The 57,671-nt window shown below is 71.3% G+C and carries 46 protein-coding genes (1 of these 46 running past the window's edge); 31 read left to right on the top strand and 15 right to left on the bottom strand.

Translation table 11 applies throughout. The features are described 5' to 3' along the window. The 3 genes in view from AB0P24_RS22590 to AB0P24_RS22580 are tightly spaced (at most 41 nt apart) and all read left to right on the top strand, a layout consistent with a single transcriptional unit that may run on beyond the window. Positions 1-467, top strand: the 3' end of a protein-coding gene (locus AB0P24_RS22590) for a lycopene cyclase family protein (protein WP_365796675.1). 724 nt of this gene lie to the left of the window's left edge; the window shows 467 of its 1,191 coding nt (coding positions 725-1,191); its start codon lies beyond the left edge, outside the window; its stop codon occupies positions 465-467. Between the two features lie 41 nt (positions 468-508). After that, the gene (locus AB0P24_RS22585) at positions 509-1,240 is read left to right on the top strand and encodes a methyltransferase domain-containing protein (RefSeq protein WP_365796826.1); all 732 of its coding nucleotides are present in this window, start codon (positions 509-511) and stop codon (positions 1,238-1,240) included. Further along, positions 1,237-2,841 (top strand): NAD(P)/FAD-dependent oxidoreductase, encoded by a 1,605-nt coding sequence (locus tag AB0P24_RS22580; protein ID WP_365796673.1) that lies wholly within the window; start codon positions 1,237-1,239, stop codon positions 2,839-2,841. Before AB0P24_RS22585 ends, AB0P24_RS22580 begins: the two co-directional genes overlap by 4 nt. Positions 2,842-3,000: 159 nt before the next feature. On the opposite strand, the gene AB0P24_RS22575 is transcribed toward AB0P24_RS22580, so the two are convergent. After that, positions 3,001-3,663, bottom strand: a complete 663-nt coding sequence (locus AB0P24_RS22575) for a Tat pathway signal sequence domain protein (RefSeq protein ID WP_365796671.1) — start codon at positions 3,661-3,663, stop codon at positions 3,001-3,003. Between the two features lie 309 nt (positions 3,664-3,972). Between AB0P24_RS22575 and AB0P24_RS22570 the strand changes: the two genes are divergently transcribed. Further along, complete coding sequence (locus AB0P24_RS22570; RefSeq protein ID WP_365796669.1) at positions 3,973-4,716, top strand: helix-turn-helix domain-containing protein; 744 nt, start codon at positions 3,973-3,975, stop codon at positions 4,714-4,716. Positions 4,717-4,878: 162 nt separating this feature from the next. On the opposite strand, the gene AB0P24_RS22565 is transcribed toward AB0P24_RS22570, so the two are convergent. Continuing rightward, entirely contained in the window at positions 4,879-6,063 is a 1,185-nt protein-coding gene (locus tag AB0P24_RS22565; protein ID WP_365796667.1) for an acyl-CoA dehydrogenase family protein, read from the bottom strand. Between the two features lie 318 nt (positions 6,064-6,381). Between AB0P24_RS22565 and AB0P24_RS22560 the strand changes: the two genes are divergently transcribed. Beyond that, on the top strand, positions 6,382-9,186 hold the full coding sequence (locus AB0P24_RS22560; protein WP_365796665.1) for a lectin: 2,805 nt from the start codon (positions 6,382-6,384) through the stop codon (positions 9,184-9,186). 173 nt (positions 9,187-9,359) lie between these two features. Here AB0P24_RS22560 and AB0P24_RS22555 read toward each other — a convergent pair whose 3' ends face one another. The 3 genes from AB0P24_RS22555 to AB0P24_RS22545 all read right to left on the bottom strand — a co-directional run bounded on the left by AB0P24_RS22555 (position 9,360) and on the right by AB0P24_RS22545 (position 12,393). Further along, positions 9,360-10,739 (bottom strand): caspase family protein, encoded by a 1,380-nt coding sequence (locus AB0P24_RS22555; protein ID WP_365796663.1) that lies wholly within the window; start codon positions 10,737-10,739, stop codon positions 9,360-9,362. Then, a complete protein-coding gene (locus AB0P24_RS22550; protein ID WP_365796661.1) occupies positions 10,736-11,122 on the bottom strand; it encodes a hypothetical protein in 387 nt (128 codons plus the stop codon). Before AB0P24_RS22550 ends, AB0P24_RS22555 begins: the two co-directional genes overlap by 4 nt. 308 nt (positions 11,123-11,430) lie before the next feature. Next, positions 11,431-12,393: a zinc-dependent alcohol dehydrogenase family protein gene (locus AB0P24_RS22545; RefSeq protein WP_365796659.1), complete on the bottom strand. Its 963-nt coding sequence runs from the start codon at positions 12,391-12,393 to the stop codon at positions 11,431-11,433. Positions 12,394-12,560: 167 nt separating this feature from the next. On the opposite strand from AB0P24_RS22545, the gene AB0P24_RS22540 reads away from it, so the two are divergent. Then, positions 12,561-13,205 carry a helix-turn-helix domain-containing protein gene (locus AB0P24_RS22540; protein ID WP_365796657.1) on the top strand — a complete coding sequence of 215 codons (645 nt, stop codon included), beginning with the start codon at positions 12,561-12,563 and terminating at the stop codon, positions 13,203-13,205. Positions 13,206-13,400: 195 nt separating this feature from the next. On the opposite strand, the gene AB0P24_RS22535 is transcribed toward AB0P24_RS22540, so the two are convergent. Then, the gene (locus AB0P24_RS22535) at positions 13,401-14,231 is read right to left on the bottom strand and encodes a LysR family transcriptional regulator (protein WP_365796655.1); all 831 of its coding nucleotides are present in this window, start codon (positions 14,229-14,231) and stop codon (positions 13,401-13,403) included. Between the two features lie 115 nt (positions 14,232-14,346). Between AB0P24_RS22535 and AB0P24_RS22530 the strand changes: the two genes are divergently transcribed. The 3 genes from AB0P24_RS22530 to AB0P24_RS22520 all read left to right on the top strand — a co-directional run bounded on the left by AB0P24_RS22530 (position 14,347) and on the right by AB0P24_RS22520 (position 20,000). Continuing rightward, positions 14,347-14,835 carry a nuclear transport factor 2 family protein gene (locus AB0P24_RS22530; protein WP_365796653.1) on the top strand — a complete coding sequence of 163 codons (489 nt, stop codon included), beginning with the start codon at positions 14,347-14,349 and terminating at the stop codon, positions 14,833-14,835. A gap of 67 nt (positions 14,836-14,902) precedes the next feature. Next, positions 14,903-15,178, top strand: coding sequence for an alcohol dehydrogenase catalytic domain-containing protein (locus tag AB0P24_RS22525; RefSeq protein WP_365796651.1), 276 nt, complete (start codon positions 14,903-14,905; stop codon positions 15,176-15,178). A gap of 736 nt (positions 15,179-15,914) precedes the next feature. After that, positions 15,915-20,000, top strand: a complete 4,086-nt coding sequence (locus tag AB0P24_RS22520; RefSeq protein WP_365796649.1) for a discoidin domain-containing protein — start codon at positions 15,915-15,917, stop codon at positions 19,998-20,000. 415 nt (positions 20,001-20,415) lie between these two features. Here AB0P24_RS22520 and AB0P24_RS22515 read toward each other — a convergent pair whose 3' ends face one another. Continuing rightward, complete coding sequence (locus tag AB0P24_RS22515) at positions 20,416-21,204, bottom strand: enoyl-CoA hydratase/isomerase family protein (protein WP_365796647.1); 789 nt, start codon at positions 21,202-21,204, stop codon at positions 20,416-20,418. A 130-nt stretch (positions 21,205-21,334) separates the two neighbouring features. Between AB0P24_RS22515 and AB0P24_RS22510 the strand changes: the two genes are divergently transcribed. The 7 genes from AB0P24_RS22510 (at position 21,335) to AB0P24_RS22480 (ending at position 28,511) form a co-directional block, all read left to right on the top strand. Beyond that, entirely contained in the window at positions 21,335-22,234 is a 900-nt protein-coding gene (locus tag AB0P24_RS22510; protein ID WP_365796645.1) for a fumarylacetoacetate hydrolase family protein, read from the top strand. Continuing rightward, complete coding sequence (locus AB0P24_RS22505) at positions 22,231-23,745, top strand: aldehyde dehydrogenase (NADP(+)) (RefSeq protein WP_365796643.1); 1,515 nt, start codon at positions 22,231-22,233, stop codon at positions 23,743-23,745. Before AB0P24_RS22510 ends, AB0P24_RS22505 begins: the two co-directional genes overlap by 4 nt. Before the next feature lie 10 nt (positions 23,746-23,755). Continuing rightward, positions 23,756-24,937 carry a CoA transferase gene (locus tag AB0P24_RS22500; protein WP_365796641.1) on the top strand — a complete coding sequence of 394 codons (1,182 nt, stop codon included), beginning with the start codon at positions 23,756-23,758 and terminating at the stop codon, positions 24,935-24,937. Further along, entirely contained in the window at positions 24,934-26,010 is a 1,077-nt protein-coding gene (locus AB0P24_RS22495; RefSeq protein WP_365796639.1) for a carbohydrate ABC transporter substrate-binding protein, read from the top strand. Before AB0P24_RS22500 ends, AB0P24_RS22495 begins: the two co-directional genes overlap by 4 nt. 237 nt (positions 26,011-26,247) lie before the next feature. Then, complete coding sequence (locus tag AB0P24_RS22490) at positions 26,248-26,694, top strand: FCD domain-containing protein (RefSeq protein ID WP_365796637.1); 447 nt, start codon at positions 26,248-26,250, stop codon at positions 26,692-26,694. A gap of 3 nt (positions 26,695-26,697) precedes the next feature. Beyond that, entirely contained in the window at positions 26,698-27,444 is a 747-nt protein-coding gene (locus tag AB0P24_RS22485) for an SDR family NAD(P)-dependent oxidoreductase (RefSeq protein WP_365796635.1), read from the top strand. Further along, positions 27,441-28,511, top strand: a complete 1,071-nt coding sequence (locus tag AB0P24_RS22480) for an aldose 1-epimerase family protein (RefSeq protein ID WP_365796633.1) — start codon at positions 27,441-27,443, stop codon at positions 28,509-28,511. The genes AB0P24_RS22485 and AB0P24_RS22480 overlap by 4 nt, the downstream gene beginning before the upstream one ends. Positions 28,512-28,644: 133 nt before the next feature. On the opposite strand, the gene AB0P24_RS22475 is transcribed toward AB0P24_RS22480, so the two are convergent. Continuing rightward, positions 28,645-29,424, bottom strand: coding sequence for a FadR/GntR family transcriptional regulator (locus AB0P24_RS22475; RefSeq protein WP_365796631.1), 780 nt, complete (start codon positions 29,422-29,424; stop codon positions 28,645-28,647). Positions 29,425-29,709: 285 nt separating this feature from the next. Here AB0P24_RS22475 and AB0P24_RS22470 point away from each other — a divergent pair, with 285 nt between their 5' ends. From AB0P24_RS22470 to AB0P24_RS22425, 10 genes are all read left to right on the top strand, one after another. Further along, positions 29,710-30,891, top strand: a complete 1,182-nt coding sequence (locus tag AB0P24_RS22470) for a mandelate racemase/muconate lactonizing enzyme family protein (protein WP_365796824.1) — start codon at positions 29,710-29,712, stop codon at positions 30,889-30,891. Next, positions 30,884-31,744, top strand: a complete 861-nt coding sequence (locus AB0P24_RS22465) for an amidohydrolase family protein (protein WP_365796629.1) — start codon at positions 30,884-30,886, stop codon at positions 31,742-31,744. Before AB0P24_RS22470 ends, AB0P24_RS22465 begins: the two co-directional genes overlap by 8 nt. Then, positions 31,741-32,694 (top strand): aldo/keto reductase, encoded by a 954-nt coding sequence (locus AB0P24_RS22460; protein WP_365796627.1) that lies wholly within the window; start codon positions 31,741-31,743, stop codon positions 32,692-32,694. The genes AB0P24_RS22465 and AB0P24_RS22460 overlap by 4 nt, the downstream gene beginning before the upstream one ends. Before the next feature lie 23 nt (positions 32,695-32,717). Further along, positions 32,718-33,752: an alcohol dehydrogenase catalytic domain-containing protein gene (locus tag AB0P24_RS22455; protein ID WP_365796625.1), complete on the top strand. Its 1,035-nt coding sequence runs from the start codon at positions 32,718-32,720 to the stop codon at positions 33,750-33,752. Then, positions 33,749-34,501: an SDR family oxidoreductase gene (locus AB0P24_RS22450; RefSeq protein ID WP_365796623.1), complete on the top strand. Its 753-nt coding sequence runs from the start codon at positions 33,749-33,751 to the stop codon at positions 34,499-34,501. The genes AB0P24_RS22455 and AB0P24_RS22450 overlap by 4 nt, the downstream gene beginning before the upstream one ends. A 372-nt stretch (positions 34,502-34,873) precedes the next feature. Beyond that, positions 34,874-35,725: a fumarylacetoacetate hydrolase family protein gene (locus AB0P24_RS22445; protein ID WP_365796621.1), complete on the top strand. Its 852-nt coding sequence runs from the start codon at positions 34,874-34,876 to the stop codon at positions 35,723-35,725. Further along, positions 35,725-36,495, top strand: a complete 771-nt coding sequence (locus AB0P24_RS22440) for an SDR family oxidoreductase (protein ID WP_365796619.1) — start codon at positions 35,725-35,727, stop codon at positions 36,493-36,495. Before AB0P24_RS22445 ends, AB0P24_RS22440 begins: the two co-directional genes overlap by 1 nt. A 311-nt stretch (positions 36,496-36,806) precedes the next feature. Next, positions 36,807-38,081 carry an extracellular solute-binding protein gene (locus AB0P24_RS22435; RefSeq protein ID WP_365796617.1) on the top strand — a complete coding sequence of 425 codons (1,275 nt, stop codon included), beginning with the start codon at positions 36,807-36,809 and terminating at the stop codon, positions 38,079-38,081. 32 nt (positions 38,082-38,113) lie between these two features. Beyond that, positions 38,114-39,010 carry a sugar ABC transporter permease gene (locus AB0P24_RS22430; RefSeq protein WP_365796615.1) on the top strand — a complete coding sequence of 299 codons (897 nt, stop codon included), beginning with the start codon at positions 38,114-38,116 and terminating at the stop codon, positions 39,008-39,010. 9 nt (positions 39,011-39,019) lie between these two features. After that, positions 39,020-39,910 (top strand): carbohydrate ABC transporter permease, encoded by an 891-nt coding sequence (locus AB0P24_RS22425; protein ID WP_365796613.1) that lies wholly within the window; start codon positions 39,020-39,022, stop codon positions 39,908-39,910. A gap of 109 nt (positions 39,911-40,019) precedes the next feature. Here the strand turns inward: AB0P24_RS22425 and AB0P24_RS22420 are convergent, their stop codons facing one another. The 7 genes from AB0P24_RS22420 to AB0P24_RS22390 all read right to left on the bottom strand — a co-directional run bounded on the left by AB0P24_RS22420 (position 40,020) and on the right by AB0P24_RS22390 (position 48,645). After that, complete coding sequence (locus AB0P24_RS22420) at positions 40,020-40,190, bottom strand: hypothetical protein (protein WP_365796611.1); 171 nt, start codon at positions 40,188-40,190, stop codon at positions 40,020-40,022. 135 nt (positions 40,191-40,325) lie between these two features. After that, on the bottom strand, positions 40,326-40,919 hold the full coding sequence (locus AB0P24_RS22415; RefSeq protein ID WP_365796609.1) for an XRE family transcriptional regulator: 594 nt from the start codon (positions 40,917-40,919) through the stop codon (positions 40,326-40,328). A gap of 77 nt (positions 40,920-40,996) precedes the next feature. Next, positions 40,997-42,937: an ABC transporter ATP-binding protein gene (locus tag AB0P24_RS22410; RefSeq protein ID WP_365796607.1), complete on the bottom strand. Its 1,941-nt coding sequence runs from the start codon at positions 42,935-42,937 to the stop codon at positions 40,997-40,999. Then, the gene (locus AB0P24_RS22405) at positions 42,934-43,833 is read right to left on the bottom strand and encodes an ABC transporter permease (RefSeq protein ID WP_365796605.1); all 900 of its coding nucleotides are present in this window, start codon (positions 43,831-43,833) and stop codon (positions 42,934-42,936) included. Before AB0P24_RS22405 ends, AB0P24_RS22410 begins: the two co-directional genes overlap by 4 nt. Continuing rightward, positions 43,830-44,867 carry an ABC transporter permease gene (locus AB0P24_RS22400; RefSeq protein ID WP_365796603.1) on the bottom strand — a complete coding sequence of 346 codons (1,038 nt, stop codon included), beginning with the start codon at positions 44,865-44,867 and terminating at the stop codon, positions 43,830-43,832. The genes AB0P24_RS22405 and AB0P24_RS22400 overlap by 4 nt, the downstream gene beginning before the upstream one ends. Further along, positions 44,864-46,936, bottom strand: a complete 2,073-nt coding sequence (locus AB0P24_RS22395; protein ID WP_365796601.1) for an alpha/beta fold hydrolase — start codon at positions 46,934-46,936, stop codon at positions 44,864-44,866. The genes AB0P24_RS22400 and AB0P24_RS22395 overlap by 4 nt, the downstream gene beginning before the upstream one ends. Then, positions 46,933-48,645 (bottom strand): ABC transporter substrate-binding protein, encoded by a 1,713-nt coding sequence (locus AB0P24_RS22390; RefSeq protein ID WP_365796599.1) that lies wholly within the window; start codon positions 48,643-48,645, stop codon positions 46,933-46,935. Before AB0P24_RS22390 ends, AB0P24_RS22395 begins: the two co-directional genes overlap by 4 nt. A gap of 557 nt (positions 48,646-49,202) precedes the next feature. Between AB0P24_RS22390 and AB0P24_RS22385 the strand changes: the two genes are divergently transcribed. The 5 genes from AB0P24_RS22385 to AB0P24_RS22365 all read left to right on the top strand — a co-directional run bounded on the left by AB0P24_RS22385 (position 49,203) and on the right by AB0P24_RS22365 (position 57,491). Further along, entirely contained in the window at positions 49,203-52,478 is a 3,276-nt protein-coding gene (locus AB0P24_RS22385) for a carboxyl transferase domain-containing protein (protein WP_365796597.1), read from the top strand. A gap of 22 nt (positions 52,479-52,500) precedes the next feature. Then, on the top strand, positions 52,501-54,225 hold the full coding sequence (locus tag AB0P24_RS22380) for an AMP-binding protein (protein WP_365796595.1): 1,725 nt from the start codon (positions 52,501-52,503) through the stop codon (positions 54,223-54,225). Continuing rightward, positions 54,222-54,851 (top strand): TetR/AcrR family transcriptional regulator, encoded by a 630-nt coding sequence (locus tag AB0P24_RS22375; RefSeq protein ID WP_365796593.1) that lies wholly within the window; start codon positions 54,222-54,224, stop codon positions 54,849-54,851. The genes AB0P24_RS22380 and AB0P24_RS22375 overlap by 4 nt, the downstream gene beginning before the upstream one ends. A 465-nt stretch (positions 54,852-55,316) precedes the next feature. Continuing rightward, positions 55,317-56,045, top strand: a complete 729-nt coding sequence (locus tag AB0P24_RS22370; protein ID WP_365796591.1) for a GntR family transcriptional regulator — start codon at positions 55,317-55,319, stop codon at positions 56,043-56,045. A 288-nt stretch (positions 56,046-56,333) separates the two neighbouring features. Further along, positions 56,334-57,491, top strand: coding sequence for a DUF3103 family protein (locus AB0P24_RS22365; RefSeq protein WP_365796588.1), 1,158 nt, complete (start codon positions 56,334-56,336; stop codon positions 57,489-57,491). Positions 57,492-57,671: the final 180 nt, after the last annotated feature.

Here is a 57,671-nt window from a genome sequence, read left to right as displayed (position 1 = left end):
TACTGGACACCGGCCCGGTGGAGGTGCACGCGACGGAACAGGGGATGATCCCCATGACCGACGCCGTACTCACCGACCCCACCGCACGCACGGTCTTCCGCATCGGCGCCGCCGGCGGCTGCACGCGGCCCTCCACCGGCTACACCTTCGCCGCGATCCAGCGGCAGACGGAGGCCGTCGCCCGTGCCGTCCGCGCGGGCCGCCCGCCCGTCCCACCGCCGCCCCACCGGCGGCGCGCCCGGATGATGGACGCCGTCGTCCTGCGCGCACTGGACACCGGCCGCATCGACGGCCCCGACTTCTTCTGCCAACTGTTCGACCGCGTGCCCACGGCACGGCTGCTGCGGTTCCTGGACGGGCGCACCCGGCTGCACGAGGACCTCGCGGTCGGCGTACGCACCCCCGTGGCACCGATGCTGCGCACGGCGGCGGAGCTGCTGTGGCTGCCCCGCCGGCCCGCCCCCTGACCGACCGGCCGGGCGGACGACCCGGCGCCGAGGAGTTCCTGATGACCCTGCTGCACGATGCGGCGCTCGCCGAAGCCTTCGACCGCGGCGCCGGCAGCTACGACCGCCTGGTGACACTCAACCCGGGCTACCACGCGCAGCTGCGCCGCTCCGCCCGACGCCTCGCCCTGACGGCCGGGGCCGCCGTGCACCGGGTGCTCGACCTCGGCTGCGGCACGGGAGCCTCGACCGCGGCCCTGGCCGCCGCCCTTCCGCTCGCGGAGATCGTCGCGGTGGACGCCTCGGCGGGCATGCTGCGCCGGGCCACCGCCAAGACCTGGCCGGCCCGGGTGCGGTTCGTCCACGCCCCGGCGGAAGACCTGGGCACGGCCGGCGTGCGCGGCCCCTTCGACGCGGTCTTCGCCGCCTACCTGTTGCGCAACCTCGCCGACCCGGACGCGGTGCTGCGCACGGTGCTGGAGCTGCTGGCGCCGGGGGGCCGGCTCGGGGTGCACGAATACGCGCTCAGCGGGCGGCGCGTGGACCGCGCGGTGTGGTCCGCCGTCTGCGGGGGCGTCATCCTGCCGCTCGGCGCGGCCACCGGCAACGGCGGGCTCTACCGCCACCTGCGGCGCAGTGTCGCGGAGTTCGACACCGCGCCGGCGTTCGCGGACCGGATGCGCCGGGTCGGATTCGACCGGGTCGGCGTGCTGCCGCTGCCGGGCTGGCAGACGGGTATCACCCACACCTTCCTCGCCCGGCGGCCGCCCCGGCGTCCCGAGGGCGCTCGGTGAACGGCCGGGCCGGCGGCGGGCCGCCAGGCGGCCGGGACCGGCGGGCGCAGGCCGTACCGGTCCGGCCGGGAACGGACCGGGTCCGGGACGATCCGCCGGTCACCGCGGTGATCGGCGGCGGCATCGCCGGTCTCGCCGCGGCCACGGTGCTGGCGGAGCGAGGCGTCCGCGTGGTGCTGTACGAGCGCGATCCCTGTCTCGGCGGCCGGGTGGCGGGATGGCCGATCACCCTTCCCGACGGCACCCGCGCCACGATGAGCCGGGGCTTCCACGCCTTCTTCCGCCAGTACTACAACCTGCGGGCCCTGCTGCGTCGGGTGGACCCCGCACTGGGCATGCTGACCGGCCTGCCCGACTATCCGCTCAGACACAGCAGCGGTCTGTGCGACAGTTTCCGCCGCGTGCCGCGCACGCCCCCGTGGAACGCGCTCGGCTTCGCAGCGCTCAGCCCCACGTTCCGGCTCAGGGACCTGCTGTCCATGTGCCCCGGCGCCGCGCTGCCCCTGCTGGACGTCCGCACCAGCCGGGTCCACGAGGACCTCGACCAGGTCAGCGCCGACGCCTTCCTGGACGCCGTGGGCTTTCCACGGGCCGCGCGGCATCTGGCCTTCGAGGTGTTCTCGCGAAGCTTCTTCGCCGACCCCCGACAACTCTCGGCGGCCGAGATGGCACTGATGTTCCACATCTACTTCCTCGGCTCGAACGAGGGCCTGCTGTTCGACGTGCCCCGTGAGCCGTTCCCCGTGGCGCTGTGGGAACCGCTGGCGGGCCACCTGGCGCGGCACGGCACCGAACTGCGCACCGCCACGCCCGTCGAGTCCGTCCGTCCCGGTCCGGACGGCGGCCTCCTCGTGGCCGACGCGACCGGTACCCGGCACTTCGACGCCGTCGTGCTGGCCATGGACGCCGGTGGTCTGCGAACCGTGGTCAGCCGCTCCCCGCGGCTCGGCGACACCGCGTGGCGCGCCCGGATCGCGCGACTGCGCACGGCCGCGCCGTTCCTGGTGTCCCGGCTGTGGCTGCGGGGCCAGGTCGACCCCACCCGGCCCGGCTTCCTCGGGACCAGCGGGTACGGGGCGCTGGACAACGTCAGCGTCCTGTCCCGGTGGGAGGGCGAGGCGGGGCGCTGGGCGGCGCGGACCGGGGGATCGGTCGTCGAACTCCACGCCTACGCCGTGCCACCGGCCGCCGACCGCCACGGCACCGAGCGGCAACTCGTCGAGCAGCTGCACCGGGTGTACCCGGAGACACGCCGGGCCCCCATCGTCGCCGCACGGCACGAGTGGCGGGCGGACTGTCCCCTGTTCCCCGTCGGCGGGTACACCCACCGTCCCACGGTGCGCACCCCGGACCCGGCCGTCGTCGTCGCCGGCGACCTCGTCCGCACCGACCTGCCCGTCGCCCTGATGGAACGCGCGGCCACCTCGGGTTTCCTCGCCGCCAACACTCTGCTGGAGCGGTGGGGGGTGCGCGGGGAGCCGGTATGGACCGTCCCGGACGGCGGCCGGTCCGCACTGCTTCGCGCCCTGGCGGCGCGCAGCCGAGCCGGAAGGCGGGGCCTTGGCAGCGGCGCCGGCCGAGATCACGCCGAACCCGGGTGACACCAGGCGGTGTTGGCGCCGTCCGACCGCCCGGGCGCCGCGCTGCCGGCTCCGTACGGCGGGCACGGACCGAGGCGGTCGGTGCCCGTCGTACGGAGGAGGGGCGGGGGAGTGGCTGCCCGGGCCTTGCGGCTGGGCGTCAGTCCCCTCTGGCGGCGGTCAGTTGGTGTAGACGGCCGGGGAGCCGCTGACGCTGCTGTCGACGACCGGCGCGTAGGCGGCCGTGAAGTATCCGCTCGCCGCGCACAGGGAGGAACCGGACGCCTTGGTGAAGGCCTGGTTGGTGAAGGTCAGGCTGTTGGCGGTGTTGGAGCTCACCGCGGAGAGACCGGACGCCCGGTAGACGCAGTTGACGGTGCCCAGCAGGGTGGACAGGACCACCGTGGTCTGGATGGTGCTGCCCGAGGCCGGGGTCACCGTCACGGTGCCGCCCGAGGCGGCGGACGTGGTGTAGGGCAGGTTGTTGACGGTGACGCTCTGCACGCCGGTGACGCCGGTGACGTTGCTGGTGCAGCCGCTGAAGGTCTGGGAGGTCGCGGACTCGGTCGCGGTGCCCGGGGCGGCGGGGTTCGACGTCACCTTGGCGGACAGCGACGAGCCGGTGCAGGTGATGCCGGTGGAGCCGCCGCTGGTCGTGGCGAGGGCGGCCTTGGTGCCGCTCGCCAGTGACGCGGTGAGTACGTCGCCCACGGAGACGGCGTTGCCGCCGGCGCTGCCGTAGGTGAGCACGGAGCCGGCCGCCGAGACGGAGCCGGCCGGAAGGAGGGTCAGGGCGGACAGAGCGGCGGTGACGGTTAAGGCGGAGACACCGAATCTGCGCATGCGGGAGTCCTCTTTCGGGCGTGCGGGTGGTAGGAGGCAGGGGCGGCCGTCCCGGACGTGGAGAAGGGCGGCGGCCCGGGCATGGCGGTCCCGGGGGGCGGGACTGCCGGACCGGTACGCGTTGCTGATGGCTGTTCCGGCGTCAGGGACACCGGTGGACTTGTTGGCGCCTTGCGGGTGCGTGACACTGACGGCTCAAGCAGGTCGTCCGCCGCAGGCCGGCAGGAGAAGGAAACCTGTGAAGGTTGTAAACCTGACGAGTATTCAACGTCAAGGCATGTCACGTGAGATCGTGAGAAAGGGCCTGGAATGGCAGCAGGTTCGCCGGTGCCGCCTCCGCTGGTGCTGCCCGGTATCCGCAAGGGGCGCGACCCGGAGCGCTCGCTGCGGCGGGGGCCGCGCCGTACCTCGCCCGAGGCCGTCGCCGCCAACCAACGCGACCGGCTGCTGGACGGGTTCGTCCGCACCGTCGCCCAGGTCGGCTACGCCGGCACCCGGGTCAGCGACATCTGCCAGGCGGCCGGCGTGACCAGGCCGGTCTTCTACGAGCTCTTCAAGGGGAAGGAGGACGCCTTCCTCGCCGCCCACCACCACGGCACCTCCCTGGTCTTCGCCGCGATGGAGGACGCCCGTGCCCAGGCCCGCGACTGGCCGGGGCAGGTGCGCGCCGGCCTGGGCGCCCTGCTCGTGATCCTCGCCGAGGCACCCGCCTTTGCGGCGATGGCGATCGTCGAGATTGACGCGGTCGGCCCCGCCGGGCGAGAGGCCCGTGAACACCTGCTGACCCGCTTCCGGGACTACTTCACCGACCTGCCCGACCTGGAACTTCCCATTCCGAAGGAGGAGTTGGTCGACACGGTGGTCGGGGGCGTGTACTCCGCGATCTACCGCCGCATAGCCGCCGGCCGCACCGCCGAACTGCCCGCACTGCTGCCCGGCCTGGCCTTCTCCGTCCTCGCCCCGTTCCTGGGCCCGGAACGTGCCGCCGCCTGCCTGGCCGCTCCGCCCCCCGCCACGGGCCCCCTCCCGGCCTGCCTGAACCCGGAGCCCTGAGCCGCACACGCGCACCGCGGCGGACCCGCCGAGGCGACCGGCGCACAGTCCGCGCGCGGTGCCGATGCCGGCGGTCGTGCCCACCGGTCGGCACCCGCTGCACGGCCGGAACGCCGTTCCTGCCACGTGGGCACCGCTCTGAAGCACCGGAGGAACCAGGCCCTAGAGGAACGGCGTCCCGGCATCGAGCCCCGACAACACCCTGCCGTACAGCTCCAGGTTGGCGGCGGGGTTGACGAACGAGTGCAGGCTCAGGGCGTTGAGGTCCCGCACGATCCGCTGGATCGGCACCTCCCGGTGCAGGGACGAGGCACCCGAAGCCGAACCGACCAGGTCGGCGGCCTCCTTGCACAACCGCGTCAGATACCCGCACTGTGCCCTGATCCGGGCCCGCTCCTTCGCCGTGTAGGGCTCCGGGGCGGCCACCCTGGATTCGATCAGTCCCACGAAGTCGGCGACGAGCAGCTCCGCGGAGGAGACCTTCATGGTGGCCTCGGCGAGCTGGAGGTGGGTCACAGGAGCCTCGTGCTGGCGCTCGTAGAAGGTGTACGTGATGCCCCGCCCGTGGATACGCTCCTCGAACTCCGTCACAGCGGCCCGTCCCAGGCCCAGGGCGTTCGCGGCCGTCCAGGCGCAGAACAGCAGCAGCACGGGCATGCGGTAGAAGGGATCGGCGCTGTTGCGCTGCGACCGGAACGCGCCCGCGAGCAGCGGCCCGACCGGCAGGACGCGATGGGCGGGTACGTGAACGTCCTGGGCCACGACGGTGTTGCTGCCGCTTCCGGCCAGACCGGAGACGTTCCAGTCGTCCAGCACCTTGAGATCGGTCATCGGGATCGCCAGCCACAGCACGCGCGGCGGGCCTTCCCCGGTGCTGTCCAGCGCGGTCAGCAGATGCCAGTCGGCGTGCTGACAGCCGGTCGCGAAGGGGGATTCCCCGCTCACCACGTAACCGCCGTCCGCCGCAACGGCTTTCGAGCTCGGGACGAGGGTGCCGCCGACCCGCACATCGGGATCGCTGAAGATCTCGTCCTGGGCCTCGTCGGAGAACAGGCCGGCGATGAAGGCGCACCCGGCCTGGATCAGCGCCATGAACCCGGCCGACCCGCACGCGGCGGACACCTCGCTCAGCGCGTCGACCTGGGTGCGCAACGAGGTCTGGTGACCCCCGTAGCGGCGGGGCACGTTCATACGGTGGATCCCGGCGTCGGTGAGAGCCTCGACGACCTCGTCCGTCACCCGCCGTTCCAGCTCCGCGCGCAGCGCGTGCGAGCGGATGAGCGGTCGCAGCGCGCGTACGCGTTCGACGAGGTCGGTGCCCGAACGAGGCGCTGACGAACCGGCCAAGGGGCGACCTCCGGTCTCGGGTCACAGCAGAACCCTCACCGTCGCGCCGTTCCCGCAGACTGTCAACGCCGCGCCGGGGTCGTTGACATGTTCCTGCCTTGTAGCTAGCTTCACGGGCAGTTCCCCCTGTGCCCCCGGGTGTCCGCAGCCCCTGGGCCCCATCGAAGCGCTCGAATTCCAGGTACCTCGTCTCCATGGGTGGACAACGTTGTCAACCCCGGCATCCAGACACTCGGCAAGGCCGCTCATCGCCCGGGTTGCGTGCTCGAAACGGAGGACAACGTTGTCGGCCCTCGACTCCGAGCAGAGGAGAACCCCGTGACGACACGACAGTTGAGACCTCCCGGAGCCAAGGCGATCGGTCTCCTCGCCGCTGCGGCGCTGGCCGCGGCCGGACTGTGCACGCCTGTGTGGGCGGCCGGGAAGGCCGCACTCGTCACCGCGCCGGCGACTCTGGTCAACCCCTTCATCGGCACGTCGAACCAGGCCGACGACTTCCCCGGGGCCGACGTCCCGTTCGGCATGGTCCAGTGGAGCCCGGACACCCCGTCGCGTCCCGACGGCGGGGGCTACGAGTACAACGACTCGTCGATCACCGGTTTCAGCCTGACCCACATCGCCGGACCCGGCTGTGGCGCGGCGGGCGACATACCGGTGCTGCCCACCGTGGGAGCCGTGAACACCGGTGCCACAGACGCGTTCTCGCACAGCAACGAGTCGGCGTCCGCGGGGTCGTACAAGGTCACGCTCGACAACCAGGTGACCACCGAGCTGACCACCACGACACGCAGCGGCATGGCGCGCTTCACCTTTCCCGCGACCAGCCAGGCCAATCTGGTCTTCAAGTTGACAGGCAGTCAGAACGGCGCCACGTCGACCCAGTTCACCAAGGTGTCGAGCACCGAGGTGAGCGGGCAGGTGACGAGCGGCCACTTCTGCGGCGCGGGAAACACCTACACCGTCTACTTCGACATGGTCTTCGACCGGCCGTTCGCCTCGCAGGGCAGTTCCGTGGCCAAGGCGGCGACGGCCTCCTCCCCGGCGTCGGCCCGGGCATCGCAGAACGCGGCCGAGAAGCCGAACAAGCCGGAACTGCACGGCAAGAACCCCGCCCCCTCGGACGCGAAGCCCACGACACCGGCGACGACCTCGACGACCGGGAAGGGCAGCGCGGCCCCCGACGCCGCCGCCTCGAACGGATACGTCACCTTCGACACCACGAGCAGTCCGGTCGTGCAGGCCAAGGTCGGCCTCTCCTACGTGTCGGTCGCGAACGCGGTCACCAACCGGGCAGCGGAGAACACCGGTTGGGACTTCGACGCGACCCGCACCGCCGCACAGAACGCGTGGAACAGCGCACTCGGCAAGGTGCAGATCGCCGGCGGCACGGCCGCGCAGCAGCAGAGCTTCTACACCGCGCTCTATCACTCGCTGCTGCACCCGAACGTCATCAGCGACACCAACGGCCAGTACTACGGCTTCGACGGAAAGACGCACACCGTGGACGCCGGCCACAGCGCCGTGTACGCGAACTATTCCGGCTGGGACATCTACCGTTCGCAGGCCCAGCTCGAAGCCCTGGTCGCTCCCCAGGCGGCCTCCGACACCGCGCAGTCGATGGTCGACGACTACACCCAGACCGGGATCTTCCCCAAGTGGTCCGAGAACAACGGCGAGTCGTACGTCATGGTCGGTGACCCGGCGGCAGCCGTTCTCGCCGACTACTACGCCTTCGGAGCCCGGGACTTCGACGCCACGACCGCCCTGGCCGACCTGGTCAGGCAGGCGAGCACGACCAACAACGACCGGCCCGGACTCGCCTACCTGAACTCGCCGGGATACATGCCGCATGACGGCAGCTACGGCTGCTGCAACTTCTACGGCCCCGTGGCCACCACCCTGGAGTACGACACCGCCGACTTCGCGCTCTCCGCGATGGCCGGGGCGCTCGGCGACACCGCCGACCAGACGACGTACGCCAACCGCGCACAGGACTGGCGCAACGTGGTCAACCCGGCCTCCGGTTTCGTGGAACCCCGCAACGCCAGTGGCTCGTGGACCGGCGGCTTCGATCCCACCAGCGGCACCGACATGGTCGAGGCCGACTCGTGGATCTATACCGGAATGGTCCCGTTCGACATCGGCGGCCTGGCGCACGCCAAGGGCGGCAACACCGCGATGAACCACTACCTGGACACCGTGCTGCGCAGCTACACCGGCGCGGGCGGCTACGCCTGGGTGGGCAACGAACCGAGCATCGAACTGCCGTGGGAGTACGACTACACGGGGCAGCCCTACAAGACGCAGGGCACGGTGCGGGCGATCCAGGACCAGATCTGGTCGAACACCCCGGGCGGCCTGGCCGACGGCAACGACGATCTCGGTGCGATGAGCGCCTGGTACGTGTGGTCGGCGCTCGGCATGTACCCCGAGACGCCCGGAACCTCCGACCTCGCCCTCGGCTCACCGCTGTTCACACAGGCCGTGGTCACCCTTCCCTCGGGCAGGACGCTGACGATCAACGGCAACGGCGCCGCCGACAACGCTCCCTACGTGCAGTCCGCGGCGTGGAACGGCACGGCGTGGAACAACGCCTACGCCCCCACCGCGGCGGTCACGGCCGGTGGCACGCTGGACTTCACACTGGGCAGCAGCGCCGACACGTCGTGGGCGACCGGAGCGAGCGCGGCTCCGCCGTCGTATCCGGGCGACACCACGGCGCCGGCTTCGCCGCGGATCGGTACGCTCGTCTCCGCCGTGGCCTCCGACCTGTGCGTGGACGACGCGTCTTCCAGCACCTCCGACGGCACCCACGTCCAGATCTGGGGATGTGACAACACGTACGCCCAGGACTGGATCGTCGCCGCCGACGGAACTGTCCGGGCCCTCGGCAAATGCCTGGACGCCGATCACAGCGGGACCACCAACGGCACGCTGATCCAGCTGTGGACCTGCAACGGCACCGGCGCTCAGCAGTGGACCCCCGGAACGGGCGGGTCGCTGGTCAACCCCGAGTCGAAGCTGTGCCTGGACGACCCCAACTCCTCGACGGCGAACGGCACCCAGCTCCAGCTGTACACGTGCAACGGTACGGCGGCCCAGAACTGGAAACTGCCGGCCTGAGGCATCGGCGGGGCGGTCGACGGCCCCGCCCGGACGCCTCGCGCAGCACGTTCCCGTGTGTCCGGACCGCAGCGCCGCGGCACACGGGAACCCGTCCGACCGCAACCGCCGAAGCCGCGAACGCCTGGGCGGCCCGACGATCGCCGGACGTGGCCAGTCCATGTGACTGCGCGTCAGAACATCTTCGGCTGGATGCGGGGGTCGCGGGCCAGGAATTCCTGCTCGGTGTGCAGCACACGGTCGCCCGCGAACTGGTCCAGCGCAGCGAGGATCTGTTCCTTGTCCGCGCCGAAACTCCCGACCGTGGCGATGACGCGGTAGCCGAGCTCGTGCAGGTCGTCCGCGAAGCGCATGTCCCTGGTCGGGTGGTACGGAACACCTGGCCGCGGGCGGACCACCAGCAGGTGGTTGCCCTCGTAGACCTGTGTCAGTTTCGAGTTCACCGAGCCACGCTTGGGAGGCAGGACGCCCACGTGCGAGATGTCCCTCCACGGCGTCTGCAACGTGCGGACGCCGGCCGTGCCCCTGCGCAAGTGCACTGTGATCGCCGAACGGTCGATGACCAATTCCGCCCCGCCGGGCAAGGACCGGCCGACCAAAAGGGTGATGAGCCCTATTATGGCCGCAAAACCGCCCCACCACACAGGGATCGCCCACAGCCAGCCCGCGTCGTGGTTCAGCCCTGCGAAGAGCACGGCCATCCCGACCAGGAACAGGGAGGTGAATCCAAAAGGCTTCGACATGTTTCTCTTCAGCTGCGCCTTCGCCGCCGCTCGGTCGCGGCTGAACCGCACTTCGTCCACCGGGTCGGTCGGCGGTCTGTCGGGGTCGGCGGGGCCTCGCGCGAGGGCCAGCGCGCCGGCGGTGTCGGTCGCCCGCTGGCGTGGCCGGGGCAAGCCGCGGGACTGCAGCTCCGCGGCCACGCTGAGGTAGACCTCGTTGAGAGTGAGCGGCCGCGGACTGTCCAGCGCCGCCAGCAGTGCCCCGGTGAAGGCGGTGTACCGCTCACCGCCAAGCGCGTAGGACGGGGCGTTGGCGCTGGTGGACGTCATCGTATACGTGCCCGCGATGGAGAGCTGGCCGTCGACCAGGCCCTCCTCACCTGTCATGACCTCGATGGCCCGGCCGGAGAAGCAGCAGTCCAGAACGAGGACCCGGGCGGCGGCGCCGCTGCCGCCGAGGTCCTCACGCAGCAGGTCGACGCCCAGCGCGCTGTACTTCGGAGCGTCGGCCCGGGTCGAGTTCGTCGCCAGGTACAACCGCCCCCGATCGTCCACCAGGCCGTGGCCGGCGTAGTAGATCAGCAGCATGTCCGAGGCTTCCGCAGCAGCCTTGCCGATGGCGCGGCCGATGTCGGCGACGGAAGCGGCCGGGTCCACGACTTCGCAGTACGTGGATTCCAGCACACCCGCGGTGTCGTGGGTGAGTCGGCGCCACAGGCTCGCGACGTTCCGCCGCACGGCCGGGAGGTCCGCCAGGTCGGGGGATTCCGGGAAGTGGCTGACGCCGATCAGCACGGCGCGTGACCGCACCGGGTCAGGGAACCGGCTCACCCCTGCTGCTCCGGCGCGTCGACCAGCTGCCTGATCTCACGTATCAGGCCGGGTACGTCGGCCTGGAGAAGGTGCGCATCCACCTCGACGCTGCGACCGTCCGGCCCCCTGACGGTGACCTTCACGTCCGTGTGGCGGTGGGTGAGCCAGGTGGACAGCGAGCGGGCGAGCACCGCTCCCGCCCCGCCGGAGCCCATTGCGACGGCGAGCACGTCGAGCAGACCGCCCATCTCTCCGCCGGTCCCGCTGCCGGAGGATTCCAGGCGCAGCCGCCCGCGCAGTTCGTCCTCAAGCCTCAGCCAGTCGAGCAGCGACTGCAGCGCGTTGGGGTCCTCGGCCACGGTGATCCGCAGCAGTGGCTCGGTTCCCGCTTCGGTGTCCATGGCACCATCGTGGCAAGGGCGGGGCCGGTCCGTCATGAACTGAGTTCGTTCTCCACATACAAGCCACGGGAAGTCAGCGGTCGAGCAGGGGCAGTCCCCACCTGCCGCCCGAGAGGAAAGACGATCCCCCGCGGCCACCGGCGTCATCCCGACCGCACCCAGGGCCTCGGCGGGCCGATCCGGCCACGGAGCCGTCCCGGGGGAGTGCCACAGCACCACCGTGAACCACTGCCGGTCAACTCCGAGGGCGGAAGCTTTCACGGGCCCCGTTCCGTTGCCCGGGGCCACGAACACCGTTCCTGCCCGGCTCAGGGCGCCAGCACGATTCTGCCGAACACCTTGCCCGCGTCGATCTCGCGGTGCGCCGGCACCGCCTGGTCCAGCGGCAGCACCTCGTGCACGACGGTGCGCAGGTCCCCGCGTGCGGCATCGGCCAACTGGGACGACCGCACGGCCTGCCTGTCGGAGCGCGGCACGGTGTCGGAGCTGAAGGTGGCGAACGACAGCGACCTGCGGAAGGCGTCCATCAGCCGCATGCCGAAGTCCGCCGGCGGTTGCCCGCCGACCACGCCGACAGCCACATACCGCCCGTTGGAGTTCATCCTGTCCAGAAACAGGGGAAGCTGGGGACCCCCCACGACATCGATCACCACGTCGAAGCCCGGCAGTGCGTCCGCGCCGCCCTCGCCGGAGCGGTCGAGGACATGGGTCGCGCCCAGGTCCCGCAGGCGGGCGCCGCGTGCCGCCGATGAGGTGGTGACCGCCACCGCGCCCGCGCCGCCCCTGGCCGCAAGCTGGACCGCCGTGATCCCGATGCTGCCCGCCGCACCGCGCACGAGCACCGTCTCGCCGGGCGCGAAACGAGCGCGGTCCAGGGCGAAGTGGGCGACCACACCGGAGCCGCCGAGACTCACCGCGTCCGCGCCCGTCAGGCCGTCGGGCAGCGAAAGGACGTCCTCGACCGAGGCGACGGCCTGCTCGGCGTATCCACCGGACAGGCCGGTGAACGCCCACACCCGCCGCCCCATCCACGAGGCGTCCACGCCCTCTCCCACCGCGGTGACGCTTCCCGCCACCTCGCTGCCAAGGAGGTGGCCTTCCCGGAAGCCGTACGCGGTAAGCGTTCCCCGGCGGATCACGGCGTCCACGCCGCCCACCCCGATCGCCTCCGTGGTGATCCGCACCTGCCCCGGGGCCGGTGCGGGCACGGGCACGTCGACGACCTCCAGACCGTCAGGGCTTCCGAACTCCCTGATCACGACGGCTTTCATCGCTGCTCCTCAAGTCGGTGAACGGACGGGTCACAGTTGCTGCGACCGTGAGCGGCGAGCCCGCCCGCACAGCCCGGGGCACCACCGGCAGGGCGCCGGGACGGGGCGGCGTCACCGCCATCGGACCGTAACGGACGCCCCCGTCCGCTTGGCTAAAGTGAGAGGCCATGACCGACCGTTTGCCTCACACTGCGCGCTCCGACGCCCGCGAGAACCGGGCCCGCATCCTGGACGCCGCCCGCGCGGTGTTCGGCGAGGAGGGCCTGAGCGCGCCCATGCGCGACGTCGCCCGGCAGGCAGGCGTCGGCCCCGCTACGCTGTACCGGCACTTCCCGACCAAGCAGGCACTGATCGTGGAGACCTTCGCCGAGCAGCGGCGAGCCTGCCATGCCGCCGTCCGCGACGCCCTCGCGGACCCGGACCCGTGGCACGGATTCCGGAGCCTGGTCGAGCGGATCTGCGAACTCCACGCACACAGCCGGGGATTCGCCGACGCCTTCATGACCGCCTTCCCCGAGGCCATGGACTTCGCCGCCGACCGAGAGCGGACTTCGCGCGCGGTTGCCGAACTGGCCCGCCGTGCCCAGGAGACCGGCGAGCTCCGCCTCGGCTTCGTCGTCGACGACCTGATCCTCATGCTCATGGCCCACCGGGGCCTCCAGGACACGCCGCGTGCCGCCCGGCTCACGGCCTCCCGCCGCTTCGCCGCCTACGTGATCGAGGCATTCCGCGCCGCACCGGAGACGGCAGCGCCTACGCCGCTGCCGCCGGCACCACGCCTGCGGCTCACGCCCTTGCCCAGCACGCCATAAGCCCGCACGGCCCTGCCCACCACGCCGTAAGCCCGCACGCCGTGAACCCAGTCGTCCCTGACAACCAAGGGTCTACGGGGAAGTCCTCGCAGTGTCCGGCGCGGCAAGATCCGGACGGCCCAGTCCGCACGGTGCCGGACGGTCCGCGTTCGTCGCCACGCGGTGGAGCACAACGCCGTCAAGCACGGCGGGCGATCAGGATGCCTGGAGCTGCTGCGATGCCGAACGGGAGGCGACGGCGCTCGCCGTGCTGACGAACTCCGCGACCTGCGGGTGCGGCGCGCGTGGGTTCCACGACAGAACCAGGTCGGTGTTGGGCATGTCCAGCACAGGGACGGCCGTCACTGACCGCCCGAGTCGATCGGTGACGCCCTCGCCCGCGATGACGACCAGGCTGCCGAGAGCGACCCGGTCGACGATCGCGTCCAGGGAATCGGCTGGACACTGCGCCTGGAAAGCGTTGTCTTTCGCGAGCTCGGCGAGGGTGACGGCGACGCGCTCGGCCATGGGGTGACCGGTGGGCAGCAGCGCCACCGGCCGCTCGGCGGCCAACTCGACGAAGCGCAGGCCCTCCGCGTCACCGCTGCCGCACATCAGCGCCACGTCGGCGGTGCCGTTGCGGACAGCACCTGCCTGGTCGTTGGTGAAGACGATGTCGATGTCCACGGCGGACGGCTGCCGGCTGTAGGCGCGAAGCGCGTCGGCGAGCAGGCCGGATCCGGATCCTGGACGTGTCGCCAGCGTCAGCCGCGTGGGCTGTCCCGCCGTCTGGGCCAGCCGTACCGCTCTGTCCACGGCTGCCAGTGCCTGCCGGCTGCCATCCAGGAAGGCCGCCCCGGCCGAGGTGAGTGCTACCCGGCGACTGGTGCGGTCGAACAGCCGCACTCCCATGCGTCGCTCCAGTCGTGCGATGGCTCTCGACAGCGGGGGCTGTGCGATGCCGAGACGTTCGGCCGCCCGGCCGAAATGCAGCTCCTCGGCCACGGTGACGAAGTAGGCCAGCTCACGTGTCTCCACCGTATCCATACCTTCAGGGTATCGACCGATGCCAAGACAGTCATTGTTACCCCTGGCCGAGGTCGGTTGTATGGCCGGTGCAGGCCGTCGGCTGCCCATCGGGCCACGATCAGGAAGCACAGTCATGAGCGACGAACGCAAGGTCCAGGAAGTCCTCGCCCGCTATGTCCGGGCGACCGACAAGCGGGACGGAGCGGCCCAGGGGGCACTGTTCACCCCGGACGCGACCGTGCAGATCTACAGCAAGACCGGCCCCGACAGCTATGAACCCGTCGGTGCTCCCTTGATCGGAGGCGACGCGGTGCGCTACGCCGTGGAGAACTTCATGGCCCCGCATCCGGAGCGCGGCTCAAGCCATCACGTCACCGCTGACCACATCATCGAGGTCGAAGGTGACCGCGCTCACATGAATGCCCAATTCATCGTGTTCAGGATTCTCAGCGATGCCCGCCCGGCCGACGGTTGGCCGGTCGGTGCCTTCGGCGCACAGGGCACTGTCCAGCCCATTGAGTCGGGCTACTACGACACCGAACTCCGCAACATCGGCGGCGAGTGGAAGATCACGCGCCACCACATCCTGCTGGACATGGCCATGGCACTGCCGTCCGCCTGATCCGGAACGGCCGGGCCTGTCCGGCCCGGCCCGGCGACTCACAAGAAGGAAGACGGTTCGACAGTTCGTGAGAGTCCTGGTCCGGGTCAGGACCGCCGGCGTCAATCCGGCGGACATCGTTCTGCGCGACGGAGTCATGGACCATGCCTACGACGCACTCTTCCCGGTGATCCCCGGCTTGGACATGGCCGGAATCGTCGAGAAGGCCGGGCTCGGTGCACCCGAGTTCTCCCCTGGGGGCGAGGTCATCGGCTACCGGCGCGGCCAGGTCCTGCGCTATGGCACCTACGCCGAGAGGGCCTCGGCCGACGTGCACATGCTGGTGCGAAGCCAGGCGACCTGAACTGGGCACAGGCGGCAGGTCTGCCGCCGGCGGGCCTGACGGCCTGACAGGCGGTGGTGCACGCGTTGAAGGTAGCCCGGGGTGAGCCCCTGCGTGCACGCCGCCGCCGGCGGGGTGGGTTCCCCGGCGGTTCAAATCGCCTCGGCGAGGGGCGCCCGCGTCATCGGTACCGCCTCCGAAGCCAGCCACGCGTACCTCGCACCGATCGGCGCGCGCCCCGTTGTCCACGGTGACGGTCTCGCGGACCGCGTCCGCGCAGTCGCTCCGGACGGATGTCGAGCGGCCGCGGTTCCGGCGGTTGGGTCAGAGCGCTGCGGTCTGATGGTCGCATCTGCAACTGTTGGGCTGGTCTGCCGACGGGCGTGGCTGTGCCGGCCGCGCGGGGGGGATGCTTCATGGGGGGTGCTGCCTTCGTCGGCGCAGGTGGTGATCGAGATCAGCAGGGCGGAAGGCGGCAGGTTCATAAGGGGTCTCTCGGGTGTGGGTGTCGGTGCGCGCTTGCGGTTCGGGTCTCTCGGTTCGGTCTCTCGGTTCGGGTGGCGGCTGCGGCCGGGGCTGACGTTTCCTGCATGTGCGGTTGCTATGTCTGGCGGCGGTTGGCGTGGTGGCGCGGTGGCGGGCATGCGTTGATCCCTGCGCCAGGGGTTGACAGGGAACGGTGGGCGGCAACAGCCTTTGGCAACGTTGTCATCGCCGGTTCGGTTCGGCTTGTTTTCTTTGATGGGACGTCACATACATGACCGATCAGTCGAGTTCGTCGCGCGGTCCGTCGCGTCGGGCTGTCGTCACTGCGGGTACTACCTTGCTGGCCGGATTCGGTCTTGGTGCCGTGTTCCCGGTGCCGGATGCTGCTGCCGTCCCTGCCGGTGCACCGGCCGATCTCTCTGCCCCGGATGAGCTGGCGCTGTACCGGCCCGTCTCGGTGTCCTCGACGGACTATGCGGCCACGCCGGGCTCTTTCGTGGTCGACCGCCTCTCCTCCCCGGGCGTGCGGGGCAGCGGGTGGCGCGCGGGGGAGGGGGATCCCCAGTGGATAGCCGTCGACCTGCAGGCGGTCTGTGAGGTCAGCCAGGTCCGCCTGACCTTCGAGGCGGCTGCCTCCGATCCGGTGTACACGCCGCCCACGACCGGCAATGTGCACAGCGGCACGACCGGCAAGGAGATCCAGTCGAGTTACTCACTGGTCTTCACCGTGGACGTGTCCTTGGACGGCAGGTCCTGGGTGACGGTGCACCGCACCACGGCGGGTACCGGCGGCGTCGTGAGCATCCAGCTGCCGCATCCGGTACGGGCGCGCTGGGTGCGCATGACGTCCCAGAAGCGCTCCAGCCCGCTGCCTCTGGGCCTGAACGGCTTCGAGGTGTACGGCACCGCGGAGGGCCGCCGCCCTGCCGTCACCGGCTGGACCGACTGGGGCTCCCGTCACGAGGAGGCGCCGCAGCTCGTGGTCGCCGATGACGGAAGTGTGCCCGTGGAATCGGGCTGGCGGCTCCAGATGGACGACTGGGCCGGCGCGGACGGCGCCGGCCTGTCGAGGACGTCTGCCGACACCGGGGGCTGGCTGCCTGCGGTCGTTCCCGGCACGGTGCTCGGCTCGCTCGTGGAACAGGGCAGGCTGCCCGATCCGGTGGCGGGCCTGAGCAATTTGCACATCCCGGAGGCTCTGTCACGTCACTCCTGGTGGTACAAGCGGGACTTCACGCTGCCGCGCGCTCTGCCTACCGGTACCGGACGTCATGTGTGGCTGGAGTTCGACGGTGTCAATCACCGGGCCGATGTGTGGCTGAACGGCGGGCTGGTCGGAGACCTGACGTATCCGTTCGCCCGTGCCGCCTTCGACGTGACCCGGCAGCTGGTGGCGGGCGGTGAGAACGCGCTCGCGGTGAAGATCACGCCGATGCCGGTCCCCGGCAGCCCGGGGGACAAGGGCCCGCAGGGCGAATCCTGGGTGGATGCGGGCGCACCGCAGATGAACCTCAACTCCCCGACGTATCTTGCATCTTCGGGCTGGGACTGGATGCCTGCCGTGCGCGACCGGGCGGCAGGCATCTGGAACCATGTCCGGTTGAGATCGACCGGCCATGTCGTCATCGGCGACCCGCGCGTGGACACCGTCCTGCCCGCCCTGCCGGAGGTATCGGTCGCCGAGGTGACCGTGGTCGTACCGGTCCGCAACGCCGACACCGCCGACCACCAGGCCACGGTCACAGCGTCCTTCGACGGGGTGCGGGTGTCGAAGAGCGTCACCGTGCGGGCCGGTGAGAGCGTCGATGTCGTCTTCGCCCCCGATGCCTTCGCACAGTTGAGGCTGCGCGATCCCAAGGTGTGGTGGCCGAACGGCCTGGGCGAGCCCAGCCTGCACGACCTCACGCTGACCGCGTCGGTCGGCGGCCAGGAGAGCGACCGGCGCACCAGCCGTTTCGGCATCCGCCAGTTCGGCTACGAGTACGAGACGCCGCTCGCGTTCACCGCGTCCGGTGACGCCTGTACGCAGACCGTGACCTTCGACCGGCAGCAGGCCCAGTACCTCCGCGTCAGGTGTCTGACCCGGGCCACGTCCTGGGGCAGCTCCCTGTGGTCCCTCTCGGTGGGGGACAGCACGCGACCCGGTGTCGACCTTGCGCTGCACGCCGCCGCCACCGCCTCCAGCACCGACCAGGACGGTCACGGCGCCGCCAACGTCACCGACGGCGACGAGGGCACCCGCTGGTCCTCCGACTACACGGACGACCAGTGGATCCGTGTCGACCTGGGCTCTCCCCAGACCTTCGACCGGGTCGACCTCGTCTGGGAGCAGGCATACGCCAGGACCTTCGTCATCCAGGTCTCCTCGAACGACTCGGACTGGACCGACGTGAAGTCGGTGGACAACGGGGCCGTGCCCTTGCCGTTCAACAACGCCAGTGCCAGCCTTCAGGTCGAGGACTTCGACCAGCAGACCGCACGCTACGTCCGCCTCCAGTGCGGCCTGCGCAACACAAGCTGGGGCAACTCGCTGTGGTCCTTGAGCGTTGTCGACCGCAGTGAACCGGGCACCGACCTCGCCCTGCGGCAGACGGCCAGCGCCCTCACCGAGGACCCCGACCACCCGGCGTCGCACGCCACCGACGGCGACCCGAACACCCGCTGGTCCTCCGACTACGAGGATCACCAGTGGATCCAGGTGGACCTCGGCTCCCCGCGGCAGTTCGACCGCGTCGCCGTCGTGTGGGAGACGGCATACCCGAAGACGTACGTCATCCAGGTGTCCGATGACGGAAAGAAGTGGACCGACGTCAAGTCGGTGTCCAACACGCCGGACCCGCTGAAGATCAGCGTCAACGGTGTGCGCGTACTGGCCCGCGGCGGCAACTGGGGCTGGGACGAGCTGCTGCGCCGGATGCCGGCCGAGCGCATGGACGCCGCGGTGCGCATGCACCGCGACATGAACTTCACCATGATCCGCAACTGGGTCGGCAGCAGCGACCGGGAGGAGTTCTTCGCCGCCTGCGACCGGTACGGCATCCTGGTGTGGAACGATTTCCCCAACGCGTGGGGCATGGACCCGCCGGACCACGCGGCCTTCAACTCCGTGGCCCGCGACACCGTATTGCGCTACCGCATCCACCCGTGCGTGGCGGTCTGGTGCGGCGCCAATGAGGGCAACCCCCCGGCTGCCGTCGACAAGGGGATGCGCGAGGCGGTGGAACAGCAGGTGCCCGGCCTGCTCTACCAGAACAACTCGGCGGGGGGCATCATCACCGGCGGCGGCCCCTACGGCTGGGTGGAGCCGGAGAAGTACTTCGACCCCATGACCTACGGCAGCAGGGACTTCGGCTTCCACACCGAGATCGGCATGCCCGTCGTCTCCACCGCGGCGAGCACCCGCAGCATGACCGGCGACGAGCCGGAATGGCCGATCAAGGGCGCGTGGTACTACCACGACTGGAGCGAGCGCGGGAACCAGGCACCGCAGAACTACAAGGCGGCCATCGAGGCACGCCTCGGCGAGTCGGGCGACCTGGACGACTTCGCCACGAAGGCACAGTTCGTCAACTACGAGAACACCCGCGCCATGTTCGAGGCGTGGAACGCCAACCTGTGGGACAACGCCTCCGGTCTGATGCTGTGGATGTCCCATCCGGCCTGGCACAGCACCGTCTGGCAGACCTACGACTACGACTTCGATGTCAACGGCGCCTACTACGGAGCCCGTTCGGCCTGCGAGCCGCTGCATGTCCAGGCCGATCCGGTGAAGTGGCAGGTCATCGCGGTGAACCACACCTCGGCCGACCTGCGCCGCGCCACTGTCACAGCCCGGCTGTTCGACCTCTCCGGACGGCAGCTCGCAACGAAGAGGACGGCCCGGGTGGATGTCGCGCGGGCAGACACCGCGACGGCGTTCACCACGCAGTGGACGGACGGCCTTCCAGACCTTCACCTGCTCTTCCTCACCCTGGAGGACGCCCAGGGCAAGGAGCTGTCGCGCAACACCTACTGGCGTTACCGGGACGCCTCGGTCCTGCAGAGCCTGAACAGGGCAGAGCAAGTGAAGCTGACCGGCGCGGTCACCGAGGTGTCACGCTCCGGGGACCGCCACGAGCTGACGGCAACGATCCGCAACCAGGGCCCGGCGGTGGCCGCCATGGTCCGGCTGTCGCTGCTGGAAGAAGCCCATGGCCGCCGGGTCCTGCCGACGCTGTACAGCGACAACTACCTGTGGCTGCTGCCCGGCGAGTCGCGCACGGTCCGACTGTCCTGGCCGTCCGGGGCCTGTTCCACGCGGCATCCGGTACTGACGGCGCAGGCGTACAACAGCCAGGCCACGGCGCTGCGCGGCTGAAAGCCCCGTGCCCCGGTTCTTGCCGGCCGCTTCGGGACCGGGGCACGGTTTCATCAACCAGTGAGGAACCGCTCCGCTGATACGGAACCCGCCGCCGGCCTGACAGCACGACCGCCATCGAGCGCGCCGTCATCCTCGGCCATGGCGGCTCACGGAAATCAACCGTGGCTGCCGTCCTCGGCCCGGTCACCGGCTTTCCGTCGACGGTCGTACTGCTGGTCATAGGGGGTGTCTCCCGGGCTGCCTCTTCCGGCCACACGAGCTCGACCGGGACACCGTGGGCCCGCGCCGGCGCACGCGTCCCTGCCGGCCGGGTTGGCGCGCGCGTGACGCGGTTGACAGCGCTCGTCCGCCGGATGTGCGGGAGAGGACCCTCTCACCGTCGGGAAGAGGGGCGCCCGTGCCGGTCGCCGCCCTAGCGTCGGCGAAAGTTCGCCGGCCGCTTCCGTGTGAAAGCTTCACGTCCTTCGCGCGCGTCGTCGGTTGCGAAGCAGATCGTCTGCAGGTCCCGCTCGTACCGCAGTGCCTGGTCCTCCGACATGGCGGTCGCGGCGCGCAGATTCACCTTCGCGGTCTCCACGGCGATGGGTGCCCGTGAGGCGATCGTCGCGGCCAACCGGCGTGCTCGCGGCAGGAGCTCTTCCGGCTGCAGAACCTCGGAGACCAGGTGCCAGTCCAGCGCCGCACGGGCCTCCACGGGTTCACCGGTCATCAGCATGAGCGCCGCGTTGCTGGGCCCGGCGGCGCGTGACAGGAACGCCGCCATACCACCGCCGCCGATCCACCCGAGCTTGACCTCGGGAGCCCCCAGCCGGGCGTTGGCCGAGGCCAGGCGGATGTCGCACGACAGCGCCGTCTCCAGGCCGCCGCCGAGCGCGTAACCGTTGATGGCGGCGATCGAGGGCTTCCGCAGCTTCCGCAGTGCGTCGCAGTAGTCGACCCGGTTCCTGAAGTCCCACGGCGTCGCGTACGAGTCGAGCGCCGTGATGTCGGAGCCGACGCTGAAGGACCGTTCGCCCGCCCCGGTGAGGACCACCGCCCGGACGTCGTCACTGGCATTGCACTCGGTGACGGCGGCGATCAGTGCCTGCGCCATGGCCGGCGTCAGCGCATTGAGCTTTGCGGGCCTGTCGAGCGTGATGGTCGCGACGCGCGTTTCACGGTCTGTCGCGAAACGGATGGCGCCGTCGGTGTTCTCGGTCACTGGCTCTCCTCTGAAGGCGGTGCGTCGTCGGTCCGACGACCGGCTGCGTGGGCGGATGAACACCTTGACTCTATGAGTATGACGTCATATGTTTCAATCGTTCGTCTCACCCTCCCCGAAGGAGCTGCCGGTGCAGATCGTCCGTGTGTGCTTCTCAGACGGAAGCCCGGTCCGAAGCGCGGTGCTCACCGGCCAGGGGCTGCACCCGCTGCCTGTCGGCTTCCATGAACTCCTGTCCGGTTCGGCCGCCGAACTGCGCACGGCTGTCGAGTCGGCCGTGGCTGCCGAGCCCGTGCCGACGTCTGCCGGGCGGCTCCGGGCGCCGGTCGGCGGCCTCACCGAGGTCTGGGCGGCGGGAGTGACCTACCAGCGCTCCCGTCAGGCCCGGATGGAGGAGAGCGAAAAGGAGGCGGACATCTACGACCGCGTCTACGAGGCCGAACGCCCGGAGCTGTTCTTCAAGGCGGCGTCGTGGCGGGTCTCCGGACCTGACGAGGCGATCAGTGTCCGCGCCGACTCCACGGTGAACGTGCCCGAGCCGGAGCTCGCGGTCGTGGCCAATCGACAGGGCGAGATCGTGGGCTACACGATCTGCAATGACGTCAGTTCACGCAGCATCGAGGGGGAGAACCCGCTCTATCTCCCCCAGGCCAAGGCCTACCTCGGCGCTTGTGCTGTCGGGCCGGGTGTCACCCCCGCCTGGGAGGTGCCCGACCCCCGTGCGCTCGTGATCCTGATGTCGATCGAGCGGGACGGCGAGATCGTCTGGAAGGGCGAAGCGAACACCAGCCAACTGCATCGCGAACTTCCCGACCTGGTCGCCTACTTGTTCCGCGAGGACGAGTTCCCCCAGGGCGTCGTGCTCGCGACGGGCACCAGCCTCGTGCCCGACCTGCCGTTCACCCTGGCCGCCGGGGACCTCGTCTCGATCGAACTGACGGGCCTCGGCGTCCTCACCAACCGGGTGACCGTGGGCAAGGCCGGCGTCGGTCATCTCATCGAGCGCGTCGCCGAGGAGCAAGGGCAATGACCGTCGCCGGTATCGACGCGCGCACCGGAGAGCGCACGGCCGTGTCCTGTGCCGAGACCCCGGCGATCGACGTGGCCTTGCTCTGCGAGGCCGCGGCGCACGCCGCGGTCGGCTGGGCCCGCACGGGCCGTGCCCAGCGGGCGCGGCTGCTCGCGGATGTCGCGACCGCGCTCGAGGCACGGGCCGGCGAGATCGTGGCGACCGCCGACGCCGAGACCGCGCTGGGCGTGCCACGACTGACCGGTGAGCTGGCGCGTACGTGTTTCCAGCTGCGCTTCTTCGCCGAGGTGGTGTGCGAAGGGTCGTACCTTGAGGTCACCATCGATCACGCCGACGTCTCCCCGATGGGCCCGCGCCCCGACCTGCGCCGCATGCTGGTGCCGCTCGGCCCGGTCGCGGTCTTCGGCGCGAGCAACTTTCCGCTGGCGTTCTCGGTACCCGGGGGTGACACGGTGTCAGCCCTGGCCGCGGGGTGCCCGGTTGTCGTCAAGGCCCACGAGGCGCACCCGGCCACCTCCGCGCTCTGCCACGACATCATGCGCGAGGTGCTGCCCGACGGCGTCATCTCGATGGTCATGGGCCGCGAGGCCGGCATCGCGCTGGTCCGTGACCCGCACATCCGCGCCGTGGGCTTCACCGGCTCGGTCGGCGGCGGCCGAGCCCTGGCCGACCTGGCCGCAAGCCGCCCCGAGCCGATCCCGTTCTACGGGGAACTCGGCAGTGTGAACGCCTTCGCCGTGACGCCGGCCGCCGCGGCGGCCCGGTCCGGCGAGATCGGCCGCGGTCTCGCCGAATCCTTCACACTCGGTGCCGGACAATTCTGTACGAAGCCCGGGCTCGCCCTCGTCCCGGCCGGAGCCCACGGTGACGCACTCCGCGACGCCCTGCTCGGCACGGTGAAGGGACGCGCCTTCACCCTGCTCACCGACAAGATCCGTGAGGCCTACACCGACGCGACGCACCAAGCCGCAGACCGAGCCGCAGACCAGGCCGCAGACCGAGCCGCGGACCAAGCCGTCGACCAGGGTGCCGGTCGGCCCGCCGGCCGGACCGTCGCCGCGACCGTTGTCGAGGTCAAGGCGGCCGAGCTGACGCCGGATCTGCTCGAGGAGGTTTTCGGCCCCTACCTCGTCCTGGCCCGCTACGACTCCACCGCGCAACTCCGAGCCGCCGTCGACATGCTGCCAGGAGCCCTGACCGCGACGGTGCACGCCGAGTCCGACGACGAGATCGCAGCGGAGCTCGCCCGCACCCTTACCGCACGCGTCGGCCGTCTCGTCTGGAACGGCTACCCGACCGGCGTGTCCGTCGGATGGGCCCAGCACCACGGTGGCCCCTGGCCGGGCACGGACACCGTCTTCACGTCCGTCGGCGCCACCGCTGTCCGCCGGTTCCTGCGCCCTGTCGCCTGGCAGTCCGTACCCTCGCACGTCCTTCCCGAAGAACTGCGTGACGAGTACGACGGTGCGCCCCGCCGCGTGGACGGTGTCCTTCAGCTCCCGAACTCCTGAGGATTCGATCGTGTCCGTTCTGTCTGGTTACCGCGTCCTGGACCTGTCCATCGCCATGGCGGGCCCGCTGGCCGCCATGCGCCTGGGCGACCTGGGCGCCGATGTCCTCAAGATCGAGCCCGTGACGGGCGAGTGGCAGCGCCACACGTCGGCCGGCGGTGCCGTCGGGCAGAAGGTCAACGCGTCGTTCCTGTCGCTGAACCGGAACAAGCGCAGCCTCGCTGTCGACCTCAAGAGCCCCACCGGCAGGCAACTCGTGCTCAAACTCGCCGCCGAGGCCGATGTCTTCCTGCAGAACTACCGGCCCGGTGTCGCGGCGCGACTGGGCCTCGACTACGAGACGGTGCGCTCCGTGTGCCCCGACATCGTCTACGTGTCGATGAGCGGATACGGCGAGGACGGCCCCTACGCCGATCGCCCGGGCCAGGATCTGCTGCTGCAGAGTCTCAGCGGCGCCCTGTACAGCGCCGGGCGCGCCGAGGACATCCCACAGGCGGGACCGTATTTCGTCGCCGACGCGATCACCGCGTATTCCGCCTTCGAGGGCGTACTCGCCGCACTGCTGAACCGCGAGCGCACCGGAGAGGGACAGAAGGTCGAAGTCAACATGCTCGACGCGATGATCGCGATGCAGATGCAGGAGCTGTCGGTACGTACCGTCGGTGGCGTCGCACAGACGCGCGGACACGGGATCCACGCCCACAGCTACATCCGCGCCCCCTATGGCATCTTTCCGACCAGCGACTCCTGCATCGCGCTCGCGTTCGCCGACCTCGGGCTGCTCGCCGAGATCTTCGGGGACCCCACCCTGGCGCGGTGGGACGCCGAACGCGACGGATTCCTGCACCGCGACGAGGTCTCGGCTGCGGTCGCCCGGAACCTGATCACCGACACCACGGCCTCATGGCTCGAACGGCTCGGGGGCCGCGGCGTGTGGGTGGGCCCGGTCAACTCCTATGACGACGTCGTCGACGATCCGCAGGTCAAGCACAACGGCAGCTTCGTCACCTACCGGCACCCGACCGAGGGCATCGTCACCACACCGGGCTTCGCCTTCCACCTCACCGCGACGCCCGCACGCGTCGAGCGCGGTGCTCCCACCGTCGGTGAACACACCGCCGAGATCCTCGCCGAACTCGGTCTCACCGAAGCAGAGGTGGCGGCGCTCAAGCAGGACAAGGTGGTCGCATGAAACGGGCGCCCGCGCTCCGGGGCATGACCTGGGACCATCCGCGTGCCTGCCTCCCGCTCGAGGCCTTCGAGGCGACCGGTGCCGCCCCATCCGTCGACTGGGAACGGCAGTCACTCGCCGAGTTCGAAGCGCATCCCATCGATGAGCTGGCACAGCGGTACGACTTCATGATCATCGATCACCCGGGCCTCGGAGCCGCCGTCGCCGCCGGTGCGCTCACGGCGTACGAGGACCTCGTCGACCTGGCAGAACTGCACAGGTGGGTGGCCGGTTCGGTGGGAGCCAGCGGCGCCAGTTACCGGCTGGGCGCGCGCACCTGGGCCGTGCCGGTCGACGCCGCCGCCCAGGTCGCCGTCCGCCGCCCCGGTGTGCCCGTCGTACACCGGTGGGAGGACGTCCTGCCCCTCGCGCGGGAGCACCCGCTGACGCTCTGTCTGGCCGGCCCTCACGCAGGGCTGATGCTGCTGGCGATGTGCTCCGACAGACAGCCGGCCGACCCCGGTCTGCTCCTCGACCCGGTCGTCGCCGCCGATGCGGTCGCACTGTTGCGCGAGGTCTTCCGCACGAGCACCCGGGAGGTCCTCGACCCCATCGGCGTCCACGAGTCCCTCAAGGCCGGTGACGGCCCCGCCTGGTGTCCGCTGACCTACGGCTACGTCACCTACGCCGGCACGCTCGCATGGAGCGACGCGCCGTCATGGCGCGGCACCGGGCCGCTCAGCGTCCTGGGCGGCACCGGCCTGGCGATCGCGGCGCGGTCCGCGTCGGACCCGTCGGTCAGCGCCTGGGTACGTGCCTTTCTCGACGATCGTGTCCAGTCCGACCTGGTGCCACGTGCCGGCGGCCAGCCCGCGCACCGCGCGGTGTGGGAAAGCAGCCGATCGTTCTACGCGGACACGCTCGCCACCCTCGAAGCCGCGTGGGTGCGGCCGCGATACCCCGGCTGGATCACGCTCCAGGACCAGTTGTCCGAGCAGGTCCGCGAGGCGGTCGTGGCGGGGCGCGACCCGGCCGCGGCGATCGCCGACGTGAACCGCCGCCACGCCGCGCTGCGCCGGGCCTGCGAGCGATGACCCCCTCGCCTCGTCACGCCGAGGCCGTCCGGGTACCGGGTTCCTGGATCGCGCGGCGATCGTTCGGGGCGGGAACCGTGCTGCCCACCGAGGACGAACTCGTCGGCCCGTTCGGCGTGGGCCGTTCAGTGGTCCGCGAAGGCGTCGAGGTACTCGCGGGCAAGGCCTGGTCGAGACCGTACGAGTGCCGGTACCCGCGTACGCCCGCGCACGTCGTGGAACCTGCCGGCCGCGGACGTGCCGGGACGGCGCCTGGCCGCGGCCGGCCCGGTCGGCCGCGCGGTGATCGCCGACCTGCGTGTGGTGCTCGAACCGGGTGCGGGACGGCCCGCCGCGGCGTCGGCCGATCCGGCGGCACGCCGCGCGGTCGGTGCCGTGATGGCGGATCTGCGGGTCCGCGCCGAGGACACCGTGGCGTGCGTCCGGGCTGACCTGGTCTTTGGCCGGGCGGTGTTGGTGGCGTCCGGTAATGACCTCCTGCTGCACGTGCACGAGGTGGTCGACGCGGCGCCGGCGGCGGTACGCCCCCTGCATGCGCACCGCGCCGGGCACCACCGTTCGACCCTGACCGTCCACGAACAGGCCGCGGTGAGCATCCAGCGCGGCCACCACCGCAAGGCGGAGGCGGCGCGCACCGGCCTCCTGGAACAGAACAAGCGCAAGAACCTGCTGGAGAGGAGCTGAGTCATGGGTGTTGCCGTCGTGACCGGGGCGGGAGGCTCGCTCGGGCGGGCGATAGCGCTCCGGCTGGCGCAGGACGGTCATCGCGTGGCCGTCACCGACGTCGTCGAGGGGACGCTGAAGGACACGGTCGACGCGGTCTCGGCGGTCACCGACCAGGTGTGGTCACGCGTGGTCGACCTCCGCGACGAGACCGCGCTCGCCGCCTTCTTCGACGAGGCGCGCCGCGCACTCGGGCCCGTGAGCCTGCTGGTCAACAACGCGGCGGTCTATCCGACCGTGCCGTTCCTCGAGATGACGCCCGCCGACTACGAGACGGTGCACGCGGTCAACCAGCGCGGCTACTGGCTGTGCGCCCAGCTCGCCGGCCGCCAGATGACCGCCCGGCCGACCGGCGAGGACCGCTCGATCGTCAACGTCGCGTCCATCACCATGCACGGTGGCTGGGAGCACCTTGCGGCATACGTGACGACGAAGGGCGCGGCGGTCGCGATGACCCGGGCCCTGGCGCGGGAGCTCGGACCGCACGGCATCCGCGTCAACGCGGTGTCGCCGGGCGCTTTCAAGACCGCGGCCGAAGAGATCCACGACGACCCCGAGGCCTACAACGCGATGGTGCTCGAACGGCAGTCGCTCAAGCGCAGGGGCACGTCCGCCGAGCTCGCCGCGGTCGTGTCGTTCCTGACCGGTCCGGACGCCGCCTTCGTGACCGGTCAGACCGTCGAGGTCAACGGCGGCTGGGTGATGGCATGAGGGTGCAGAGAGTTCCCAGTCGTCTGGAGATCGCCCGTCACGCCGGTGAGATCAGCGCGTACGGAGGGGTCCGCAGCGTCGTTCTCGGTGACGGCGTCGAGCGCGGCATCCGTGTGCTGGAGTTCCGAACCGGCGGCGGCCTCTACTTCGAGGTGCTCGTCGACCGGGCGATGGACATCGGCGTCGCCGAACTGGACGGCGTCTCGGTCGGCTGGCGCTCCCGCACCGGGTTCCGCCACCCGGGCCTTCACGAGAACGCCGACGAACAGGGACTGTCCTGGCTGCGCAGCATGTCGGGCCTGGTCGTGACCGGCGGTCTCGACCACACGCTCTTCGGCGGCGAGGTCGACGCCACCCACTACGCCTACCCGCCCAGGAAGACCGTCAGCCACGGTCTGCACGGCCGGGTCGCCAACATTCCGGCTCGCCTCACCGGGTACGGGGAGGACTGGGTCTCCGAGGAGCGCTGTGTGCTCTGGGCCGAGGGCGAGGTGGTCCAGGCGGCGAACTTCGGGGAGCACCTCGTGCTGCGACGCCGTATCGAAGCAGACCTCGGCGGCACCGAGATCCGGCTCGTCGACACGGTCACCAACGCCGGCTTCGACAGGACCCCGCACATGTTCCTGTACCACGTGAACATCGGCTGGCCGTTCCTCGACGAGGGAACGCGCTTCGTCGCCGACGTGGAGGAGACTGTCTGGCAGACTGACAGCGTCTGTGAGCAGGGCACCGACCACCGGGTCTTCGGTCAGCCACAGCCCGGCTTCGTCGAGCAGGTCTACGAGCATCGGCTCAAGGCCGACGACAGGGGCCGGCACCGGGTCGGACTCGTCAACGACGCGCTCGGGCAGGCTTTCGAGCTGGACGTGGACGCCACCGCGTTCCCGTGCTTCTTCGAGTGGCTGAACCTGCGTGAGGGAGCCTGGGCGGTAGGCCTCGAGCCCTCGACACACCACGTCGCCGGTGACGCTGCCGCGCGCGCCGACGGATCCATGATCTGGCTGGAGCACGCGGAACAGCGCCGTTACGAGTCGGTCCTTCGGTTCTCGCGAACTCGCCGCCCGTAGGTCTCCTGCGAGACGCGGTGCAGCTGAGGCTCCGTCAGCTCTGACCGTGCGCGGCCGAACGGCGGGGGCGGCCCGTCCCCGCCGTGGGCGACGGGCGGCTGACCAGGCCGGTCACACCTGGTCAGCCCCCTCGCTAGCTCACATCCGAGGCTGCCGACGCGTCATGCGGCTTCTCGGCGGCGGGCTGCCGCCGGCGCCGCCAGGCCTCGAGGATGTGGACGTTCATCGCCGCCTGGGCGCGGATGGCGTCACCGTCGGCGATCGCGGAGTGAATGGCGATGTGCTCGTTCAGCGTGACGTTGAACGCGCCGGGCTCATCGATCCCGTGGTAGCGCCAGCTCTCCAGCGCTCGGTCGAGGAGGACGCGCGCGATGCTCTCGGCCAGCCGGTTGCCGGAGATCGACATGACAAGTCTGTGGTAATCGAGGTCGGCCTGCCGAAAAGCGGCCTGGTCGTCGATGGTGTCCCGCATGCGCTGCATCGCCTCGCCGAGCTGGGCCAGTTGCTCGTCGTCGCGAGCGCGTGCGGCCTCGGCCGCCATCGCCGACTCCAGTTGCGACCGGACCACACTCAGCTCGTCGAGCACAGCGAGAGATTCGTCGTGCTTGATGAGGGAGGTCAGCACCACGCGGTCGAGGGTGTTCCACGACGAGGTCGGCCGCACTTGCGTCCCGCGGCCGCGCGAAATGGTGACCAGGCCCTTCTCCTCGACGCGTTTGACCGACTCGCGGATCACGGTCCGGCTCACCCCGAACTGCTCGCTGAGCTGGCCCTCGGGGGGCAGGAGATCACCTGGTGCGAGACGCCCGGACACGATCGCGTCGACCAGGTCCTCCACCACCGCCACACCCAGCATAGGAGACGGGTTGCGGCGCTCGGCCAAAACCAGGTTCTGATCGCGTTCTCTCGCCATGAGACGCGAGTATAAGACGTCAGACGTTGTGCGACTTCGGCGTCGACTTGTTCGGGCGCGGGGGTTCATGGGGTGGCCCGTGCGCTCATCGCAGGGTGAGCCTCCTCCAAGCATTCAGGTCATTCCCTCACATCAGGGCAATTCGAATATTTCTCCGCGCTCCCGGCAGGTTGTGATCTTACATTTCACGTTTGACGTCAGACATCATATGTTTCATAATGAGGCCACTCGTCTGGAGGAAGAATGCTCAAGACTCTGCCGCAGGGCAGTCGTAAGGAGGCAGGGATGCGCGTCACGGGCTACCGCACGCTGACCACCCTGCACCGCTGGGGCCGCCCGATCGGGGATGTCAACGGCTGTGTCGCCTCCGGCGTGACCGCCGTTCCCGTCGTTCTCGTCGACACCGACGCGGGACTCACCGGGGTGGGCCTCGGCTCACACGACGGCCTGGAGGCAGTCTTCCCCGCCATCCTGGGTGAGGATCCGCGAGCCGTCGTCGGACTCTACGACCGCATGCTGGCCACGGTCTTCAAGACGGGCCACACCGGTTCGGTCTTCGGCGCCATCGGCGCGTTCGACATGGCCCTGTGGGATCTCAAGGCGAAGGCGGCCGACCAGCCCCTGTGGCGCATGCTCGGTGCTCGGGACCGAGTCGTCCCCGGTTACGCCTCAGGCCTCGACGGGCCCCTCGACGACGACGAACTCCTGCGCCTCCAGGCATCCTTCGCCGAACGCGGGTTCGGCGCGGTCAAGCTCAAGGGCGGGCTGGACCTGGCCGGCGACCTGCGGCGCCTCGAACTGGTCCGCGACGTCTACGCGGCCTTGGGCGTGGCGCCCCGGCTGATGCTCGACGCCAACGAGGCCTGGTCGCGCAAGGAAGCCGTGGCATACGTGCAGCGCCTCGAGGAACACGTGGATCTCGCGTGGATCGAGGAGCCCGTGCGCCGCTGGGACGCCGACGGGCACGCGATGATCGGCCGCGCCGTCCGCGCCGCGATCGCCACGGGGGAGAACCTCACGGGTCTCGAACAGTTCCGCCCCCTCGTTCAGGCGGGTGCCGTCGATGTCGTGCAGACCGGCAGCGTATGGGGCATCACGCACTTCCTGCGGGTGGCCACGCTGGCGCACGCCTTCGACCTGCTGGTCAGCCCCGTGGGATACAACGCGAACCCGCTCGCCCACGCCGCCGCGGCCGTACCGAACCACATCGCGACAGAGGTTCAGGATCTCGCGGCCCCGGTGGGCATCACGGTCGACCAGGAGGTCATGGACGGTTGCATCGTCCTCGGTGACCGGCCGGGGCTCGGCCTGACGGTCGACGAGGCCGGCATCGCCGCGCTGACCGAGTCGGCCGACTGGGGCAGCGCCAGCGGTCCGCATGTGCGTCCCGGCAGCGCGGGCAAGCGCCTGCTCGTACCCCGGCCGCCCGCCCGTGCGCCGATGCCGCTGGCGACTCCGTGTGACTGAGGCGGACATGCGGATCGACGCCCACCACCATGTCTGGGACCTGGACCGGCGGCCCCAGCCCTGGACCGAGGACCTGCCCGTCCTGAAGCGCTCGTTCTCGTTCGCGGAGCTGGCGCCCCAGCTTCGCGCGACCGGGGTCACCGGGAGCGTGGTGGTGCACACCGTCGCCGCCCTCGAAGAGACCCGCGAGCTCATCGCGCTGGCGGATGCCGAACCGCTGGTGGCCGGCGTCGTCGGCTGGTTCGACCTCGAAGCCGGCGACCTCGACGACGTCCTCACGGCCGCACGCGAACTGCCCGGCGGCCGCCGTCTGGTCGGAGCCCGCCATCAGTTGCAGGCGGAACCCGACAAGGCCTGGCTCGACCGCCCCGCGGTCCGCCGCGGCCTCGCCACCTTGGGCCGGCACGGTCTGACGTGGGACCTCGTGGTGTCCCCCGATCAACTGGCCGGCGTGGGACGCACCGTGGCCGCGCTCCCCGAGGTCTCCTTCGTGCTGGACCATGCGGGCAAGCCGCCGATCGCCCGTGGTGATCTCACGGCCTGGACCGCCGACCTGGTCGCCCTGTCCCGCTTCCCGAACGTCGCCGTCAAGCTCTCGGGACTGGTCACCGAGGCTTCATGGGAGCACTGGCAGGTGAGCGACCTGCGTCCCGTCGCGGCGGCGGTGCTCGAGCACTTCGGTCCCGCCCGCACGATGTACGGCTCGGACTGGCCCGTCTGTCTGCTGGCAGGCGTGGACTACGCGGCGGTCACCGCGGTGTTCGACGAGCTCATCTCTCCGCTCGGCCCCGGTGAGCGCGAGCAGGTGTGGGCCGGCACCGCGACGGCCGTGTACGGATTGGAGATCGCATGAAGACGCGGACCATCGGCCGCAGCGGCGTCCAGGTCAGTGACCTCGGATTCGGCGGGGCCTCACTCGGCAACCTCTACCGGGCCACCGGGGAGCGGGAAGCCGCAGACGCGGTGGCGGCGGCGTATCGCGCCGGTATCACCTACTTCGACACCGCCCCGCACTACGGCCTGGGCCTGTCCGAGCGGCGCCTGGGCAAGGCGCTCGCCGGCTGTCCGCGCGACTCGTTCGCCGTCTCCACCAAGGTGGGCCGCGCGCTGGACCCCAACCCCGACCCCACCGGGTCGGACCTGGCATCCGGTGGTTTCGCCGTGCCCGATGATCTCGTCCGGCGCTGGGACTTCTCGGCGGACGGGGTCCGCCGGAGCATCGACGAGAGCCTCGGGCGACTGGGCCTGGACCGGCTGGACATCGTCTACGTCCACGACCCCGACACCCACGCCGACGAGGCGGTCACCGCGGCGATCCCCTCACTGATCTCGCTGCGCGAACAGGGCGTGATCGGCGCGGTGGGGATCGGCATGAACCAGGTCGCCGTCCCGCTGCGCGCCGTCCGCGAGACCGACCTCGACGTCGTGATGCTGGCCAATCGCTGGACGCTCCTGGACCGTTCGGGGCAAGAGCTGCTCGACACGTGCGCCGGCCGGGGAGTGGCCGTGGTGGCTGCCGCACCGTTCAACTCCGGTCTGCTCGCACGCCCGCGCCCCCCGGCCGACGCCACGTACGACTATCAGCCCGCGCCTGAGCAGCTGCTCGCCGAGGTCAACCACCTGGCCGACGTCTGCGAACGCTGGGACGTCACCCTCCCCGACGCCGCCGTGCAGTTCCCGCTGCGGCACCCGGCCGTCGTCTCGGTCGTGGCGGGCCTGCGCAACGCCGCCCAGGTCGCGCAGTTCGTCGCCCGCCGCGACGCCACTGTGCCTCCCGAGGCCTGGGCCGAACTCGCATCGTGAACCGACAGCAGAAGAGAACCCGCATGCTCAGTGCGTCCTACACAGGATCCCGCACCTTCGCCGTCGGCGAGGCGACGCCCGTCCCACCCGGGCCCGGAGAGGTCCAGATCGCGGTCGCCTACACCGGCATCTGCGGCACAGACCTGCACATCTTCCACGGCGACATGGACGCCCGGGTCGAGCGCCCCGCGGTGATCGGCCACGAGATGTCCGGCACCGTCGCCGCGCTCGGCGAGGGCGTCACCGGCCGGTCCGTCGGTGACCCCGTCACCGTCATGCCGCTCGACTGGGACGGGACCTGTCCCGCATGTCTGGCGGGCCACCGGCACATCTGCCAGAACCTGGTCTTCGTCGGCATCGACTCACCCGGAGCGCTCCAGGGCCGCTGGAACGTTCGGGCCGACCTGCTCGTACCGCTTCCGGACGGTCTCAGCCTCAAGCACGCCGCACTCGTCGAACCCGTCGCGGTGGCCGTGCACGACGTACGCCGGTCGCGACTTGCCGACGGCGACAAGGCGGTGGTGTTCGGGGGCGGCCCGATCGGCGTGCTGATAGCGGTTGTCGCGCGTCACGCCGGCGCGGACGTGCTCCTGGTCGAGCCCGACGCCGGGCGGCGCCGCCTCGTGGCGGCCCTCGGCCTCCGGACGGCCGACCCCACCGGTTCCGACCTGACCGAATCGGTCGGCCGGTGGACCGAGGGCGCCGGTGCGGACGTCGTCTTCGAGGTCTCGGGCGCGGCACCGGCCGTACTGGCGGCGACCGACGTGGCGAAGGTACGGGGCACGGTCGTCGTGGTGGCGATCCACCCGCAGCCGAAGCCCGTCGACCTCCAGCGCATCTTCTGGCGTGAGCTGCGGGTGCTGGGCGCCCGGGTGTACGAGCGGAGCGACTTCGAGCGGGCGGTCGAACTGCTCGGCAGCGGCGCCGTGCCCGCCGACACGCTGATCACCCAGGTGGTGGCGCTGAGCGAGGTCGCCGACGCGTTCACGGCGCTCGAGGGCGGCCGCGCGATGAAGATCCTGGTCGACTGCCGGAGCGACGACGAGGAGACCCGATGAGCCTGTTCGACCTCACCGGAAAGCTCGCCGTGGTCACCGGCGCGCGGCGCGGTATCGGATCGGCGATGGCCGTCGCTCTCGCACAGGCGGGCGCGGATGTCATCGGCGTGAGCATGAGCATCGAGGACGACCCCGAGGTCGGCAGGCTCGTCACGGCCGCCGGCCGCTCCTTCGAGGGCCGCCGCTGTGACCTCGCGGACCGTGCCGCCGTCCTCGGCCTGGGCGCCGAACTGGCGGACCGCGCACCCGACATCCTGGTCAACAACGCCGGTACGATCCGGCGGCAGCCCGCAGCCGAGCACGCCCTCGACCTGTGGGACGAGGTGATCGGCGTCAATCTCTCCTCGCAGTTCGCGCTCACCCAGGCAGTCGCCCGGCCGATGCTGCGGCGCGGATCGGGCAAGGTCGTCTTCACCGCTTCGCTGCTGAGCTTCCAGGGCGGCATCAACGTGCCCGGATACACGGCGTCGAAGTCCGGCATCGCCGGACTGACCAAGGCTCTGGCCAACGAGTGGGCGCCGAGAGGCGTCAACGTCAACGCGATCGCGCCGGGATACATCGCCACCGACAACACCCGGGCCCTGCGGGACGACCCCGAGCGCTCACGCTCCCTCCTGGAGCGCATTCCGGCGGGCCGCTGGGGCCGCGCCTCGGACCTGGCCGGTGCGACGGTGTTCCTGTGCAGCGCCGCGTCGGACTACGTCGACGGCGTCGTCCTGCCCGTCGACGGAGGCTGGCTGGGGCGATGAGGTGCCGATGAGACTCCCCACCGCTCTGGAACGCGAGCGCTTCCCGCCGCTCCCGGCGCCCGGCTGTCCCGCCCGCCCGAACGTCCCGGCCGTGAGCGGGACGTGGAGGCGTCCATGCGCGGGCCGGTGACCCTCGGCGGGACGACGGCCCTGGTCACTTCCGGCCCGCCGGCTCACGCGACGACCGCCCGCCTCGGCATCGGCGGATCCGAGTCCGACGCCGCCATCGACGTCTGCCGGCTCGGTGGCCGGGCCGCGTGGATCAGGCCCGTCGGCGACCGGTCCTTGCGCCCCCACGGCCGTTCCGACCTCGACGGCCTCGATCAGCCGGATCCAGTGATCCGGCAACAAAGCACCAGAGAAGGAGTTCCCATGCGATTCGCCCGTCTGGGCCCGGCCGGCGCGGAGATACCCACCGTCGTGGTCGCCGGCACCCACCTCGATCTTCGCCCGCTCACCGACGACATCGGCCCGGCCTTCCTCGCCCGCGATGGCATCGCGAGGGTGGCCGACGCCCTCGCCGCCGGTACTCTCCGGCCGCTCGAGGGCGCCGGGGAACTACGCGTGGGCGCCGCGCTCGGACGTCCTGGAAAGATCGTCTGCATCGGGCTCAACTACCGTGACCACGCCGCGGAGACGGGGGCCGACATTCCCGCCGAGCCGGTCGTGTTCATGAAGGACCCGTCCACGGTCGTCGGACCGTTCGACACCGTACTGGTGCCGCGCGGCTCCACGAAGACGGACTGGGAGGTCGAACTCGGTGTCGTCATCGGCACAAAGGCCCGCTATCTGGCCTCCCCGGACGACGCCCTCGCGCATGTGGCCGGCTATGTGCTCTCCCACGACGTGTCCGAGCGCGAGTTCCAGCTGGAGCGGGGCGGGCAGTGGGACAAGGGCAAGAGCTGTGAGACGTTCAATCCGCTGGGCGGCGAGTTCGTCACCGCGGACGAGGTGCCCGATCCGCAGGCCCTTCGCCTCTCGCTCTCGGTCAACGGAGTCAAGCGCCAGGACGGCACGACCGCGGACATGGTCTTCTCCGTGGCCCACGTGGTCTGGTACCTCAGCCAGTTCATGGTGCTCGAGCCCGGAGACCTGGTCAACACCGGCACTCCGGCCGGCGTGGCGATGGGGCTGCCCGGCCGGCCCTACCTGCGCGCCGGTGACATCGTCGAGCTGGCCGTCAGCGGCCTGGGCTCGGCCACCCAGAGCATCGGGCAGGCCTGATGACGCGTCCACCGGAGTACGACGGACTGGTCGTGGCCGTGACCGGCGGGGGCGCCGGCATCGGGCTCGCGATCGCGGTGGAACTCGCCGATCGCGGTGCGCGGGTCGCCGTCCTCGACCTCGATGTCCCGCGCCTGCCCAGCGGGCTGTACGGGGTGCGCTGCGACGTCACGGACCGTGACTCCGTCGACGCCGCGATCGCCCGGGTGGTCGCCGAGTCCGGTGCTCTCGACGTCTTGGTCAACAACGCGGGGATCAGCGCCGTCGGCACGGTCGAGGACCTCACCGACGCCGACTGGCACCGGGTCCTCGACGTCAACGTGGTCGGCATCGCCCGGGTCTCGGCGGCGGCTCTCCCACATCTGCGCAGGTCGGCCGCTCCGGCGATCGTGAACCTCTGCTCGATCGGTGCGCTCAACGGTCTTCCGCAACGCGTCCTGTACAACGCCTCCAAGGGTGCGGTTCTCGCGCTGACCTACGCCATGGCCACGGATCACGTGGGGGAGGGGATCCGGGTCAACTGCGTCTCGCCCGGAACCGTCCACACGGGCTTCGTGGACGGCATGCTCGCGAAATTCCCGGACCCGGCCAAGGAGAAGGCCGCGCTCGACGCGCGCCAGGCCACCGGCCGCATGGTCACGCCGCAGGAGGTCGCGGACGCCGTCGCCTACCTGGCCAGTCCCCGGTCGGGATCGACCACCGGCACCGCCCTGGAGGTCGACGGCGGCATCACACACCTGCGCCCGCGTTCCGTCCAGCAGACCGGCTGAGGGCCTCGGGCAGGCCCTCAGCCGGCGCCGCCCGGGAGTGCGCGGAGGCGGTCCGGGGCGGGCCGCCGAGAAACGGGGCTCCAGAGCCTTGTGTAAACGTCACATGTATGATGTTATCTCCGGCATCAAGGCTCTGGCCTGCGGATAGCCGGAAACAAGACGATCGACCGAGGGAAGCAACAATGGAGATGGTTCACTCGAATGCTCACGGACGGCGTCCGCGCCGAGCCGGCCGTGTGCGGGGCGCGGCGCTCACCGCCACCGCTGTCATCGGCGCCCTGACCCTGGCCGCGTGCAGCGGGGGGCAGAGCGTGGGCGGAAACTCGAGCGTCGCCGACAGCGGCAGCAAGTACGGGTTCAAAGCCGCGTCGCAGGACAGCAAGGCCCAGGTCACGGTGTGGGTCGACTCGACCCGCGAGCCGATCGCCAAGGCCTACAACGCAGCCCATCCCCACGCCCAGGTCAAGATCGTGACCTATGACGGCAACGCCAACGGCTCCAACACGTTCAAGACGAAGACACAGCTCTTCGACCGTGCGGGTTCGGGCTGGCCCGACGTCGCCTTCACCACCGACAACAACTCGGCCTCGTGGGGATCCTTCAGCGGCACCGGCGACCTGGCCGCCGTCAACAAGGGTCTGGTCCCGCAGACCACCCTGGACAACTTCGCCAAGGGCTCGCTCGACGTCTGCACCGTCAAAGGTGTGACGTACTGCTTCCGCAACGACCTGGCGCAGAACGTGCTCTGGTACAACAAGAAGCTCATGGACAAGTTCGGCTACACGGTGCCGACGACCTGGGAACAGTACCAGCAGCTCGCCGGCAAGGTCGCTGCCGAGCACCCCGGTTACCTCGTCGGCACCGCCGGCGACGCCTGGACGCCCGAGATCTACATGTGGGCCGCGCAGTGCCCGGCCAACGGCGTCACCGGCGCGAAAACGATCAAGGCCGACACCGCAGACCCGAAGTGCGTCAGGGCCGCGAAGATGCTCGACCGCCTCATCGCCGACAAGACGATGTCCACGCTGTCGCTGTTCGGCTCCGACTTCGTCAAGAACGAGGCCGACAAGGTGCTCATGCTTCCCGGTCCGTCCTGGTACGGCGGCTCGGTCTTCCAGGGCACGCTGAAGACCCCGGCCGGCCAGATCGCAGCCGCTTCCCCGCTCAAGTGGGCCGACGACGCCCAGACCGTCACCGGCGACGTCGGCGGTGGCGCGTGGTGGATCTCCTCGCACAGCAAGAACCTGAAGGCGGCCGCCGACTTCGCCACCTGGGTCACCGGTCAGGCCAAGTACGGCTCGGCTCTGGCGCCCACCTACCCGGCCTACGTCCCCGCCGCGCAGACCTGGGCCGGCGAGACCCAGAAGAGCGGCTACTACGCCGATGACATCGTGGCGCCGTTGAGCCAGGCGGCCGGCCAGGTGTGGTCCGGCTGGGGCTCGGCACAGTTCAGCCAGGAGGCCATCTGGGCCAAGGTCGTTCAGGCGGGCATGGCACAGGGCAAGACCGTCGTGTCCCAGCTCCCCGCCTGGCAGACGGAGATCGAGAATCAGGCCAGGACCTTCGGCTACGAGGTCACGAAGTGACCGCCCTTTCCACCGGAAGAGTGAAACCAGCCATGACCGCGACTGCCGGAAACCGGACCCGTGCCGGTTTCCGGCAGGTCCGGGCCGGACACTTCTTCGTCCTGCCCTACGTCGTCCTGCTCGCCCTCTTCGGCGTCGTCCCGGTCTGCTACTCGGTCTACCTGGCGTTCACCGACGCCGGCGGAGGGTTCGCCGGCTTCTCCAACTTCACCCGCACCGCCACCGACTACCGCTTCCTGCCGGCACTCGGCCATGTGGCGGTCTACCTCGTCATCTGGCTGGCCATGCTCAGCGTGCTGGTCGTCTCGCTGACCCTCGTCGTCCACCAGCTGGCCTCGCGCCGGACCAGGGCCGTGATCCGCCTGGCCTACTACATTCCCGGCGCCCTCGCCGGAGCCTCCAGCGTGCTGCTGTGGCTCTTCGTGCTCGACCCCACCGTGAGCCCGGTCGCCCCCCTGCTGAAGGCGATGGGCAGCGACCACTTCACCGACGTCATCACACCGGGCCACCTGCCGGTGATCTTCGCGATCATCGCCTTCTGGACCGGCGCGGGCGGGTGGATCCTCGTGCTCTACGGCGCGCTGAACACCATTCCGGCCGACGTGATCGTCGCCGCCAAGATGGACGGAGCGGGCCGGATCCGCACGGCGCTGTCGATCCAGCTGCCGATGATCCGCAAGTCGATCACGTACATGCTGATCCTGGCGTTCGCGGCCGGCACCCAGCTCTTCGTCGAACCCCAGCTGATCTCCCAGGCCAGCTTCGGTGTCGTGCCCAACGACTACAGCATGAATCAGCTCGCCTACCAGTTCGCCTTCACCCAGAACGACTTCAACGGCTCGGCAGCGATCGCACTCGACCTCCTGGTCATCGCGCTGGTCAGCACCAGCCTCTTCGTGACGCGCGGACGACTCTTCGACACCGACTAGGAAATCAGCATGTCCACCCCTGCATCCGTGACCGCCCAGCGCTGGGCGTGGCGCTCCCTGACCTCGGTGATCCTGATCGTCTTCGGGATCTTCTTCCTGGTCCCCGTCGTCTGGCTCCTCCTCGCCGGCGCCAAGACCGACCACGAACTGGTCGGCGCCAACCCGTTCTCCCCCGGCAGTCTCCATGCCCTGCGCCACAACTGGGGCGCGCTGATGTCCTTCCAGGGCGGCGCGGTCAAGACGTGGATGAAGAACTCGGTGCTGTACGCGCTGCTCGCCCTCGTCATCACCCTGGCGGTGAGCATCCCCGCCGGCTACGCGCTGGCGAAGCTGCACTTCAAGGGCCGGCGCCTGCTGCTGATCACCACCCTCGTGGTGATGCTGATGCCCACCTCGGCGCTCGTCCTGCCGATCTTCCTCGAGGTCAACTACGTTCACCTGGTCAACACCCCGCTCTCGGTGGTGCTGCCGTTCTCGTTCTTCCCCTTCGGCGTCTACCTGGCCTACATCTACTTCGCCGAGGCCGTGCCCGGTGAACTCCTCGAAGCGGCCAAGATCGACGGGTGCAGCGAGGCGGGGACCTTCACCAGGATCGCGCTGCCGCTCGCGATGCCGGTCGTGGCGCTGGTGGGCTTCTTCAGCTTCGTACAGAACTGGAACAACTTCTTCCTGCCCTACGTGATGCTGCCGGGCAGCGACGCCTATCCGATGCAGGTCGGCCTGTCCCAGATGCTGACCTCGACGCCGAACTTCAACCCCGTCGTGGGGGCGAACGCGGAGGTGTCACCACCGGAACTGGTGCTCGCGACGCTCATCTCCGCCGCACCGGTGCTCGTCATCTTCCTGCTCGCGCAGCGCTACGTCGTGGGAGGCCTCACGGCCGGCGCGACCAAGGGGTGATCGCCGCTCCCATGCACCCGCCGACGGCGCGCGGCTCCTCGGGCAACCGCACCGGCCGCACGGCACGCTCACAGCGATGATCCTGGGCGCCGGTGGACGCCGCCCAGGATCATCCGCCGTACACCGACAGCCTCTGCCAGGCGATGCGCGACCGACCGCCGGGGACCTGCGCGGGCACGCCGCGGCTGTCCCGCCCGGCCATGTGCTGACGAGCTTCCGGGTCGTCGACGCCGGCCGGCTGCGACAGGGGGTCGTGCCGGGCGGCGACGAACTTGCACATCCCAGCCGGTCTCTCGCCCCCATCGCCGTCGTTCCGCCCGGATCGCTCGCCCTCGCGATCTGCGCGGTCGGAGACGGGACTTGCCCACCCGAGTCGGTGACAGCCCAATGCCTGTTCGCGTACCGGCCCGGCGGGTCAGTCCGGGTAGGCGATCAGGGTCTGGGTGAGGGCGGCCCGCATGTCGGTGGAGTAGTGGTGCTCCTCGTCGGAGGCGAAGCGGGCGCAGTCGCCTTCCTCCAGACGGTGGGTGTGCTCGCCGACGACCAGGTTCACCGTGCCGCGCAGTACCACCACGTACTCGGTGGAGCCGGCTCCGTGGGTACTGCGGTGGCTGCGGGCGTGCGGCGGCAGGGCGGAGCGGTACATCTCGAACCTGGCCCGCTCATGGGAGGAGAAGAGCAGCTGCACCATGGTCTCGTCGGCCGGGCCGGGGCCGAAGTCGGCGCCCCGGACGATCTCCGGCACGGTCAGGCGGGCCCGCAGTATCTCGTCGACGGGTGAGTCCAAGGCGTGTGCGATCCGGGCGAGCACTTCGACGGTCGGGTTGGCGACGGCGCGTTCGATCTGGGAGATCAGGGCCTTGCTGGTGCCGGTGCGGGCGGACAGCTCGCGCACGCTCCAACCCCTGGCCAGCCGCAGCCGCTTGACGTTGGCGGCCAGCGTGCCGCGCGGCCCTGCGGCCACGGTGTCCGGCACGGCCCGTTCCGGGCCGTTCGTCGTACTGTCCACGCTGCCGCTCCCCTGTGTTTCCGCATCGTGCCCTGCCGCGACGGGTGACGCCGCGGCAGGAAGGCTATCCGGTCCACTCATCCCTCCGTCCTCCGCAATGTGCCGGAGTCGCCGGGCAGGGCCGACGATCCCGGGAGCGCGGCGAGCAGTTGGCGGGTGTACGGGGCCTCGGGGTGGTCCAGCACCCGGTCGGTGCGGCCGCGCTCCACGATGCGTCCCCGGTGCATCACATACAGCTGGTCGGTGGCCTGCCTGGCGACGGCCAGGTCGTGGGTGACCAACAGCAGGGACAGGCCCAGTTCCTGACGCAACCGGGCCAGCAGCGTGAGGATCTGCGCCTGGACGGAGACATCCAGGGCGGACACGGACTCGTCGCACACCAGCAGCCTCGGGCGTACGGCCAGGGCCCTGGCGATGGCGACGCGCTGCCGCTCGCCGCCGGAGAGCGCGGCGGGCCGGCGTGCGGCGTAGGCGGCGGGCAGACCGACGGACTCCAGCAGCTCTTCGGCCGTCGCCACCGGCGTCGTGGTGCTCTCTGCGCGCCGCCGGGCGGCCGGGGAGGCCGCGGCCTCGCGGAGCGCGGAGCCGACGGTGTGGACGGGGTTGAGCGAGGAGTAGGGGTCCTGGAAGACGATCTGCACGGCGGAGGCGAGGGCGAGACGGCTTCTTCGGGCCGGACGGCCCGGGGCGAGCAGCAGCGGCTCGGCGTCACGACTGCCGGCGTCCTGCCGGGCAGCGTCCGCGGCGATGACGATCCGGCCGCCGTCCAACTGCTCCAGGCCGGTCACCAGCCGGGCCAGAGTCGACTTGCCGGAGCCGGACTCGCCCACCAGGCCCACGGCGCCGCCCTCGGGAACCTCCAGGTCGACGCCGTGCAGAACCTCGTGCGCGCCGTACGACTTGCGGGCGCCGCGCACCTGCAGCAGGGGACGGGCCGTCCGGTCGGGGACGGCGACAGCCGCTGTCCGACGGGTCGCGGCGGCGACGTCCGCGGCGACGGCGGGCATCCGCCGGCAGGCGGTCAGCCGCCCGCCCGGTCCGGTGCTGTCGCCGACGGGGTGCGGGACGGGCTCTGCGGTACGGCAGTCCGCCTCGGCCCAGGCGCAGCGGGCGGCGAAGGGGCAGCCCGTGGCGGGCGTCGCCGGGCCGGCGACGGTGCGGGTGGTGGGCAGCGTCTCGTAGCGTTCGCGCACCGATGGCTCGGCGGCCAGCAGCGCGGCCGTGTAGGGGTGGGCGGGGCCGGTTTCGATGTCCCTGGCGGGGCCGGACTCCAGCATGGTGCCTGCGTACATCACATACAGCCGGTCGCAGGCCGAGAAGGCGACCCGTAGATCGTGGGTGATGAGCAGCAGGCCCATGCCGCGGGCCTGCTGGAGCCGGCGGATGAGGGCCAGCACCTCGCCCTGGTGGTGGGCGTCGACGGCGGTGGTGGGCTCGTCGGCGATGAGCAGGCGCGGACCGGGGGCGAGCGCCGCGGCGAGGGCGGCGCGCTGGCGCATGCCGCCGGAGAGCTCGTGCGGGTAGCGGTCGGCGGTCCCGGGCGCCAGGCCGACCTCGGCGAGCCGTTCGGTGACGGCGAGGGCCGCGCCGCGGCGGCTGATACCGGGGGCGCCGGCCCGGATGCCGTCGGCGATCTGCCGGCCGCAGGTGCGGAGCGGGTGGAGCATGGTGAACGGGTCCTGCATCAGCAGGGACACGGTGCGTCCGCGGTGGCCTTCGGGTGCCTTGCCGAAGAGGCCGCCGGGGCGGGCGGACCGGACGTCGGTGATCTCCCGGCCGCCCGCGACGACGCTGCCGAAGGCGCGTACGGTGCCGGGCAGCAGTGCGGCGACAGCGCGGGCGGTGAGCGACTTGCCGCTGCCGGACTCGCCGACGATGCCGACGCTTTCGCCGGGGTGTACGTCCAGGTCCAGGCCGTGCACGAGCGGGCGGGGCGGCACGGAGGTGGTCTCCAGCCGCAGGGCCCGGACCGCCAGCAGGGGCCCGGAGGGCGCCGGCTGCGGTGCGGTGGCGGTCACCGGGTCCTCGCCCGCAGGTCGAGGGCGTCCTGGGCACGGTCGCCGAGGAGGTTGACGGCGGTCGCGGCGGTGACGACCAGCAGGGCGGGCAGCAGGGTGGCCGCCGGATTGTCGTACATCAGTGTCTGGTTCTCCGAGAGCATCCGGCCCCAGTCGGCGGCGCCCGGGGGCACGCCGATGCCGAGGAAGGAGAGCGAGCTGAGGGCCACCAGCGCGAAGCTGAAGTTGACCAGGGCGTTGGCGAGGGCCTGCGGCAGGACGTTGGGCCAGATGTGCCCGAGCAGGATGCGGCGGCGGCTGAGGCCGAGGGCCTCGGCGGCCTCCACGTACGGCAGGTGCCGCTGGGCGAGTACCGCGGAGCGGACCAGCCGGGTGTCGGTGGGGCTGGAGAGCACGGCCAGTACGAGCACGGCGGCCGGGTAGCCGCCGCCGAGCACGCCGACGACGACCACCGTGACCAGCAGGGCGGGCAGCGACAGCACCAGGTCGGCCCAGCGGCCCACCAGGGCGTCCGCCCAGCCGCCCCGGTAGCCCGCCCACAGGCCGAGCAGGTTGCCGAGCGCCATGGAGCCGACGGCGATCAGGGCCGGTCCGACCAGGGCGCTGCGGGTGCCGACCACCGCGGTCTGCAGGATGTCGCGGCCGAGGTCGTCGGTGCCCAGGGGGTGGCCGGGGCTGGGCCCGCTGACGCCGAGCAGCAGGTCCTGCCGCGCCCAGTGCGGGAAGACCAGCCCGCCCAGGGCGGCGGCGGCGACCAGCACGGCGAGGACGGCCAGACAGACGCCGCCCAGCAGTCCTGGCCGGGGCAGCCTGCGGCGTCCGGCGGTGCCGTCCGCGGCGGGCCGGACGGGAACGGCCGGGCCGCTGTCCGCGGCGGGTTCGGCTGGGATGGTCATCGGGTGCCTCCGGTCCGGATGCGCGGGTCGATGAGCGGGGTGAGCAGGTCCACCACGAGGTTGACGGTGATGACCGCGGCGGCGGCCAGCAGGGCGACGGCCTGCACCACTGGTACGTCCTTGTAGGTCACCGAGTCCACCAGCAGACGCCCCAGTCCCGGCAGCGCGAAGGTCGCCTCGACCAGGACCGTTCCGGCGACCAGGTACGCCAGCACCAGGCCCGCGCCGGTCGCGATGGGCAGCAGCGCGCCGCGCAGCACGTGCCGCAGCAGTACCTCGCGCGGCGGCACGCCCCGGGCGAGCGCGAAGGCGGTGTGGTCGGCGTCGAGCTCGCGGAGCACCGCCGCGCGGGTCAGCTTGAGCAGCAGCCCGGTCACCGACCCCGCCAGGGCGACGCAGGGCAGCACGAGATGGCGCAGCCGGTCGATGGTGCCGCCGTCCCCGGCGCCGAAGGCGGGCAGCCAGTCGGCGCGCAGCGAGAAGAGGTGGACCAGCAGCAGCCCGGAGGCGAAGGCGGGCGCGCTCAGGCCGACCACCCCGAGGCCCTGGACGATCCGGTCGGTGGCGCGGCCGCGCCGCAGTGCGGCCAGCGTCCCGAAGGGAACTCCGGCGAGGAGCGCCAGGACGAAACCGCCGAGGGCCAGTTGCAGGGTCAGCCCGATGCGATCGCCGACGGCCTGGGTGACCGGCGCCCCGGTACGGACGGACACGCCGAGGTCACCGTGGAGGGCGGCGGCGAGCCAGTGCCAGTACTGGACGAGGAACGGATCGTCGAGGTGGTGGGCGGAACGGACCGCGGCCAACGCCTGCGGGGTGGCCGAGCGGGTGCCGAGTAGGGTACGGGCCAGGTCGCCGGGGGCCAGGGCGAGCAGGGCGAAGACGGCGAGGGAGACGACCAGCAGCAGCGCGACGGCCGCCGCGAGCCGGCGGGCGGCGTAGGCGGCGAGCGGATGGCCGGGCCGGCGGGCGGGGCCCGGCGACGGTGCGGCAGGGGTCTGCGGGGACTGCCCGGCGGTGGGGGGCGTCGTCGTCATGAGGTGCCGCCCGTGGTGTCGGGGTCCGGTACGAGGTGGCGGTCCAGCCAGTCGGCGGTCCGGGCGCAGGCGTCGAGCAGATGATCGGGTTCGGTGAACTCGTGGCCCTCGCGCGGGTAGAGGACCAGCTCCACGTCGCGGTGCCCGGCGAGGAGCCGGGCCCGGTAGAGGGCGCGGGCCTGCTCGACGGGGGTCACCCGGTCGGCGCAGCCGTGCAGGATCAACGTCGGCGTCGGGGCCGGGTCGCGTTCACGGGCGGGGGAGGGGGTGGCGGCGGGGGAGGGGGTGTCCGGCCCGTCGGTGTGGCCGCCGCCGGTGATGCGGTAGGCGTCGTCGTAGCCGCCGCCGATGGCGCTCGTGACGGCGAAGGAGGGCCAGTCGGTGGGCGCGGAGACGACCACGGCCGCCGCGAAGAGACCGCCGCGCGCTGCGGCGAGGGCGGCGAGGTAGCCGCCGTAGCTGTGCCCGAGGACGGCGATCCGGCCGGGTGCGGTCAGCCCTCGGTCCAGCAGGGCGCGGGCCCCGCCGAACACCTCGTCCAGGTCGGCGCCGCCGAGGTCGCCGACCACGGCGCGGGCGTGCCCCTGCCCGCGGCCCGCGCTGCCGCGGGGGTTGGGCAGCAGCACTCGGTAGCCGGCCCGGGCCAGCGCCAGCGGCAGGCCCAGCACGTCGCCGGGGGCGAAGCCGGCGGACCACAGCCACGCCGGGCCGCCGTGCAGCAGGACGGCGGCGGGCGCCGGGCCGGTGAGGTCGGCGCGGTGCAGCAGCAGGCCAGTGACCCGGCTGCCGTCCGATGCCTGCCAGCTGAGCGGTTCGGTGGTGATGCCCTCGTCCAGCACCTGCTGTCCGGCGTTGAACGCGGTCACCGGAGTCCAGAAGGGCTCTGGCCGCGGGGTGGCGTCCGGTTCCGGGACGGGGTGAGGGGCCGGGGCGGGGCCGGCGGCCCGCGGGGGCTCCTCGGCGGCCGTGCCGACGTCGGCGGTGACCGCCTCGGGCGGGGTCCCGGGGGCGTGCAGTACGGAGGCGGCGACCCGGCCGGCCGCGCAGGTGCGGATCTGCGGCCGGTACCCGGCGCCGCTGAGGGTGGCCTCGCCGTGCCACAGCTCCTCGTGATGCACCTCGCCGGCGCCCAGCCGCAGCCGGCCCACTCGTGAGCCGGTGCCGTCCCAGCCCGCGTACCACAGGGTGCGCGGGCCGCTCCAGTGCAGCGAGGTGATGTCGTCGAGCGCAGGCACCGGCACCGGGGCGCCGGTGGCCAGGTCGGTGAGCCGGAGCAGGCCGGAGACGATCGACAGGCCCTCGGCCCAGGCGGCGTAACGGCCGTCGGGGGAGAGCGCCGGATGGTCCGGCTGGATGCCGGGGTCGGAAGGGGACAGTTCGCGCACCGAGCCGGCGGCGAGGTCCAGCAGGACCACCTGGGCCCGGTAGAACCCGGCCGGCCAGGCGTCCCGGGAGACCACGGCGAGGGCGTGGCGCCCGCCGTTCCAGTGTGCCGCCCATACGGTGAGCCCGGTGGGGCCGACCGGCTCGGCCGGCCGCCCGGCGGTCAGGGAGATCCGCCACAGCCGGCGTATCCCTGTCCCGGGACGCTGCACGACCGGGTCGGCCGGGCCCGCCGACCCCTCGACGGGCAGGCCGAGGTTCATGCCGTCGCGGTCCGCGCCGGGCTCCGCGACCCGCAGCAGTGCGGCGCTCCCGTCGGCGGCGACCAGGACGTCCTCGATCTCGCCGGGGAAGCGGTCCAGGATCCGCGCCGGGTCGCCGCCGGCAGCGGTGGCGAGGGCCAGGGCGCTGCCGCGCTCGTCACCGTCCTCCTGAACGACCAGCAGCCAGCGGGAGTCCGGTAGCCAGCGCGGCAGCCGGCGGGCGGCGCAACCGTCGCCCGCCAGCGGCGCACAGCCGCCGCCGGACGCGAGGTGGACGTCCGCCCGGGAGTGCCCGTCCGGTCCGGGGAGGACGGCGGAGACGGCCGTGGTCCGGCCGTCGGGCGACGGCTGGGCCTCGATGACCTGGGTGAGGTCCATCAGCCGGCGTCGGGCGGCGACCACGGCCGCGGAGGCGGTGCTCACGAGCCGGCCGGGTACAGACGGGTGGCCCAGGGGCCGATGAAGAAGAAGGTGCCGAAGTCCTTCACACCGACCTTGGAGCTCAGCGCGGTGGCGCTCTGGCCCCACCACAGCGAGTGGTAGGGCAGGTCGGCGCCGGCCCGTTGGAGGGCGTCGGCCAGGGCCTTGCCCCGGGCGGCGGGGGAGACGGAGGCCCGTTCCTCGGTGATGTCCTTGTGCACGGCCTGGTTGCGGTAGTGCGCGATGTTGGTGGATCCGATGGCGGCGGAGTCCAGGTAGGGCTCCACCAGTTCGGCCGGGTCGCCGGTGGTGGGGTAGTACCAGAGGAAGTGCAGTCCGCGGTCGGGCTCGCTCAGTTCGGAGATCCACTTCTCCAGGGGCACCTCCTTGACGTTCAGGGTGATCCCCAGCGGCACCAGAGCCTCCTTCAGGGCCAGGGCGGCGCGGCCCAACTGGGATCCGCTCGCGGGGTAGTGCAGCTCCTCGGTGAAGCCGTCCTTGGCGGTGGAGGAGGCGAGCAGGGTGCGGGCCCGGTTGATGTCGTACCCGTACTGCGGGACGGCCGTGTAGGCCTGCCTGACCTCGGCGTCGGTCAGCAGCCCGGTCCACTGCCCCCGGGTGACCAGGGCCGAGGCGACCTCGCCCTTGCCGCGCAGGATGGAGCGGACATAGCCCTGGCGGTCGGTGGCGTGGGCGACGGCCTGCCGTACCTTCGGGTCGTTCCAGGGGGCCTTGGACGTGTTGAAGGCCAGCGCCACCACCGAGTGGTCCGAGGCGTAGTGCACCTCGGTGTCCTTGATCCGCTCCCACTGCGCGGCCCGGTCCGCGGGGAGGTTGACCGCGCCGTCCAGTTCGCCGGAGCGCATCGCCAGCAGCCGTGTGTTGTCGTCGGCGACGAAGGTCAGCCGGAGCTTCTTCACCCGGACATGCCCGCCCCACCACTTCTCGTTGCGCTCGAACTCGACATGGTCGTCGGGGGCGAAGGAGGTCACCTTGAACGGCCCGGTGCCCATCAGCAGCGCGGACGCCGTGCCCAGCTTGCCCTTGTGCCGGGCGGCGTAGGCCTTGCTGCCGATCAGCAGGGTGCTGGGGGTGGGCGTCCACTGGAACATCGCGTACGGCTGCTTGAGCCGGATGGTCACCTGGTGGGAGCCGGTGGCATGCACGGACTTCACGGTGGAGTAGGCGTAGGCGAGCTGGGAGGCGTTGGCGGCGTCGAGGTGGTACTCGACGGAGTCCACGACATCGGCGGCGGTGAGCGGTGTGCCGTCCCAGAAGGTGACGTTCTGGCGCAGTTCGTAGACGTAGGTGAGCGGGTCCGGGTGGGTCCAGGAGGTGGCCAGGCCGGCTCCGAGGGCACCGTCCGGGCTGACCGACAGCAGTGATTCCTGGGCCAGCAGTACGGCGATGTAGTTGAGGATGCCGGCCTCGTGGCTGACGTCCAGGGTGGACAGCGAGCCGGGGAGAGCGATGGTGAGCTGCTCGATGTCGCCGCCCGCGTCCACCGGCGCGGAGCCGGCGGCCTTGGCGTTGTCGCCGGCCGGGGTGGCAGAGGAGCAGGCGGTGAGCAGGGCGCCGAGGGGGACCGCGGCGGCGCCGAGCCCGAGCAGTCCGAGGACGCCACGGCGGCCGGCGCCCGGGGCCAGGGGATCCGTGACGGTGTTTCCGGAGGCCGGTGCGGCGGCGCGGGAACGGTTGGTGCCTGAGTCCATGGCACTTGCTCCTTGCTCGGGTCTTGGGTACGGCAGAGAACGTGACGTCTTCTACTCGTTCCCGTTTGGGCAGGAACGGTACGCATGGTCGGCCTGTGGGGCAACGGGCGTTCCACCCCTCGGGACGAGGCCGCCCCCCGCCGGCCGATCTGGCCCCAGCCGTGCGGGGCAGGGCGCCCACGTCCAGGTCTGTGCGTGGGGCGCGCGTGCCGGCCCGGACGGGTCCGTACACGCGGCCGCCCACGGGAGCGGGTGGCCGGCCACCCGGCAGGGGCCGTCCGCGGACCGACGGGGCCGCCGTGCGCGGCCCTTCGGCCCCCTCCGCGAGGTGCGGCAGTGGCTCGGCGCGGCTGACGTTCTCGCCGGTACCGGCGGCCGGACGAGGCCGGCCCGGCCGGCGGGGGAGTCGCTGCCCGGCCTTCGGCCAGGAACCGCCGCGCGCCTTCCGGATGGCACGCCGATGGTCCGCGTACCTGTTCGAGTCGGAGCGGTGACCTCGCCGTGGCGCCGTGCTATACAGGGCGCTGACAGTGACGTCAGTGTCAGTGAGGAGCGGCATGGCCAGGATCCTGGTGGCGAACCGGGGAGAGATAGCGGTCCGGATCATCCGGGCGATCCATCTCCTGGGCGACACGGCGGTCGCCGTCCACGCGCCGGACGACGCCCGCGCCCTGCACGTCCTGCGCGCCGACCTGGCCCTGCCGCTGCCCGGCACCGGACCCGGCGCGTACCTCGACATCGAGGCCGTGGTCGCGGCGGCGGCCTCGTGCGGCGCAGATCTGGTCCATCCCGGATACGGCTTCCTCAGCGAGAACGCCGACTTCGCGCGGGCGTGCGAGCAAGCCGGGACAGGGTTCATCGGGCCTCCGCCCGAGGTGCTGGCCCGGCTCGGCAACAAGGTGACGGCGCGCCGCGTCGCCGAACAGGCCGGGATTCCGGTGCCTCCCGGATCGTCCGGGCCCACCACGGCTGAGGAGGCGCGGGCCTTCTTCGAGGTGCACGGCCCGCTGATGGTCAAGGCGCTGTCGGGCGGCGGCGGCCGGGGCATGCGCGAGGTGCACGACGCCGCGCAGCTCGAGGAGGCGTTCGACCGCTGCGCCTCGGAGGCCCGCGCCGCCTTCGGCGACGGCGCGCTCTACGTGGAGAAGCTGCTCCTCGACGCCCGGCACATCGAGGTACAGATAGTCGCCGACACCCACGGTGGCGTCAGCCACCTGTGGGAGCGCGACTGCAGCATCCAGCGCCGCCATCAGAAACTGATCGAGGCGGCCCCGAGCCCCTCGCTCGCCCCGCACACCCGACGGCGTATCATCGCCGCCGCGACACGGCTGGCGGCCGCTGTGGGCTACCGCGGGATCGGCACGGTCGAATTCCTCCTCGACGGTGACGAGTTCTGGTTCATGGAGGCCAATCCGCGCCTGCAGGTCGAGCACACGATCACCGAGGCGATCACCGGAGTCGACCTGGTGAGTACCCAGATCCGCCTCGCCCGGGGAGCCCGTCTGGCCGACTGCGGTCTGGCCGAACCCCCGGCCGCCCGCGGTTTCGCCCTCCAGGCCCGTCTTTACGCGGAGAAGCCGGACCGCTCCGGAGACCCGTACCCCGCGACGGGCACGATCACCGGCTTCGCCCTGCCTTCCGGGCCGGGGGTGCGCGTCGACACCGCCGGCTATGCCGGATGGACCGTCGGCCCCCGGTACGACCCCCTCCTCGCCAAGATCATTACCGTCGGGAGCGACTTCGAGGACGCCGCGCGCCGCGCCGCCATGGCGGTCACCGAGTGCGGCGTCGACGGGGTCGCGACGAACCGGGCGCTGCTGCACGCGATCCTCACCGACCCCGACTTCCTGACCGGCGCATGGGACACCTCCTACCTTCCGGCCCGTCTCGCCGGCTTCGCCTCGCACCTCTCGCCCCCGGCCCCGTTCGCCGCGGACCCCGGCGACACGGCACCGGCCGGACCGGTCGCGCCCGACGCGTCACGGGTCCTGCCCGAGGGCACCGACGCGGTGCGGGCGCCGATGGCCGGCGTGGTCGTCTCCGTCTCCGCCGAGGCCGGCACGGACGTGCCGGACGCCGCCCCGCTGCTGGTGCTCGAAGCGATGAAGATGGAGCACGTGCTCCGTGCGGACGGCGACCTGCACGTCCTGCGGCTCCTGGCCGCTCCCGGCGACGTCGTGGCGGCAGGCACACCCCTCGTGCTGGTCGAGGCGACCGAGGGGGCGGCACCCCCTGGAGGTCCCGCTGCGGGCAAGTCCCGTGCCGGCGCACAGGACGTGGACGAGGACTGGTCGGCCGAGGTCCAGGAGATCGCACGGCGTGAGGCGTTCGCCCGCGCCCTGGGCGGACCGGAGAAGATCGCCCGCCAGCACGGCACCGGCCGCATGACCGCCCGGGAACGGATCGCCAAGCTGGCCGACCCCGGGAGCTTCGCCGAGATCGGCGCGCTGGCGGGGTTCGCCGCGCGTGACGAGCGCGGCGCGGCCGTCGCGGTGGCTCCGACCAACTTCATCGCGGGCACCGCGCACCTCGACGGACGCAAGGTGGTGCTCGGTGTCGACGACTTCACGGTGCGCGGCGGCGCGGGCGACGCGGCGATCCACGCCAAGCAGATCTACCTCGAGGAATACGCGCATCAGATGCGGCTGCCGATGGTTCGGCTGCTCGACGGTCAGAGCGGGGGCGGCAGCGTGAAGATGGCCCTCGACGCCGGCTACACCTACGTCCCGGTCAACCCGGCGTGGGACGCGGTGGTCGACAACCTGTCGGTGGTCCCGGTCGTGGCCGCCTGCCTGGGGCCGACGGTCGGTCTCGGCGCGGCACGGCTGGTCATGTCCCACCTGGCGGTCATGGCCGATGGCGTCGGTCAGCTCTTCACTGCCGGGCCGCCGCTGGTGCGCAGCGCCACCGGCGAGATCCTCACCAAGGACGAACTGGGTGGCACCCAGGTGCACCGCTCCAGCGGAGCCGTCGAGCGGGTGGTCGAGTCCGAGGACGCCGCGTTCGAGGTGATCAAAGCCTTCCTGTCGTATCTTCCCCGGAGCGTGTACGAGGGGCCTCCCGTCCTGCCGGGGACCGACCCGGCCGATCGCCGCGAGGACCGCCTGCTGTCGGCGATTCCGCACAACAAGCGCCGCCCGTACGCCATCGGACCGGTCCTCGACGCGATCTTCGACGCGGGCTCGGTGTTCACCTACGCCGAATACGGCGGGGGCACCGTCACCGCACTCGCCCGCCTCGACGGCCATCCGGTCGGCGTGATCGCAGCCGACCCCTGCCAGGGCGCGACCATGTCGGTCGAGGGCGCGCTCGCGGTCACCCGGCTGGTCGACCTGTGCGAGACCTTCCACCTGCCCATCGTGAGCCTCACCGATCAAGCGGGCATGACCATCGGACTGGCCGCCGAACGACGAGGCACCATCCGGCACGGCGCACGCGCCATCAGCGCCGTCTACCAGGCCCGGGTACCGCAGGCCGAACTCATCGTGCGCCGCGTCTACGGCGTCGGCGGCGCCGGCATCGTCAACCGTCACCGGGCCATGCGCAGTTGGGCCTGGCCGTCCGGCGACTGGGGGTCACTGCCCGTGCAGGGCGGTGTCGAGGCGGCCTTCCGCGCACACATCGAGGCCGCCGACGACCCTGCCGCCGAGGCCGACCGCCTGCGCACCGAACTCGCCAACCTGGGATCACCGTTCCGCACCGCGGAAAGGTTCGGCATCCAGGACGTCATCGATCCCCGGGACAGCCGGCCGCTGTTGTGCGACTGGGTGCGCGACGCGTACCGGCTGATCCCCACGCTCTTCGGCCGGCCGGCCTTCGGCACCCGCCCCTGAGATCCCCACGAGAGGAATCACGGTGGACAACGACGCCCTGCTCGCCCTCCTGCAGGCCGACGGCGACATCGTCACCGAGCGCCTCGACCACTGGGCCCGCACCCGCGCGGACCGGGTGTTCCTGCACTACGGCGAGGACCAGATCACCCACACCTACGCCGAATTCGGCCGGATCAGCGATCACATCGCGGGCAACCTGGCCGCCCACGGTGTCGCCAAGGGCGACCGAGTCAGCGTGCTGACCACGAACTCGTACATCGCCGCCCTGCTGATGTTCGGCATCTGGAAAGCCGGAGCCGTCCACTGCCCGGTGAACTTCGGATTCACCGGCCGGCTTCTCGCCTACCAGCTCAACGACACCGCACCCTCGCTGCTCGTCACCGACGCCCGGCTGCTGCCCGCGGTCAACGACGTGGTGGACCAACTGCAGGCACCGCCACCGCTGGTGGTGTACGCACCGCCCCCGAACGCACATGACCATGTCGCCGACGTCGCGGCACTCCATCCACGTCTGCGCGCACTTCCCTGGGCGTCGCTGACCGCCGAGGCCGAGCGCCCCGACGTCCGGGTCGGCTTCGACGACCCGGCCAACATCGTGTACACATCGGGAACCACCGGGCCGGCCAAGGGCGTGGTGCAGCCCTACCGGTGGATGGCCCAGTACACCTTCGGCCTGCGGATGCCGCTGACCGCCGACGACGTCATCTACAGTGACCTGCCCATGTATCACGTGGGTGGCGCGATCGCGAACGTGGCGCGAGCCGCATGGACGGGATGCGAGGTGGCGCTCTGGGACCGGTTCAGCCCCGATGACTTCTGGAGACGGATCTCCTCCCGCGGCGCCACCACCGCGATCCTGCTCGACGTGATGATCCCCTGGCTGATGCAGCGGGAACCTGCCGCGGACGACCGGGCGAACACCCTCAACAAGGTCTACCTGCAACCCCTCCCGCTCCATCACGCCGAGGTCGCTCGCCGATTCGGATTCGACTTCGTCTTCGCCGGATTCGGTCAGACGGAATCCGGTGCCGTGGTGAGCGCGTTCATCGAGGAGACGGCAGAGGGCCACGGAACCCCGGCCCACCTCTACCGCGGCCTCTCACACAGCGCGGTCAAGGAGGTGGCGGCACAGCGCGGACAGACCGTCCTGGGCGGCAGCACGGTCACCCGCAAGGGATTCATGGGCCTGCCTGTGCCGTTCTGCGAGGTCGCGGTCCTCGATGAGCACGACCGCCAATGCGGTGTCGAGGGGCCCGGACAACTGGCGATCCGACCCCGGCTGCCCGGGCTGACGATGCTCGGGTACCTGGGCAGACCGGAGGCGACGGTCACCGCGTGGCGCAACCTCTGGCTGCACACCGGGGATGCCGCGGTGCGCGGCGAGGACGGTCTGCTCTACTTCGTGGACCGGCTCGGCGACCGCATACGGGTCCGCGGCGAGAACCTCTCGTCGTACCAGGTCGAAGACGTGATCAACCAGCTCTCCGGGGTCCGGTACTGCGCCGTGTTCGCAGTCCCGTCCGGGGAGGGCGACGAGGACGACGTCGTCGCCTTCGTCGTCCCGGCCGAAGGCGCCCGGCTCACCGCCCAGGACGTGCGCGACCACGCGCGCGCGGCGATGCCCAAGTACATACGGCCACGTATCGTACGCATGGTGAAGGACCTACCCCGCACCCCGACCAACAAGATCGAGAAGTACAGGCTGCGCCGGCAGATCCTCGACGAACTCGGGCACGGCCCGTCATGACGGAAGAGGCGGCCTGGGCGCGGGCGCGCACCTCACGGGAGGGAAAGGACCACGAGACCCGGACCAGGCTCCTGAGCTGTGCGGAAGATGTCTTCGCCGCGCACGGGTACACGCGGACCACTATCGCCGACATCACCCAGGCGGCGCATGTCTCCCGTGCGTCGTTCTATCTGTACTTCACCTCCAAGGCGGACATCTTCACGTCCGTGGCCTCGGCGGTGCGCGACGAGTTCCTCGCCGCGCACGAGGTCCCCGGCGTCGACGAGGACGACCCGGTGGCCCTCGGCCGGGCGTCCAGCGCCGCCTTCCTCGCCGCCTATTCCCAGCACCTCGATCTGCTCACGGTCATCGAGCACCAGGCCCTCGCGGACCCCGCGATCGCGGCGGTCTGGACGGAGATCCAGGAGAGGCCGCGGCGGCGGATGATCCGCTACGTGGAGCGGCTCACCGCTGCCGGACGGGCCGATCCGGCGGCGGACGCCGAAGCGGTCGCCGATGCCGTTCTGGGTATGTTCGCGCGGTTCGCGAGGCACCGGATCACCGATCCGGCGCACTTCGAGAACACCGTGGACACGCTCAACGCCATGTACCTGCGCCTGCTCGGAATCGACGCCCGCGGAGTCTGAACACCCCGCGCGGCATCCCGGCCGACTCCGGCGCCTTGTGGGAGGCGTTGTCCGCATTGGTGTCGGTGTCGGTGTCGGCGTCATGGAGGCCTCGGCCACCACCCCCTGGACACCATGGTGTCCATCGACGAGGCGGTCGCCTCCGGCGAGGCCGTCCGCGCGGCAGCACGACGCCCGCGACACCGCTCGTCCCCGAGGACCGCGCCCCCTACGGAGCCACCCTGTGACCGGACCGGGCGCGCCGGATCCCCGGCTGGGGGGGCGGAAGCCTGCCGTGCGGCACGGCGCTCCACCCACCCCGCGAAACCTGCTCAACTGCTCTGCCTCCACAGGTAATTGACGTGGTGGTTGGGGGACTGCTTCACTGAGGCAGTGGCTGAGCCACTAGACCAAGAAGTCGCTGAACCGGTGGGCCGCTGGACCAGTGGGCCACTGAACCGCTGACCGAAGCCTGGGAGATCCTCCGTGGCCGTCGAGAGCATTCCGCGCCGAACCGTGGTCGACCTGCTTGAAGCACGGCTGCGTGAGGACATCCTCGGCGGCACGCACGGCCCTGGATCCCTGCTGCCCCCCGAGAGGGAGCTGGCGGCTGGATACGGGGTCACCCGTACGACGTTGAAGCACGCGCTGACGCGGTTGGAGCAGGCGGGACTGCTGAGCACCCGGCACGGCATCGGCACACGTGTCCTGGACTACCTGCGGACCGGTGGCGCCGACCTGCTTCCGATGCTGGCGGCACAGGACTCCACGTGGCTGCGGGAGGTCTTCGAGGCACGACGGCACATCGGCACCCTCATCGCCGGCCGCGCGGCCGACCGGCGCACGGACCGGCAGGCCCGGCGGCTGGAACACCTGCTGCGTCAGGTCGCGGACGGCCCGGACGCCGACGCCGTCCAGCTCGCCGACGTGGAAGTGCATCGCGAACTGGCGCGGGCCACGGGCAACCGGGTCTATCTGCTCCTCACGAACACGCTGTTCAACGCCTATCTCCCGGTACGGACCGCGCTGCGGGCGCCGTTCGAGGACGCGGCGCGGGCGGCGGACCGCCTCGCGCCGGTGGTACGGGCCGTGGCCGGCCGGGACGTCGCGGAGGCGCGGCGCGCGGCGGAGACGTATCTGGCCGACACCGAGAAGATCATGCTCGGCTTGCCGAGCAGTCCGCGCGGCCGACCGCGCGCCGACCGCCCCCGGTAGCCGCGCTCCCCGGCCGCGACTCCGGGTACACCGGCTCCCGGCGAGGCGAGGCGAGGCGAGGCGAGGCGGGGCGGGGCGAGGCGGGGCGAGGCGAGGCGAGGCGTGCGCGGCGAACCGGCGGCCTGGCCCCGCCGCGACCCCGATCATTCGTACGCTGATGCCCGTTCACCCCACGCACTCCCGTATGTCATGTCCCGGACAAGACCAAATGGATCGGATCCGGGCCCATCCCCCTATGACGGCCGTCCGTTCACCGTGGGCGCGGCGGCGACCGACAACACAAGGAGCATGGTGAGCAGATCAAGCAAGAGACGCGGCGTCCTCATCGGCGTGATGCTGTCCGCGGTCATCGGCGGCTCCGTCCAGCCGGCGATCGCAGCGCCGCTGCGGGACGCGGGGGACCAGGCCACGACGTTCCGGAAATCTCCGGTGTGGTCGACCGAACAGCAGATCGCGCGAGCGCTGTCCGCCTCACTGCGCGACCCGCAGTGGCGCGAGCAGGTCCGTGCGGCTGCGCTCGGCACCGGGGACGTGGACCTCCAAGGGCTGACCGGCCGGACCGCCTTCCCGGAGGGCAGGAACCTGTACGCCTCCGTCTCGGCCGCGGACCGTCGCATCGCGGGCCTGAAGGGCCTACCCGCATCGACCGGCTCGCTGCTGCGGGTCCGGCTGGCCGCGCCGTCCATGCGGTCGCACCTGGACGCCGCAGCCACCCCCTGGATCGCCGTCGCCGCGGCCGACGACGACGCCAGGAACATCACGGCGTACGACAGCCGAGGCCACGCCCACGCCGTCGGCACCGCACACGTTCCCGACCGCCCGCTGTACATCCTGGACATCGACGTCACCAAGGCCCACCGGGCCGGCCTGAAGGTGCTGCAGAAGGCCTTCGCCGACAAGGGCCTGACCTCCCTCCCGTCGAAGTCGGCGAACAGCGCCCACGCCGCGAGCGCGGCGGGCTGGTGGGCGACCAAGGTCACGGCCGTCGAGGTGAACGACGACCAGGAGCCCTGGTTCAAGGGCGCCGCCGAGATGTTCTCGCTGGTGACCGGCTTCGGCCAGGACGGCGCGGCGCGCGTCGACTCGGTGGACATGCCCTACCTGGACTACGACGGCACCGTCTACTACCCGAACCAGATCCTGGTCAACTGGTCCAACTACAAGTACAACCTGGCCGACGTCGTCATGATGGAGGACGACGACGGCACCAACTACCGTGCGCTGGCGCAGGCGATCACCACGGCGTTGCTCACCGTGACCGACCAAGGCACCTACATCCCGCTGGTGAACGCGGTCCTGAGCGCGATCCCCGACAGCTGGTTCACCGACGACCCCGACTACGTGGAGTCCTGGTACACCCTCGCCCAGAACTCCACGGGCCGGCTGAACGGCGCCTCGGGCAACGGCTGGATGACCGTCGAGCCCTACTTCGTCGAGGAGTTCTAGACCTCGCACCCAAGCGCGGACCGGCCACCGGACGTCGACGGACACGCCGGTCCGCCCCGAGGACGCGGGTCCACCGAGGCCCACCGGCTGTCCGCCGGGCGGCCCGCCCGGGGGGTCAGCCGGAACACGGCCTCGCACGGGGTGGGCCAGCCCCCAACCCCGACGGGCGTGCGCCCGGGG

The organism is Streptomyces sp. NPDC086519 (assembly GCF_040686075.1).
In the GTDB taxonomy this organism is placed as follows: domain Bacteria; phylum Actinomycetota; class Actinomycetes; order Streptomycetales; family Streptomycetaceae; genus Streptomyces; species Streptomyces shenzhenensis.
The sequence above is the reverse complement of the archived record's forward strand: the minus strand, read 5'-3'. Positions and strand labels throughout refer to the sequence as shown.

Coding starts and splice junctions, on each gene's coding strand:
- AB0P24_RS22475 (WP_365796631.1), bottom strand. CDS start 29,424: ATGGCGAGAGAACGCGATCAGAACCTGGTTTTGGCCGAGCGCCGCAAC.
- AB0P24_RS22455 (WP_365796625.1), top strand. CDS start 32,718: ATGCTCAGTGCGTCCTACACAGGATCCCGCACCTTCGCCGTCGGCGAG.
- AB0P24_RS22540 (WP_365796657.1), top strand. CDS start 12,561: ATGACCGACCGTTTGCCTCACACTGCGCGCTCCGACGCCCGCGAGAAC.
- AB0P24_RS22450 (WP_365796623.1), top strand. CDS start 33,749: ATGAGCCTGTTCGACCTCACCGGAAAGCTCGCCGTGGTCACCGGCGCG.
- AB0P24_RS22485 (WP_365796635.1), top strand. CDS start 26,698: ATGGGTGTTGCCGTCGTGACCGGGGCGGGAGGCTCGCTCGGGCGGGCG.
- AB0P24_RS22440 (WP_365796619.1), top strand. CDS start 35,725: ATGACGCGTCCACCGGAGTACGACGGACTGGTCGTGGCCGTGACCGGC.
- AB0P24_RS22575 (WP_365796671.1), bottom strand. CDS start 3,663: ATGCGCAGATTCGGTGTCTCCGCCTTAACCGTCACCGCCGCTCTGTCC.
- AB0P24_RS22365 (WP_365796588.1), top strand. CDS start 56,334: ATGGTGAGCAGATCAAGCAAGAGACGCGGCGTCCTCATCGGCGTGATG.
- AB0P24_RS22430 (WP_365796615.1), top strand. CDS start 38,114: ATGACCGCGACTGCCGGAAACCGGACCCGTGCCGGTTTCCGGCAGGTC.
- AB0P24_RS22460 (WP_365796627.1), top strand. CDS start 31,741: ATGAAGACGCGGACCATCGGCCGCAGCGGCGTCCAGGTCAGTGACCTC.
- AB0P24_RS22405 (WP_365796605.1), bottom strand. CDS start 43,833: ATGACCATCCCAGCCGAACCCGCCGCGGACAGCGGCCCGGCCGTTCCC.
- AB0P24_RS22470 (WP_365796824.1), top strand. CDS start 29,710: ATGCGCGTCACGGGCTACCGCACGCTGACCACCCTGCACCGCTGGGGC.
- AB0P24_RS22420 (WP_365796611.1), bottom strand. CDS start 40,190: ATGTGCAAGTTCGTCGCCGCCCGGCACGACCCCCTGTCGCAGCCGGCC.
- AB0P24_RS22400 (WP_365796603.1), bottom strand. CDS start 44,867: ATGACGACGACGCCCCCCACCGCCGGGCAGTCCCCGCAGACCCCTGCC.
- AB0P24_RS22530 (WP_365796653.1), top strand. CDS start 14,347: ATGAGCGACGAACGCAAGGTCCAGGAAGTCCTCGCCCGCTATGTCCGG.
- AB0P24_RS22385 (WP_365796597.1), top strand. CDS start 49,203: ATGGCCAGGATCCTGGTGGCGAACCGGGGAGAGATAGCGGTCCGGATC.
- AB0P24_RS22550 (WP_365796661.1), bottom strand. CDS start 11,122: ATGGACACCGAAGCGGGAACCGAGCCACTGCTGCGGATCACCGTGGCC.
- AB0P24_RS22480 (WP_365796633.1), top strand. CDS start 27,441: ATGAGGGTGCAGAGAGTTCCCAGTCGTCTGGAGATCGCCCGTCACGCC.
- AB0P24_RS22375 (WP_365796593.1), top strand. CDS start 54,222: ATGACGGAAGAGGCGGCCTGGGCGCGGGCGCGCACCTCACGGGAGGGA.
- AB0P24_RS22495 (WP_365796639.1), top strand. CDS start 24,934: ATGAAACGGGCGCCCGCGCTCCGGGGCATGACCTGGGACCATCCGCGT.
- AB0P24_RS22545 (WP_365796659.1), bottom strand. CDS start 12,393: ATGAAAGCCGTCGTGATCAGGGAGTTCGGAAGCCCTGACGGTCTGGAG.
- AB0P24_RS22505 (WP_365796643.1), top strand. CDS start 22,231: ATGACCGTCGCCGGTATCGACGCGCGCACCGGAGAGCGCACGGCCGTG.
- AB0P24_RS22445 (WP_365796621.1), top strand. CDS start 34,874: ATGCGATTCGCCCGTCTGGGCCCGGCCGGCGCGGAGATACCCACCGTC.
- AB0P24_RS22520 (WP_365796649.1), top strand. CDS start 15,915: ATGACCGATCAGTCGAGTTCGTCGCGCGGTCCGTCGCGTCGGGCTGTC.
- AB0P24_RS22425 (WP_365796613.1), top strand. CDS start 39,020: ATGTCCACCCCTGCATCCGTGACCGCCCAGCGCTGGGCGTGGCGCTCC.
- AB0P24_RS22535 (WP_365796655.1), bottom strand. CDS start 14,231: ATGGATACGGTGGAGACACGTGAGCTGGCCTACTTCGTCACCGTGGCC.
- AB0P24_RS22585 (WP_365796826.1), top strand. CDS start 509: ATGACCCTGCTGCACGATGCGGCGCTCGCCGAAGCCTTCGACCGCGGC.
- AB0P24_RS22570 (WP_365796669.1), top strand. CDS start 3,973: ATGGCAGCAGGTTCGCCGGTGCCGCCTCCGCTGGTGCTGCCCGGTATC.
- AB0P24_RS22390 (WP_365796599.1), bottom strand. CDS start 48,645: ATGGACTCAGGCACCAACCGTTCCCGCGCCGCCGCACCGGCCTCCGGA.